The 57,671-nt window shown below is 38.6% G+C and carries 34 protein-coding genes, 7 pseudogenes, 1 CRISPR repeat array and 1 other annotated feature (1 of these 43 running past the window's edge); of the genes and pseudogenes, 23 read left to right on the top strand and 18 right to left on the bottom strand.

The genetic code is table 11. The features are described 5' to 3' along the window. Positions 1-1,016 precede the first annotated feature (1,016 nt). Positions 1,017-1,926 (bottom strand): annotated as a pseudogene (locus BS636_RS15430) (ParB/RepB/Spo0J family partition protein). Positions 1,927-1,940: 14 nt separating this feature from the next. Further along, positions 1,941-2,711, bottom strand: a pseudogene (locus BS636_RS15435) (ParA family protein). A gap of 855 nt (positions 2,712-3,566) precedes the next feature. Between BS636_RS15435 and BS636_RS15440 the strand changes: the two are divergent. The 13 genes and pseudogenes from BS636_RS15440 (at position 3,567) to BS636_RS15495 (ending at position 21,132) form a co-directional block, all read left to right on the top strand. Then, positions 3,567-4,737: pseudogene (locus BS636_RS15440) on the top strand (replication initiation protein). Between the two features lie 568 nt (positions 4,738-5,305). Continuing rightward, positions 5,306-7,015 (top strand): annotated as a pseudogene (locus BS636_RS15445) (electron transfer flavoprotein-ubiquinone oxidoreductase). 378 nt (positions 7,016-7,393) lie between these two features. Further along, positions 7,394-8,182, top strand: a complete 789-nt coding sequence (locus tag BS636_RS15450; protein WP_099339691.1) for a LysR substrate-binding domain-containing protein — start codon at positions 7,394-7,396, stop codon at positions 8,180-8,182. Positions 8,183-8,523: 341 nt separating this feature from the next. Continuing rightward, positions 8,524-9,000 (top strand): MmgE/PrpD family protein, encoded by a 477-nt coding sequence (locus BS636_RS16510; protein WP_228206960.1) that lies wholly within the window; start codon positions 8,524-8,526, stop codon positions 8,998-9,000. Next, on the top strand, positions 8,982-9,596 hold the full coding sequence (locus BS636_RS16515) for an MmgE/PrpD family protein (protein WP_228206956.1): 615 nt from the start codon (positions 8,982-8,984) through the stop codon (positions 9,594-9,596). The genes BS636_RS16510 and BS636_RS16515 overlap by 19 nt, the downstream gene beginning before the upstream one ends. A 252-nt stretch (positions 9,597-9,848) precedes the next feature. Next, the gene (locus BS636_RS15460) at positions 9,849-10,997 is read left to right on the top strand and encodes an acyl-CoA dehydrogenase family protein (protein WP_099339692.1); all 1,149 of its coding nucleotides are present in this window, start codon (positions 9,849-9,851) and stop codon (positions 10,995-10,997) included. 59 nt (positions 10,998-11,056) lie between these two features. After that, positions 11,057-12,373 (top strand): MFS transporter, encoded by a 1,317-nt coding sequence (locus tag BS636_RS15465; protein ID WP_099339693.1) that lies wholly within the window; start codon positions 11,057-11,059, stop codon positions 12,371-12,373. Between the two features lie 150 nt (positions 12,374-12,523). Next, entirely contained in the window at positions 12,524-13,672 is a 1,149-nt protein-coding gene (locus tag BS636_RS15470) for an acyl-CoA dehydrogenase family protein (protein WP_099339694.1), read from the top strand. Positions 13,673-13,694: 22 nt separating this feature from the next. Next, entirely contained in the window at positions 13,695-15,794 is a 2,100-nt protein-coding gene (locus tag BS636_RS15475; protein ID WP_228206953.1) for an acetate--CoA ligase family protein, read from the top strand. 3 nt (positions 15,795-15,797) lie between these two features. Continuing rightward, positions 15,798-17,846: a 3-hydroxyacyl-CoA dehydrogenase NAD-binding domain-containing protein gene (locus BS636_RS15480; protein ID WP_099339695.1), complete on the top strand. Its 2,049-nt coding sequence runs from the start codon at positions 15,798-15,800 to the stop codon at positions 17,844-17,846. A gap of 155 nt (positions 17,847-18,001) precedes the next feature. Next, positions 18,002-18,451, top strand: coding sequence for an acyl-CoA thioesterase (locus tag BS636_RS15485; protein WP_099339696.1), 450 nt, complete (start codon positions 18,002-18,004; stop codon positions 18,449-18,451). A gap of 37 nt (positions 18,452-18,488) precedes the next feature. Beyond that, positions 18,489-19,694 carry a 3-oxoadipyl-CoA thiolase gene (gene pcaF / locus BS636_RS15490; protein WP_099339697.1) on the top strand — a complete coding sequence of 402 codons (1,206 nt, stop codon included), beginning with the start codon at positions 18,489-18,491 and terminating at the stop codon, positions 19,692-19,694. A gap of 166 nt (positions 19,695-19,860) precedes the next feature. Continuing rightward, entirely contained in the window at positions 19,861-21,132 is a 1,272-nt protein-coding gene (locus BS636_RS15495) for a DcaP family trimeric outer membrane transporter (protein ID WP_099339698.1), read from the top strand. Positions 21,133-21,416: 284 nt separating this feature from the next. Here the strand turns inward: BS636_RS15495 and BS636_RS15500 are convergent, their stop codons facing one another. From BS636_RS15500 to BS636_RS15520, 5 genes are all read right to left on the bottom strand, one after another. Further along, positions 21,417-22,247: a MetQ/NlpA family ABC transporter substrate-binding protein gene (locus tag BS636_RS15500; RefSeq protein WP_064096827.1), complete on the bottom strand. Its 831-nt coding sequence runs from the start codon at positions 22,245-22,247 to the stop codon at positions 21,417-21,419. Positions 22,248-22,330: 83 nt separating this feature from the next. After that, on the bottom strand, positions 22,331-23,539 hold the full coding sequence (locus BS636_RS15505; RefSeq protein WP_081406377.1) for an acyl-CoA dehydrogenase family protein: 1,209 nt from the start codon (positions 23,537-23,539) through the stop codon (positions 22,331-22,333). A gap of 21 nt (positions 23,540-23,560) precedes the next feature. Then, entirely contained in the window at positions 23,561-24,388 is an 828-nt protein-coding gene (locus BS636_RS15510; protein ID WP_064096828.1) for a MetQ/NlpA family ABC transporter substrate-binding protein, read from the bottom strand. 15 nt (positions 24,389-24,403) lie between these two features. After that, a complete protein-coding gene (locus BS636_RS15515; protein WP_064096829.1) occupies positions 24,404-25,069 on the bottom strand; it encodes a methionine ABC transporter permease in 666 nt (221 codons plus the stop codon). A 1-nt stretch (position 25,070) separates the two neighbouring features. Next, positions 25,071-25,835, bottom strand: a complete 765-nt coding sequence (locus BS636_RS15520) for a methionine ABC transporter ATP-binding protein (protein ID WP_228206957.1) — start codon at positions 25,833-25,835, stop codon at positions 25,071-25,073. A 701-nt stretch (positions 25,836-26,536) separates the two neighbouring features. Between BS636_RS15520 and BS636_RS15525 the strand changes: the two genes are divergently transcribed. The 6 genes and pseudogenes from BS636_RS15525 (at position 26,537) to BS636_RS15555 (ending at position 33,591) form a co-directional block, all read left to right on the top strand. Beyond that, complete coding sequence (locus BS636_RS15525) at positions 26,537-27,508, top strand: LysR family transcriptional regulator (protein WP_081406378.1); 972 nt, start codon at positions 26,537-26,539, stop codon at positions 27,506-27,508. Between the two features lie 118 nt (positions 27,509-27,626). After that, on the top strand, positions 27,627-28,715 hold the full coding sequence (locus BS636_RS15530; RefSeq protein WP_064096831.1) for an LLM class flavin-dependent oxidoreductase: 1,089 nt from the start codon (positions 27,627-27,629) through the stop codon (positions 28,713-28,715). 35 nt (positions 28,716-28,750) lie between these two features. After that, a complete protein-coding gene (locus BS636_RS15535; protein WP_064096847.1) occupies positions 28,751-29,746 on the top strand; it encodes an ABC transporter substrate-binding protein in 996 nt (331 codons plus the stop codon). 1 nt (position 29,747) lies between these two features. Beyond that, positions 29,748-30,302: a cysteine dioxygenase gene (locus tag BS636_RS15540; RefSeq protein ID WP_064096832.1), complete on the top strand. Its 555-nt coding sequence runs from the start codon at positions 29,748-29,750 to the stop codon at positions 30,300-30,302. 17 nt (positions 30,303-30,319) lie between these two features. Further along, positions 30,320-31,903, top strand: a complete 1,584-nt coding sequence (locus BS636_RS15545; RefSeq protein ID WP_099339700.1) for a rhodanese-like domain-containing protein — start codon at positions 30,320-30,322, stop codon at positions 31,901-31,903. Positions 31,904-32,358: 455 nt separating this feature from the next. Further along, positions 32,359-33,591 (top strand): annotated as a pseudogene (locus BS636_RS15555) (IS3 family transposase). Continuing rightward, positions 32,647-32,763: a sequence feature (AL1L pseudoknot), on the top strand. It overlaps the preceding pseudogene by 117 nt. Positions 33,592-33,692: 101 nt before the next feature. Here BS636_RS15555 and BS636_RS15560 read toward each other — a convergent pair. The 6 genes and pseudogenes from BS636_RS15560 to BS636_RS15585 form a co-directional block, all read right to left on the bottom strand. Then, positions 33,693-35,636 carry an ATP-binding protein gene (locus BS636_RS15560; RefSeq protein ID WP_099339701.1) on the bottom strand — a complete coding sequence of 648 codons (1,944 nt, stop codon included), beginning with the start codon at positions 35,634-35,636 and terminating at the stop codon, positions 33,693-33,695. 699 nt (positions 35,637-36,335) lie between these two features. Next, positions 36,336-38,759 carry a fimbria/pilus outer membrane usher protein gene (locus BS636_RS15565; RefSeq protein ID WP_099339702.1) on the bottom strand — a complete coding sequence of 808 codons (2,424 nt, stop codon included), beginning with the start codon at positions 38,757-38,759 and terminating at the stop codon, positions 36,336-36,338. Further along, a complete protein-coding gene (locus tag BS636_RS15570; RefSeq protein WP_228206958.1) occupies positions 38,759-39,436 on the bottom strand; it encodes a molecular chaperone in 678 nt (225 codons plus the stop codon). The genes BS636_RS15565 and BS636_RS15570 overlap by 1 nt, the downstream gene beginning before the upstream one ends. A 243-nt stretch (positions 39,437-39,679) precedes the next feature. Next, the gene (locus tag BS636_RS15575; RefSeq protein ID WP_099339704.1) at positions 39,680-40,165 is read right to left on the bottom strand and encodes a spore coat protein U domain-containing protein; all 486 of its coding nucleotides are present in this window, start codon (positions 40,163-40,165) and stop codon (positions 39,680-39,682) included. 134 nt (positions 40,166-40,299) lie between these two features. Beyond that, complete coding sequence (locus BS636_RS15580) at positions 40,300-40,770, bottom strand: hypothetical protein (RefSeq protein ID WP_099339705.1); 471 nt, start codon at positions 40,768-40,770, stop codon at positions 40,300-40,302. Between the two features lie 106 nt (positions 40,771-40,876). After that, positions 40,877-41,740 (bottom strand): annotated as a pseudogene (locus tag BS636_RS15585) (IS982 family transposase). 413 nt (positions 41,741-42,153) lie between these two features. Here BS636_RS15585 and BS636_RS15590 point away from each other — a divergent pair. From BS636_RS15590 to BS636_RS15610, 4 genes and pseudogenes are all read left to right on the top strand, one after another. Beyond that, a complete protein-coding gene (locus BS636_RS15590) occupies positions 42,154-42,834 on the top strand; it encodes a response regulator transcription factor (protein WP_099339706.1) in 681 nt (226 codons plus the stop codon). 298 nt (positions 42,835-43,132) lie between these two features. Continuing rightward, positions 43,133-43,318, top strand: a complete 186-nt coding sequence (locus BS636_RS15595) for a helix-turn-helix domain-containing protein (protein WP_228206961.1) — start codon at positions 43,133-43,135, stop codon at positions 43,316-43,318. Positions 43,319-43,480: 162 nt separating this feature from the next. Then, positions 43,481-43,864: pseudogene (locus tag BS636_RS15600) on the top strand (transposase family protein); the annotation flags it as partial. A 427-nt stretch (positions 43,865-44,291) separates the two neighbouring features. Beyond that, positions 44,292-45,617, top strand: coding sequence for an ISNCY family transposase (locus BS636_RS15610; RefSeq protein ID WP_099339757.1), 1,326 nt, complete (start codon positions 44,292-44,294; stop codon positions 45,615-45,617). Between the two features lie 220 nt (positions 45,618-45,837). Then, a CRISPR array of direct repeats spans positions 45,838-50,487; the repeat unit is 28 nt; unit sequence TTTCTAAGCTGCCTACATGGCAGTGAAC. A 131-nt stretch (positions 50,488-50,618) separates the two neighbouring features. On the opposite strand, the gene cas6f is transcribed toward BS636_RS15610, so the two are convergent. From cas6f to cas3f, 5 genes are all read right to left on the bottom strand, one after another. Next, a complete protein-coding gene (gene cas6f, locus BS636_RS15620) occupies positions 50,619-51,233 on the bottom strand; it encodes a type I-F CRISPR-associated endoribonuclease Cas6/Csy4 (protein ID WP_099339708.1) in 615 nt (204 codons plus the stop codon). Beyond that, complete coding sequence (gene csy3, locus BS636_RS15625; protein WP_099339709.1) at positions 51,233-52,273, bottom strand: type I-F CRISPR-associated protein Csy3; 1,041 nt, start codon at positions 52,271-52,273, stop codon at positions 51,233-51,235. Before csy3 ends, cas6f begins: the two co-directional genes overlap by 1 nt. 2 nt (positions 52,274-52,275) lie before the next feature. Continuing rightward, positions 52,276-53,376, bottom strand: a complete 1,101-nt coding sequence (gene csy2 / locus BS636_RS15630; RefSeq protein ID WP_099339710.1) for a type I-F CRISPR-associated protein Csy2 — start codon at positions 53,374-53,376, stop codon at positions 52,276-52,278. After that, positions 53,376-54,710, bottom strand: a complete 1,335-nt coding sequence (gene csy1 / locus BS636_RS15635; protein WP_099339711.1) for a type I-F CRISPR-associated protein Csy1 — start codon at positions 54,708-54,710, stop codon at positions 53,376-53,378. The genes csy2 and csy1 overlap by 1 nt, the downstream gene beginning before the upstream one ends. A gap of 429 nt (positions 54,711-55,139) precedes the next feature. Next, positions 55,140-57,671, bottom strand: partial view of a type I-F CRISPR-associated helicase Cas3f gene (cas3f, locus tag BS636_RS15640; RefSeq protein WP_099339712.1) — the 3' portion only. 954 nt of this gene lie beyond the right edge of the window; the window shows 2,532 of its 3,486 coding nt (coding positions 955-3,486); its start codon lies beyond the right edge, outside the window — the gene reads right to left on this strand; it ends in the stop codon at positions 55,140-55,142.

Raw genomic sequence — 57,671 nt, forward strand, 5'->3', positions numbered from 1 at the left:
AGAACCTAGCCTCGGCTGGGTTCTCTTCATCCTTTTTAATAAGGTAAAGAGGTTTTCTCTGAAACCGACATTCTGCCCTGCTATTGATTAAACAATATTTTTATTAAATTTCAAAATTACACACTAGACTTGCAGTAGTTGAGACAACTTAACTTTTAAAAAACATAGATTCAAAATAAAGAACCTTTCTTACCGGTTATCCATTTTATGAGATAACTTTTTTAAAATCGATTGGCTCATGGAAAGAACTGAAGTATTTATTAAATTAATCTCTGTTGCAGATCGTGAAGGTTTTAAGGCAGATCAACTTATTTTAAGCATCTTAATAAGCCAAAGAATCAAAAAAATACTAATTTCTAATCAATATTAGGCTTTATTGTGGGTTATCAATCCTTACAGATCAGAAATTATCCACAATTTCTGTGGATAAACTTGGGATAATTTTATCCGTCTGTGTACGCATATGCTCACATAAATCTCGGCCTTTGCGGCTAGGCGATCAGACTGTGATTCCCTATCATGGGGAAATAGAGAGCAGGAAGCTACATACAAGAATAACAATAGATAAGCACAAGGATTGTAAGGTACGACAGGAGTTATACCGAGCGAACCAATATGAAAAAAACCTGGCAGGATGAAAAGCACCCTTCAAGTTAGACTCTTAGTCTAACTTGAAGGGTGCTTTCTATGGCTAAATATTCTCAAGAATTTAGACTTGAAGTTGTTCAATTTTACTTAATGAATCTAGGTAGACAACGAGCAACAGCTAATCATTTTAACATAGCAATATACTGATCATAGTAAGGGAATTGGCGTAGATGTTAATTACTTAATTCTATTATGTAACAGTATTGGCAGAAACAGGATTTATAGATAGTTTTTCAGCTAGCCTTCATTTATCAAGATGAATTCTATAGCTACTCAAGTACTCTCATTAAAGATAATGAAATTCCTCATAATAGCTTTCAAAATATAGGTGTTTTTCAAGCTTCTGATAAAAAGGGTGTAGCAAGTTGCTACACCTTTTCATTTTTCTGAACTAGCCCTTTTAAAAAATTTTCTAGCTGCAATAAACTAGCTTCATCAATTTGCGAAATATTCAGCGAAACTTTAAGTTGTTTATCACTGAGTTTTATATTTCCAGCAACTCTACCATTATATTCAATCTTGCGAATTACAGATGTTGTTGTCAGTTTTTCAGAACCTTCACTAAGCAATTTCTCAGCATATATAGCAGCTTTAGTCTGCTCCAGCTTTTTATCTTTAACTTTATCCCAAGCTTTAAGTAATACTGTTTCAGCTTCAGAAAGTTGCTGCAGATGGTCTGACAAAAACTTTTTAAATGCAGTTGCAGCAGTACGTCCAAGTAAGTTTGGATCTACTTCAAGATCATTTAAAATTGTTTTAGGTAGTTTTTCATAAGATAGATATTTATACATATCCTCTCGGTTTAAACCAAGAGATTTAGCTAAGCGCTGTTTATTTTTCTTTAAATTCTCGTCTAAAGCATTCAACCCTACAAAAACTTCATAATCTGTCAGATCCTGACGTTTTAAATTTTCTGCTAAAGTCAGCAATGATGCTTCTTCATCGTTCGCATCAATAATGATTGCTTCGATTACAGTTTTACCAAGCTGTTGATGCGCACGTAAACGGCGTTCGCCTGCGATCAGTTCATATTTTAGATTATCCAGCTTACGAACTGTAATCGGCTGTAAAAAGCCAACTTCTTCAATAGAATTTGCTAGTTCTGTTAGCTCTAGCTCGTCAAATATTTTTCGAGGCTGATTTGGGCTTTTACTGATATCCTCAATTGGGACATTACGCCGAAATTCTTTCAACTCTTTGATGTTGTCTTTTTGAGCTTGTTGATGTTTCTGTGTATTTGTTTCAATTTTGAGCTAAAAGCTCTTTGGTGCTCGCCATAATATTCTCAAATTTTATACTTTAGCCACTATTTCAGCTGCTAGGCTTTCAAATGCCTTACGTACTTTTGAACCTTTTTCTACTTTTAACAGAGACTGTTGTAAAATTGCTGCTTGATTAACTTTGGTACTTTGAGGAATAGTAGTTTTCTAAAATTTTACCAACTTGTTTAAGTGCTTCATCACGAATCAATTTACACACATTCTGACGTTCATCATGCTTGATTAACAAGGCACCTAAAAGTTTGAGATCAGCATTAATACGTTTAATCTTTTCCATATGATTTAAAAGATCCGTTACCCGTAAAGACCATATTGTGAACCTGATTCAATTGGAATAATTACATGTGTAGAAGATGCTAGAGCATTACTAGTCAACAATTTCAGACTTGGTGGACAATCAATCAAGATAAAATCATATAGATCTTTAAGTAATTCTAGTTTAATTGTAAGTTCTTCAGATGGGCGTGGTGCTTCTTCTTTCAGTTGATCTTCAGTTTTTCCTAAATTTAATGATCCATAAATCAATGATACATTTTCAAAATTAGTTTCTTCTTGTAAGGCATCTGCTAATAAAGAAATATCACCTACAAGTAATTCTGCTGTTGTGACAGCAACTTCACTAGGATGTTGAACTCCAATGTGCAAACTTGCATTTGCTTGTGGATCTAAATCAATAACTAGAACTTTATTACCCAGATTTGCAAGTTCTGATGCCAAGTGAACAACTGTTGTTTTACCACATCCGCCTTTGTGATTGGCAACAGCAATAATTTTTGCAGACATACGTGTCAGATGCTTCCGTATTTGATTGTTAGTTAATATAAATAACTTTCACTAAACTTACTATAGTTTTTAAATTTATAAACCCTGTTTGTTCAGATGTAAAACAACTTAAAAAATAAATTTTACCTAAGCTAGCTTAATTAATAATTAGTATAATTAGTTATTTAGCTAATTAATAATTAGAGCCGATTTTTCAATATAAAAAAACAATGCCTTATGGTTTTTAAAGTGGAAGGTTTGTCACTGAAAGGTGGAAGGTTTGTCACTGAAAGGTGGAAGGTTTATCATTGAAAAGTGTAATGATTGTCACTGAAAGGTGGAAGGTTTGTCACTGAAAGTGAAAGGCTTGTCACTATGGTGGAAGGCTTGTCATCAATTATTTGAAATAGTCAAAATAATCAAATTAAATAATTTTAAAACAATAGCTTAACTTGTTGATAAAGATGTTTTAAATAGCTTTAATAGTGGAGTGTCTGTCACGCAGACCTCTTTTATTGTGGATAACTTTATTTTTAAAGATATTTTCTGATGATTATGTATTCAGTTGATTCTTTAATCATATATCAAAGGTGGAAGCCTTGTCATATCTAAGTTTCAATTTCATCCAACTTCATTTAAACCTAAAAAATAATGAGTAAAAATACATCTATCTGGCAATTTTTTCTCATATAAGGTGGAAGGTCTGTCACTTATTGGTGGAATAAAATATAAAAATTCCACTTTTAGATGCTAATCCACGTACAATTGCCCTTTTTTGATGACAAGCTTTCCACTTTTGCACTCTTATGGTGAAATTGTTGAAAATTTTTCCACTTTTGTTTATAAACGAATAGTCGAATTACAAATATTACGGTTATGACAGAAGCTAATCCGCTGCAAGAAGAATCTAATTATGTACCTTACTGTATTGGCAACATTCGCCATAATGGAGTTGTTAGTACCAGCAATCGATTGATTCGTCCAATTGAGTTGTCGGCAAACGAATATAAAGCACTGTTGTATGCTATGGCGGTGGCAAATTATGGGAAAAGAATAGTGCAGATCGTGAGATAACTGAACAAACTTATATTTATTTATATAAGGATGATTTGGCTGATTTGCTTGGGCTTAGTAAACGTAATTCGATTAATGTTGCAATCGATCGTATTTATAAAGAACTTTCATCTCGAGTAGCTCACTTCATTATTGAAGAACCGGCTGATGACAGAAAGAAAAAAACTAAAAAGGTTCACTCTGTTGTTCCTATTATCCGTGAGTTGAGATGGGAAGATGATTCTAAAAATGCAATTCAAATCCGTTTACCAGTGAAGTTTTGCCCTATTTTACTCAGCTTGCGGGTGGAAATTTTACGACCTATCAGCTCAAGCACCTATTTGCATTAGATTCAGTCGCAAGTATGAGTCTGTATACTTATTTTGTTAAAAATGAATTTAAGTATAGTCAACAAAAGAACTATGAAATACCACTTCTGCTTGAAAATCTTAAAGCTTTAATTGATATTAATGAAACCAAATACGATCGTTGGGTAGATTTCAGACGCTACGTGCTGGATAAGATCGTGGCTGAGATTAATGAAAATACAGATCTGCAGTTAGAATATGAAACAATTAAGAAAGGTCGTCCAATTATTGGAGTAAATTTCAAACTGCAACGTCGTATAGCAGAAAAAAGCCATACTGATGCCGCACCGGTTGAGAAAATTTATCTGGATGTACCATTTGAAGATAATGCTCTGGTAAAAGAACTGGGTGCAAAATTTGATACGAATGTACGTTCCTGGTACATTTATAGTGATGATGATAAATACAACCAGTTTAAGAAATGGTTTAAAAAATCAGGTTGTCTGACTGATTCTCAGGCAAATATTGTTATTAATGACACCTTATTCCAGATGGACTTCGCTGAAATCGGAATAAGTCTGAATGATTTCAAACGAAATATGAAACATAAACTAAAGAACAACCCTGAATTTGTTGAAAGCATTCGTGAACGTCTGAATGAGCTTTTTGGTAAAGAAGTGATTTAGGAAAAAGTGTAGCAAGTTGCTACACTTAGGAATATATAGTTATCCCTGCTTTTTGGGATTCATAAGAATGCTTGTAGCACAATAAGCTAAATTATCAATGAATTAATTCTTATGATTAACAGAATTCTGTTTGCTTACCAGCATCAGAGAAGATTAAGAACAGATACCTGTAAAACCATATAAAATCCGAGTGTTTTCATTCCAATAATATTATTGTATAGATGGGTAACGGTGTAGCATAACTAGATGCTGTTACATTTAGAATAATGCCAAAATACATTAGTAAGCAAAACTATTTGCTTTATAACCTCCTATATTCAAATCAAGTAAATTAATCCCTTAGTCATGACCAAAATTCACATAGCAGCCATCCTACTTTTAATTTTTTTAGCCTAAGCATAAGTGAGTATAGTGATTTAGCTTTAATTTTCAGAGTTAATTCTATTGGATAGTAATCATAGTGCCTGATTCCTGTATGTTCTACCTAGATGAGTTTTCTGAAATTTAATTAATAAGATTCTTTATACTTATCAATGTATGTAATTGATTGGTAATAGGTAGAAAAGGGATGTTTCCAGAATCAGAAATTGATAGAGAGTCAATGGAATTTGACGTAGTCATCGTAGGCGCAGGCCCTGCGGGTCTTTCTGCTGCGATCAAAATCCGTCAGCTTGCAATTGAAAACAACCTGAATGATCTGTCCGTTTGTGTCGTGGAAAAAGGTCCGAAGTCGTGCTCATATTCTTTCTGGTGCTGTACTTGAACCGCGTGCAATCAATGAACTGTTCCCGAACTGGAAAGAAGAAGGAGCGCCTTTAAATGTCCCAGTCACTGAAGATAAAACCTTCTTCCTTTTATCTGAGACTACCTCTAAAGAAGCACCGCATTGGATGGTGCCGAAAACCATGCATAACGATGGCAACTACGTGATCTCACTCGGTAACGTGGTACGCTGGTTAGGTCAAAAAGCAGAAGAACTGGAAGTATCCATCTTCCCAGGCTTTGCCGCTGCTGAAATCCTGTACCATGAAGATGGTTCAGTAAAAGGCATCCAAACCGGTGACATGGGCATAGGTAAAGATGGTGAACCAACACATAACTTTACCCCAGGTTACGAGCTTCATGCCAAATACACCATCTTTGCTGAAGGCTGCCGCGGTCACTTAGGTAAACGCCTGATCCAGAAATTCAATCTGGATAAAGATGCTGATCCGCAGCATTACGGTATCGGGATTAAAGAACTGTGGGAAATCGATCCTGCAAGCATAAACCAGGCCTGGTGATGCACGGTGCCGGCTGGCCATTGTCTGAAACCGGTTCTTCAGGTGGCTGGTGGTTATACCACGCGGAAAACAACCAGGTCACTCTGGGCATGATGTGGACCTTTCTTACGAAAATCCGCACATGTATCCATTCATGGAAATGCAGCGCTGGAAAACTCATCCACTGATCAAACAGTATCTGGAAGGTGGTAAGCGTATTTCTTATGGCGCACGTGCTGCGTGAAAGGTGGCTTTAACTCTCTGCCGAAATTCACCCTCCAGGCGGTTGCTTAATTGGTGATGAGGCCGGCTTCCTGAACTTTGCCAAAATTAAAGGTTCACACACAGCCATGAAATCAGGCATGCTGTGTGGTGAAGCGGTGTTTGAAGCGATTGCTGCCGGTGTCGAAAAAGGGGTGACCTTGCGATTGCCCGTGTCACGGAGGTGAAGACCTGTTCGAAAAAGAACTGACAGCTTACACGGACAAGTTCAACAACAGCTGGCTGAAAGAAGAGCTATATAGTGCACGTAACTTTGGCCCGCAATGCACAAGTTCGGTCAATGGATGGGTGGTGCATTTAACTTCATCGACCAGAACGTATTTAAGTTCCATTTACATTACATGATCTGGTGCCAGATTTTAAAACTCTGAAAACTGTTGATGCCGTGAACTTCAAACCTAACTATCCAAAACCGGATGGCAAGCTAACATTTGATCGTTTGTCTTCAGTATTCGTATCGAATACTGTGCATGAAGAAACCAGCCTGCTCACCTGAAGCTGACGGATGCGTCAATTCCAGTGAACGTGAACCTGCCAAAATGGGATGAGCCAGCGCAACGCTACTGCCCGGCGGGTGTATATGAAATTATGGAAAATGATGATGGTTCTAGCGCTTCCAGATCAATGCAGCGAACTGTGTGCACTGCAAGACCTGTGACATCAAAGATCCATCTCAGAACATCACCTGGGTGGTACCGGAAGGTGCTGGTGGTCCGAATTATCCTAACATGTAATGTTAGGATAATTCTTGCGAAGCAGTGCCTCTCATATCCAAATATGTAATTTGGATAGTTCTTGCGAGGTGTTGTCTCTCATACCCACACATGTAGACGGTTAGTAATAACTCTTCATTTGTTTTTTTAGGTAAAGCAGTCTCTTCGGAGGCTGCTTTTTTTATAATCATACTATTATGAGTTTTATGCAATTAACCTTATACAGAAAAAATGTAAGCTGTGGAACACAAGTCGTAGACATGTTTATGAACAGTTCATACGACTTATTGATAAGCCAGTTACTTCGGACGAAGAATATTTATTGAATATACTGTGCTTCTTTTGACAGGAGGTTGATATGCGCGATATTCCACCATTAAATGCCCTACGTACTTTTGAATGTGTAGCCGACATAAAAGTTTTACCAAGGCTGCTGATGAGTTATATGTGAGTCAATCTGCTGTGAGTCGCCAAATCACACTTATAGAAGAATATCTCGGCATTGAATTCTTTAAACGTGAACGTTCTGGAATTAGCCTGACTGAAGCAGGTGAAAATATTTATGCGGAAATTGGCCCTGCATTTAATAAAATTGCTATTGCCACTCGTGGCATGAGTTCGTACCGAAAAAACAATGACATAGCTTTACGCGTATATTCAACATTTGCAGCTAAATGGCTAGTGCGAAGATTGCAAAAACTACATGCTGAAAACCCTAAACTACGCGTCAATATCAAAACCGCTGTTGCTCCTGTAGATTTTGCAACAGAGCATGTTGATGCATCCATTCAGTTTGGTGATGGCAATTGGCCTGATGTTGATAGCTATTTTTTATGTAGTGATGAGCTTAGACCCGTATGTAGCCCATCTCTAATTAGCCATTTAACACGCCCACCAGCTCCACAAGATGTAAATAAATATAAGCTTATACATTCTAACTATAGAAAATTAGATTGGACCGATTGGTTAGCGGCTCAAAATATCGAAAGCTCAGAAACAGATCAATTTATACTCCCAAACTCGCTTTTAGCCTACCAGGCAGCCCTTGATGGAATTGGGATCGCAATGGCACAGACCAAGTTAGTGGAACAGGAAATTGATAATGGCAGTTTGGTCTATTTCTCTGACTATATACTTCAGCGTGATTTGGGCTATTACTTGTCGTACCACAAAATTCACCAAAATTAGAAAAGATTATTGAACTACGTGATTGGTTAATCGAAGAACTTAATTAAAAGGATGTAAAAGATATATGACTACGCTCATTCAAAAATATGCCGAATATGCTGCATTGGAAGCTCAACGAGACTTAATCTTGAAACACTTCATCATGCGAAACGTGTTGTGCTTGATTGGTTTTCTGCTTTATACCCAGGATTCGTATCTGAAGTTGGGAAAAACATAGTTGCAACCTTTGAGGAAGAGTTTGGAAATGGTAAAAGCCGCATACCAAGTCTAAATCAAATGCTTTCTCATCTACAGCAGCATGGGTTTTAGGAACTGCTTCACATGCTGTAGAGTTTGATGATATTTTTCGCGATGCTGTATATCATCCGGGGGTACCAGTCATTAGTGCCGCCTTATCAGTTGCGGATGAATATCAGCGTTCTGGTTTAGAATTTTTAAAAGCAGTTGTAGTAGGGTATGAGGTTTCAACACGTCTAGGGGCGGCTGTACAACCTTCACATTATACTTACTTTCATACGACTGGAACTGTTGGTGCAATTGGTAGTGCCGCTGCTGCAGCCTTCTTAATTGATCCGCATAATAAGGATATTTTTGCACATGCAGTTGCAACAGCAACAACTTTTGCATCAGGTTTACAGCAAGCATTTCGTTCAGATGCAATGACCAAAGCTTTGCATGGTGGGCATGCTGCATCAATCGGTGTTACTGCAGCGAAAGCGGCTGCTAAAGGAGTCACTGGTGCATTAGATATTTTAGAAGGTGAAGTCGGTTTTGGGGCTGCATTATCAAAAGATCCAAAATGGGAAAAGCGACTCTAAATTTAGGCACAGATTATAATGTCTGTAAGATGACCCAAAAAAATCATGGTTGTTGTGGTCATACTTTCGCTGCCATTGATGGTGCTTTAGAAATTCGTACTCAAATTCTTAATCAGAACCTGAAGATTGAGGATGTTGAGAACATTACAGTGCGTACATACCAAACGGCACTTAATGTAACAGGGAATTTTGATCCTGAATCAGCATTCCAATGTCGCTTCAGCTTACCTTATGTAGTCTCACATGGCTTTTTACACGGTAGTGTTCGTTTAAATGCTTTTACAGATGAACAAATGGCATCACCAGAAACACGCGAGTTAATGAAGAAACTTATCTTAGAAAGTGATGATGAATTAACTTCTAAGTTCCCAAATCAACGTGCGGCAAAAGTTAAAATTACGCTAAAAGATGGTCAAACATTTGAACACTTCTCCCCATGTCGAAAAGGTGATCCTGAAGCACCATTAACAGATGAAGATTTAGATCATAAATTCTTTGAATTAGTTGAGGGAGTTATAACAACATCTCAAGCCAAAGTATTAAGAGATCAAATCTGGAATCTTGAAAATATAAGTGTTGCTGACTTAACTTTATAAATCATTATAGTTAAACAATTTAAAGCAGCTAGTTGAATTTACTAGCTGCTTTTTTTATTAATACTTTAGTCTTAATAGTGAAATATAAGTGATTGATAATTATTATATTAAATTTTAAAAAACTTATTTCTATAGTTAAATGCACCAGTTTTAAAAATAAGTCATGCCATGATGATTAATTAGAAAACATGATTTAAATATATCCAATATTCTAACTCCACAGGGTTAATTAATAGACTTAGAGTTAGACATATGGATTTCAATTTAACCGAAGAACAAAATGCATTTGCAGATTCAGTGCGCAAGTTTGCCCAAAAGGAACTGGCAGATGGCGCATTAGAACGCGCTCATTCTCATGATTATCCGTGGGAAATCGCTGCCAAATTGGCAGAAATGGGTCTGATCGGTATCACTGTTAAAGAAGAAGATGGCGGTATTGGCGGGACCTTGATGGATGCCGTGATTGCCATTCAGGAACTTGCGCTGGTTTGCCCAAAAAGTGCTGACGTGGTTCAGGCGGGTAACTTTGGTGCGATCCGTACCTTCGCAGAATATGCATCTCCTTACCTGAAAGAGAAATATCTTCCAGATTTATTGGCAGGTAAAAAACTGCTTGCTTTAGGCATGAGTGAGCCAGGCGCAGGGTCATCAGTGACTGAGCTAAAAACTTCAGCAGTTGAAGATGGTGACCACTACATTATCAATGGTTCTAAAGTCTTCTCTACACATAGTCCACATGCTGATACCTTCCTCATTTATGTCCGCTTTGGTGAAGGGCTTGATGGTATTGGTTCGGTGATGATCGATCGCGGTACACCAGGCTTTGAAGTGGGCCAGCCTTCATCATTTATGAGCGGTGAAGAGTGGTGCCAGCTTTATTTTGATAATTGCCGTATCCCAAAAGAAAACGTATTGCTTGGCCCTGGTGGCTTTAAAAAGCAGATATCAGGTTTCAACGTTGAACGTATTGGTAATGCATCACGCGCATTAGCACTCGGCCGTCATGCTTTTAACGTAGCGCGTCAGCACTGTTTGGACCGTGAACAGTTCGGCAAGCCTTTATGTGAGTTCCAAGGTCTGCAATGGAAATTTTCTGAGATGGCTCTGAAGCTGGAAGGTTCACAACTGCTTCTTTACCGTGCGGCAATCAATGCCGATGGTGGTCTGCCATCTGCTTATGAAACCAGTATTGCGAAACTATCATGCAACCTGACGGGCTGGGAAGTATCTAACGAAGCGCTGCAGGCGATGGGTGGCTACGGTTATTCAACAGAATCATTGGTTGAGTACTGTGTGAAGCGTACCCGTGGCTGGATGATTGCAGGTGGTTCAATCGAAGTTCTGAAGAACCGTATTGCAGAAGATGTATTTGGTCGTCGTTTCAATCAGCGTGCGAAGTAGATTCACGGGAAAAGTGGATGTTTTAAATATAAGATGTATGTATTGCAAAGGAAATCATTATGCATGTAGATACTGTTGCCAATAACGGAAGTGGCAGTAAAAAATGGAAACTTGCTTTTATATTCGCATTTTTAACACTCATCGTTGATGGTGCGGATGTAATGTTTCTGGCGTTTAGCTTAGCCAGTATTAAAGCTGATTTTGGTTTATCTGCTGTTGAAGCAGGTATGTTGGGTAGTGTCACACTGGTAGGTATGGCACTTGGTGGTGTAACAGGTGGATGGTCTAGCGACCGTTTTGGACGCGTAAAGACCATTACATTCTGTGTATTTGTGTTCTCAATTCTGACTTCATTTATCGGTTTTGCAGAAAACGTTACACAATTTGCAATCTTAAGATTTATCTCAGCATTATTCTTAGGTTCTGTTTATATGGTGTGTAGTACATTACTTGCGGAATCAGTACCTACCCATAAGAGAACAACAATTGTTGCTTCTTTGCAGACTGGTATTACTGTTGGCTATATTGTTGCAAGTATCTTAGCTGGTGTGATCATTCCAGATTTTGGTTGGCGTCCAATGTTTATGCTTGCGAGTGTGGGCGTGATTTTAGCCATCGCAATGTACATTATGGTTCCAGAATCTGATGCCTGGTTAGCTGCTAAAGACAATATTCGTAAGCAAATTGCCACCAAATCAAAAGCACCAAAGGGAGCTTTTACTACATTATTTAAAGATCCGTCAGTACGTAAAATTTTAATTCTATGGGTCCTTGCTAGTGGCTTCATGCATTTTGGTTATTATGGTGTAAATAACTGGATGCCGTTATATCTTGAACAAGAATTAGGAATGCAGATTAAAAAGCTAACTACTTTCATGGTAGGTAGTTATACCGCAATGATTCTTGGTAAAGTGATTGCGGGTATTCTAGGCGATAAGATTGGTCGTCGTGCAACATTCGCGTTAGGTACTGTGAGTACGGCATTGTTCTTGATCGTAATTGTGATGTTTAATTCTCCGAATAACATCTTATGGTTATTGATCGGCTTCGGTTTCTTATATGGTCTACCATTTGGTGTATATGGCACATATATGGCGGAAAGTTTCCCGACTCGTATCCGTGGTACATCTTTGGGTGTAGCACATAACATGGGACGTATTGGTTCTTCTATTGGTCCAATTGCAATTGGTTTCGTCGCGACAAATGCCTCTGTAGGTTATGGTTTCTTAATGATGGGTGCTGCTTATTTAGTTTGTGTATTACCTGTATTCTTTATTAGGGAACATCTGTATGATCCACAAGGAAATGCAGAAGTTGCTTCAGATGGTAGTAACTCTGAAGAAAAACCTATAAAAACAGTCAATCAAACTGTATAAGTCAGCTAAAAAAACGCCCTAAATAGGGCGTTTTTTTATTGTTTTACATTTTCTCAAATAAGTCATAGCGTGATGATTTATATGAAAACATAAAATAAATAAAACACCTATTCTAGAACTATAAGATATATTGGATAGAGAGTTAAACATATGGATTTCAATTTAACCGAAGAACAAAATGCATTTGCAGATTCAGTGCGCAAGTTTGCCCAAAAGGAATTAGCAGACGGTGCATTAGAACGCGCTCATTCTCATGATTATCCGTGGGATATCGCTGCCAAATTGGCAGAAATGGGTCTGATCGGGATCACGGTCAAAGAAGAAGATGGCGGTATTGGCGGGACCTTGATGGATGCCGTGATTGCCATTCAGGAACTTGCTTTAGTTTGTCCAAAAAGTGCCGATGTTGTTCAAGCCGGGAACTTTGGCGCAATCCGCACCTTCGCAGAATACGCATCTCCATACCTGAAAGAAAAATACCTTCCGGATTTGTTGGCAGGCAAAAAACTGCTTGCCCTAGGCATGAGTGAGCCAGGTGCAGGTTCATCAGTAACTGAACTGAAAACTGCAGCCGTTGAAGATGGTGACCACTACATTATCAATGGTTCTAAAGTCTTCTCTACACATAGTCCACATGCTGATACCTTCCTCATTTATGTCCGCTTTGGTGAAGGGCTTGATGGTATTGGTTCAGTCATGATCGATCGTGGTACTCCGGGCTTTGAAATAGGTCAGCCTTCAGCATTCATGAGCGGTGAAGAATGGTGTCAGCTGTACTTTGATAACTGCCGTATCCCGAAAGAAAACGTATTGCTTGGTCCTGGTGGCTTTAAAAAACAAATCTCAGGTTTCAACGTTGAGCGTATTGGTAATGCATCACGTGCATTAGCTTTAGGTCGTCACGCTTTCAATGTGGCACGTCAGCACTGTCTGGACCGTGAACAGTTCGGTAAGCCTTTATGTGAATTCCAAGGTCTGCAATGGAAATTTGCTGAAATGGCACTGAAGCTGGAAGGTTCACAACTGCTACTTTACCGTGCCGCAATCAATGCCGATGGTGGCCTGCCATCAGCCTATGAAACAAGCATTGCAAAATTGTCATGCAACCTGACGGGTTGGGAAGTATCTAACGAAGCGCTGCAGGCGATGGGTGGCTACGGTTATTCAACAGAATCATTGGTTGAGTACTGTGTGAAGCGTACCCGTGGCTGGATGATTGCAGGTGGTTCAATCGAAGTTCTGAAGAACCGTATTGCAGAAGATGTATTTGGTCGTCGTTTCAATCAGCGTGCGAAGTAAAATTTAAAAAGGATTTAGAGAAATGAATTCCATGGTTAATGAAAATAAAACCCTTTCTAATGCTTTACTGAAGCCTAAGACAGTCGCGTTGGTTGGTATTTCAGATGACATCAGCAAAACAGCTGGTCGTCCTTTACACTTTTTAAGAAATGCCGGTTATAAAGGCACAATTTATTGTATTAACCCACGTCGTGAAACCGTGCAGGGTGAAAAAGCATATACCTCTCTTTCATCACTGCCTGAAGTCCCAGAGCATGTGTACGTATTAACAGCAGCAGACTTGGCATTAGAAGCTGTTGAAGAATGCGGCAAACTGGGTGTGCCCGTTGTGACTCTGATTGCGAGTGGCTTTAGTGAAGCTGGCCCTGAAGGAATCGAACGCGAAAACAAGCTTCGTGAACTTAAAGCAAAATATCAAACACGTATTTTAGGTCCATCAAGTTTAGGCCTAGTAAACCTGTATGAAGATCTGTTCTTAACTGCAAATGCAGCTTTTGCTGAGCCAGGGCTGCCAAAAGGCAATATTTTCTGTGCTTCACACAGTGGTAGTATGATTGGCTCTTTAACTTCACGTGGTCGTAACCACCATACAGGCTTTTATGGCTTGGTATCAGTTGGTGGTGAAGTAGATCTGAGTGTAGGTGAAATCTGTTTAGCTACTTTGGACAATCCTGATATCCATGGTTACATGCTATTCCTGGAATCAATGCGCCATGCAGATAAACTACGTGAATTTGCGTTTAAAGCAGCGGAATTGAATCGTCCAGTGGTGGTATTCAAGCTTGGCCGTTCACAAGTTGCAGCAGATCTCGCAGTTTCTCACACTGGTTCTATGGCAGGTGAGGATGCAGTTGCAGAAGCATTCTTTAAAGATTGTGGTATTGCACGTGTAGAAACTTTAGATGGCTTCCTGAATGCAATTCCACTTCTAAGCAAAGTTCCACCACAAGCAGCCAATAAAAAACAGATTAATGTTGGTGTTTTGACGACTACCGGTGGTGGTGCTGCAATGGTGGTTGATCAGCTTGGCATTCGTAATGTTTCAGTTGTGTCACCCTCAGAAGAGACGATTGCTAAACTCAATGCACGCGGTGTAGATGTACATGCGGGTGGTATTATCGATTTAACGCTAGCTGGCACTAAGTATGAAGTCATGAAAGCTGCGCTAGAAGTACTTGAAGAAGCACCTGAATTTGACCTGGTACTAGTAGCTTCAGGTTCTTCAGCTCGTTATCACCCCGATCTTGCGGTTAAACCAATTGTTGACAGTATTGCGACTTACAAAAAGCCATTGGTGAGTTTCCTGGTTCCTGATGCACCAGAAGCGTTAAAGCAATTAAAACAGGCTGGTGTACCTGCATTCCAATCGCCAGAAGCTTGTGCTGATGTAATCAATGCCGCATTTTCTCGTCGTCAGCCGATGCCAATTCCAGTGCAAGTCACTCAGCCGGCCGTATCCACTACAGTAACTTTAGATGAAGATTCTGCTTATAAATTACTGAGTCCATTAGGCATTCAAAATGCACCATACCAAGTGTTGGATGTTGCTCAACCACAAGCATTGAAAATTGCATATCCAGTGGTAGTGAAAGTCTTACATGATCAAATCAGTCACAAAACTGAAGTTGGCGGCGTGATTCTCCATGTACACAATGAGACAGAGCTTCAAGCAGCAATCAAGCAAATCAAAACCAATGTTGAGAAAAACTGCCCAGATCTAACTGTTGAAAAAGTATTAGTTCAATCCATGGTGAAAGGTCTAGGTGAAGTACTTGTCGGGTTTAAACGTGACAAGGATGTAGGCCCAATTGTGATGCTGGCTGCTGGCGGCGTATTAACTGAACTATATAAAGACAGCTCGATGCGTTTAGCACCTGTGACGATTGATTCAGCTTATGAAATGATTGCTGAAGTAAAGGGCTTAAAAGCTCTGGATGGTTTCCGTGGTAAGCAGAAAGGTGATTTAAAAGCGATTGCCGAAACTGTAGTGGCTTTCTCTCAGCTAGCAGTATCTAAGGAATACTACATTGAAGAAGCTGAAATGAATCCACTCATCGTAAATCCACAAGGACAAGGTGTTACCGCAGTGGATGCACTTGTTCATATCGCTAAGGAAGGTTAAGCCATGACAGAGACTATTCATTTTGAAACTGAGGGATCAATTGCTGTTATTGTAATTGATAACCCTCCTGTAAACACAGGTTCATGGTCTGTGCGTAAGGGGCTGCTCGATGCAGTTGAAAAATTTGCACAGGATGAGACCCTCACAGCAGCAGTGATCATTGGTAAAGACAAAAACTTTATTTCAGGTTCCGATCTTAAGGAGTTTGGAAAGCCAATTACACCGCCTGAATTGCCTCAAGTGATTAAGGCAATTGAAGAATGTCCAAAACCTGTGATTGCAGCAATTAGTGGTGCAACTTTAGGTGGTGGTTATGAGCTGGCACTTGGTTGTGATGCACGTTTAGCCGCAGCGAATACCTTGGTAGGTTTACCTGAGGTGACTTTAGGTATGCTTCCTGGTGCTGGTGGCACACAACGTTTACCACGCCTGATCGGTCTGGGTCCTAGTATTGAAGTGATTTGTAGCGGCAAACGTCTTAAAGCTGCTGAAGCATTCAAACTAGGTATGGTCGAAGCTATTGCTGAGGGCGACTTACGTCCGTTTGCAATTGAATATGCAAAAACAGCGGTAAAAAATCCGTTATCGAAGAAAATGGTAGCAGCTGAACTTGCTGAAGAACTTGATGGCATTATCAAAAAAGCCTTGAAGGCGGGTAAAAACCGTCCTCAAGTCAAGGAAGCGATCCGTCTGATTCAAGCAACAGCGACAGTTGATTTCGAAACTGCTTTAGCCGAAGAACGTGAAGTATTCCAAAAACTTCGTGTAGGTGAAGAGGCATTTGCATTAAGACATTTGTTCTTCGCAGAAACCAGCGCCAAAAAGGCCATCAATCTGAAAGAGACGCCAGTTAAAGCCATTAATAATGTGGTGATTGTGGGTGCGGGTACGATGGGAACTGGTATTGCTGTTGCGGCACTAAGAGCTGGTTTTAAAGTTGCAGTTTATGACCAGTCAAAATCAGTACTGGTACAGTGCAAGTCTAAAATTGATGACATCTATGAAAAGGATGTTGCAGCGGGTCGAATCAAGCCCTCTGACCAGCTTATTCAGCTGGAACAGCTTGAACTTTCAGATCATGATTCTGTTTTTGAAAACGCTGATCTGATTATTGAAGCTATTTTTGAAAATCTAACCGTCAAACAGAATCTGATTAAACAGATTGAAAGCGTCGCTTCACCAAATACGCTCATTGCCAGCAATACATCCTATATTGATTTAGATGAGATTGCCGAGGTAAGCATTCGACCAGAAAATATTGTAGGTATTCATTTCTTTAATCCTGCAAATATTATGCGGTTGGTAGAAGTGATTCACGGTAATAATACCTCTCAGGAAGTCATTGCTTCTGCATTTGCATTTGTCCAAAAGTTAGGCAAGTTACCTATTTTATGTAAAAACTCTTTTGGCTTTATTGGTAACCGGATCTATGCAGCTTACCGTTATCAATGTGAATTAATGCTGGAAGAGGGTGCCTTGCCTCATGAAATTGATCAGGCAATTGAAGGCTTTGGCTTTAACATGGGGCCATTTGCTGTGGGTGATTTATCCGGGCTGGATATTGCTTGGAATATGCGTAAGGCCAATGCCTCAAAACGTGATCCAAAGGCACGTTATGTCGATATTCCAGACCAGCTCTGCGAAGCACAGCGTTTTGGTCGAAAAACAGGTGCTGGCTACTATAGCTATGCAAATGGAAAACCTGAAATTGACCCGATCGTTACTGACATTATTCTTAAAGCTTCTGCAACTAAAGGTATTGAACGTAAAAACTTTACACCTGAACAGATTGTGGAACGCGTATTACTCACTATGGCCAATGAAGCTGCCTTGCTGTTGGCTGAAGGGGTGACCTTACGTATGAATGATATTGATCTGGTGATGATCAATGGCTTTGGATTCCCTAAATGGGAAGGCGGACCTGCATATTGGGCATCTAAACAAGACTTAAACTATCTGTATAAGCAACAAGAAATCCTGGAACACAATACAGGTATTGGATTTAACAAAGGAGATTTATCCATTTTTCATAAACTAGCTAAAACAGCGTAATCATCGTTTTAGTATTGAGGTGTGTGCCTATTTGCCTGACTTCGGTCGGGCTTTTTTTACTTGAAAGAAAGATATGAGGTCGTGATTTTTCGGAAATTCTTACTGATTTCTGCTCAATATAATCAAATTAACCAATATTGAATTACACATGAAAAATGAGTGATCGAAGCAGTTTAACAATGAGTGTATTGATGACACCGGATATGGCTAATTTTTCTGGCAATGTTCATGGGGGAACAATACTAAAGTTACTAGATCAGGTTGCTTATGCATGTGCCAGTCGTTATTCGGGAACCTACGTCGTTACATTATCTGTAGATCAAGTCTTGTTTAAAGAACCTATAAAAGTGGGAGAAATGGTTTCATTTCTGGCAAATATCAATTATGTCGGACGGAGCTCAATGGAAATTGGTATTCGCGTTGAAGCGCAAAATATTCAAACCCGTCAGAACCGGCATACCAACAGTTGTTACTTCACCATGGTAGCAGTAGATAGCAATGGTAAACCTACTACCATATCTCCTTTAAATCTTGATTCGCAACTGAAGCAATGCCGGTTTGAGGCTGCTTTAAGACGTAAAAAACTGCGACTACAGACCAGTTAAATTTTCCTAATGAAGCATATCTAAAAAAGGATTTGTGATGAAAAATGCATATATCATCGATGCTATCCGTACACCATTTGGCCGCTATGCTGGTGGCTTAGCACCAGTCCGTGCAGATGATCTGGGTGCTCTACCAATTAAAGCTTTGATGGAACGTAATCCAGGCATCGACTGGGAAAACGTAGATGATGTAATTTACGGTTGTGCTAACCAAGCCGGTGAAGACAACCGTAATGTCGGCCGTATGTCCGCCTTGCTTGCTGGCGTGCCATACCAAGTGCCAGCAACTACAATTAACCGTTTATGTGGTTCATCACTTGATGCAGTAGCTATTGCGGCACGTGCAATTAAGGCAGGTGAGGCCAATCTGATCGTGGCTGGCGGTGTGGAATCCATGTCTCGTGCGCCATTTGTCATGGGTAAATCTGATACAGCTTATGGCCGTAATCAAAAGATTGAAGACACCACTATGGGTTGGCGCTTCATCAATCCGAAGTTGAAAGAACTGTATGGCGTAGAAACCATGCCACAGACTGCGGAAAACGTAGCAGAGCAGTTCAATATTAACCGTGAAGATCAGGACAAGTTTGCTTTAGCCAGCCAGCAGCGTACAGCAGCAGCTCAGGCACGTGGCTTCTTTGACAAGGAAATTATCCCAGTTGTAATCCCACAGCGTAAGGGGGATCCGATCATAGTTGACAAAGATGAGCATCCTCGTGCTTCAACCACACTTGAAGGGTTAACAAAGTTAAAGCCTGTGGTAAAAGCAGACGGTATTGTGACCGCAGGCAATGCATCAGGTATCAATGACGGTGCAGCTGCACTTCTGATTGCATCAGGTGAAGCAGTGGAAAAATATGGCTTAAAACCTCGTGCCAAAATTATTGCTTCAACTGTTGTAGGTGTAGAACCACGCATCATGGGCTTTGGTCCAGCTCCAGCAATCAAAAAACTGCTTGAACAGACTGGCTTGACTCTGGATCAGATGGATGTAATCGAACTGAATGAAGCCTTTGCCGCGCAAGCCTTAGCCGTAACGCGTGATCTAGGTCTACCTGACGATGCGGCTCATGTGAACCCGAATGGTGGTGCAATTGCAATTGGTCATCCACTAGGTGCTTCAGGTGCACGCCTGGTAGCGACAGCACTAAACCAGCTTGAAGCTATAGATGGAAATTATGCACTTTGCTCAATGTGTATTGGTGTGGGGCAGGGAATTGCCTTGATCATCAGCAGAAAGTAAACAACGCTTTTGGAAGATTTTTAGAGTTTCTAGAGATCTTCTCTTTTATTATTATTTTCAATTTAAATCATAACTAAGTGATTGATATTTTTTAAAAAAATCAATCAACTTTTTGAAATACTTCAAAAAGTCACGGATGAACTTTATACAAATATTGGAGATTTTTATGCGCTTGGTTGTAAATACCCTTGCATTCACGGTAGTAACTTGTCTGTACAGCCATGCTTATGCTGGTACAACTGAACAGCAACAGATACAAGAACTCAGGGCTGAACTAGAAGTACTAAAAACAGCGATTCAAAAGCAGAACAATACTGAAGTACACACAACAACCACACCCCAGACTCAAGCCAGTTTTCCAGTAGTAGCAAACGTTCCGAAGAAATCTGAAGATTCAGCATTAAAATGGAAATCAAAGAACGGCGCAGAAGTCAATATTTATGGTTTTGTTCGTGCTGATGCTGCCTATCAAATTGAAGGTGCAAAAGGCATGTTTAATAGCATCAATAGTGTGGCGCTAACAGGGGAGGCTAACAAGAAATCTACTGAAGATCGATTGGATTCGACATTAACAACTACCCGTATAGGCCTGGATTTCAAGGCTCCAGTTCAGGATGCTGATATCGGCGGTAAAGTTGAAATTGATTTTCGTGGTGGCTCTGATAAGGATACAGTACGACTACGTCATGTATATATGACTTATAACAACTGGTTAATGGGTCAAACGACCTCTAATTTCCTGTCTACTGAAACCTCCCCCGAAATGCTCGATTTTAATACTCCACTTGGAGGAGGCACAACGCGTACTCCAATGGTGCGGTACACGGAGAAAGTAAATCCTAATACCCAGTATTTTGTCGCATTAGAAAAAGGTAATGATGAAAACAGATTACCTGCTGCCACAGCGAAATTGAGTCATAAATTTGCTGAGGGTACTGGCCTAGTCACTGCACGAGGCCTCTTACAAGAAGTACGATTACGTGATTTGGGCGATGAGACAGAGTTAGGTTGGGGAATTGGCTTAGGGGTAAACTATAAGCCTCTTAATCAGCTGATTCTGAATGCCAATTACTCGCATGTCTCTGGCGATAATAAATTTTTGTTAGCTACTGCAGATAATGATCGATTTATCAGAACAAAAGAAAGCCTTGAACTGATTGATTTTGATGCTTTCACTTTAGGTGTAACTTATAAATTTACTCCTCAAATTAGAAGTACATTAGGTTATGGTTCTATTATCTATGATGAAAACAATGTAAAGAATAAGAAAGGAGAGCCAAGCAACGATCATCTGCAGCAAGGTTGGTTAAATGTTATGTATAACCCAATAAAACCAATTACGTTTGGTATGGAATATATCTATGGTGAACGTGAGACTGTAGATAATAGATCAGGTAAGGATAATCGTATAGAAATTATGGCGAAGTATGATTTCTAAGGTAAATCAGCTTAAGGAATAGAGAAATTTCTCTATTCCTTTTTCAGCAATAAAATAGTTATATAATATTTAACTTATGTTCACCTAAAGTCTAGTTCATAATAAAAAAATAGTTAATGATTAATAAAAACATGTATTTATAAACATTATTTTTATATCTTATTTTTTATGGTTCAGGAACTTGGTGAATTCTAGGTCGTTTTTAGAGTAAAAGATGGAAATTGCTAGACCTCTACCATGTCAACGTAGAGGTCTCAGTAAAAATAAAAATTTATGAAGTAGTTTTATCGTTTTGGCCAGGTAACCGTATCGGCATAATTTTTTAAAACAAATTCACGCGTATCTTCTGCGATAAAGGCCTCTTTAACGAGTTCTACTTCAGGTCTCTGAGCAGCTTTGCTATTGGATACAAGCACACTGTCATATTCCTGGTTATCTTGTTCAAGATAAATTGAATCACGTTTGGGTATCAGGTCAGCGTGAATAGTATATGCGCCTGCCATAATTGCTAAGTCTGAATCATTAAAGCTAACGGGCACTAATGCATGTTCAACTTCTAAGAATCTTAGTTTTTTGGGATTAGCAGTAATATCTTTTAAGCTGGTTTTCGCACCTGTATTAGACTTTAATTCAATCAATTTAGCTCGTGCTAATAAATTTAGTGCACGTCCTCCATTTGATGGATCTGATGGAATTATGACTTTAGCTTTATCTGGTAGCTCATTAATATTTTTATATTTAGGTGAATATGCCCCAAACATCCCATTAAAAGTAGAGGCTATCGCTACTAAATCCCAATTATTTAACTCTTTTGCTGACTGCATATAATACTTATGCTGGAAATAGTTCAAATCAGCCTCATCATCTGCCACTGATTTGTTCGGAATCAGACCATCATTGGCATATTTAATTTTCAATTCAATATTTTGTTCTTTAACTTTATTCTTTACATATTCAGCAACTTGTGGATATGGAGGATTATCTCGTGTAAGTAAAGTAACTACTTTAATTTCACTGTTCGCAGTAGTAGCTGTTTTATCTTGTTTAGCACAGCCTGACAACCCAAAACCAATTGATGCTGCAAGAGCAGCAGTCAATACATTTTTAAATTTCATAGATATTCCATTATATGCGCTGTTTGCGCAGTTGTATTAAATAGCGCCTTAAATTTTTAGGACGCTTAACGTACAGTGCTAGGTTAGAAATAGCCGATATTTGGTACAGTTTTTTTATTGACTAAAATGTCACCTAATACTTTAGCTTTCAGGCTGACTGAGTTATGCGTTGATAGCGTACGAATATTGCGCCAGTGACGATCATTTAATGTATCTCGTCCCATTGCGGAAGCACCGATAACTTCGAACATCAGATTGGCAGCTTTTAGGGCTAGCGGATCAATTGCGACTTTTACTTTTGCTGCATCTGCCGCTGCTAGCTGCAGTACAGAATCATAGCTAGGAAGGTCTAAATGCTGGATCACACGATCTAATGAACGTGCTGCCCGTAAAACGGCATTTTCAACAATAAAAGAAATAGAAGAAATTTCACCCGCTTTTTCCAGAAAAAGCGGTTCATCATGCGCTTGTTCAGCATTGCCATAGCTGAACGTGCGACCACGAGTGGCCAGGAGCACAGCAGTACGATCTTCTACAGCTTTGGTTTGGCCTGCAATAATGGCTTGAATGTACAGCTGTGCAAATGGCTTATTCACTAAACCATTTCGTTTAGGCCAACGGATTTCATCTTCGGAGATGGCAACCCTTTTAAATAACGTAGTACCACTGGCAGTGTTACGCTGGCCGATGCCAATCCAGTCATCAAGAATTTCTACTCCTTCACGATTTGTCGGCACAACTACATGGCATAAAGAATCTAGGTGACTTTGTGCCCATACCAATACGTAGTCAGCATGCAAGGTACCAGTAGTGAAGTATTTTTTTCCGTTTAAAAATAGTTTGTTATTTTCATTTAGGATATGGGTTATCAGCTTGCCGTTGCCAACATTATGTGAAGATGGTTCAGCCAGGGCATTACTAATAATTTTTCCACTAGCAATACGCTCAAACCATTTTTCACGGTATGAAGGATCGGGATGTCTCAACACATCTTCAGTAAACTGAAAATGTGAGTGGAAAATATGTGCTACATCAGAATCTGCGCGTCCTAGCTCTATAATCACAGCAAACAGTTCTTCAATGCTGAGTGCTTGACCACCATATTGTTTCGGCAGACGGAGTGCACCCAATTTTTGTGATTTCAGATATTGAACAATCTGAACTGGTGGCAGTTCACCATTAGCATCACGTACTTCTAAATCAGCTTTAACTGCATCAATCAATGCAAGAAATTCTGGACGCTCGTGGTAGGGAAGTGATGCATTTGAGACCTCCTTAACTTTAATATTCATAAAACTAGACTTCCTATATACTTATTGTTTTTCCCAAGTGACTGTTCCTGAATAGTTTTTCAGTACGTAATCACGAGTATCATCGGCCGTAAATGCATCTTTAATTATTTGCACTTCAGCTTTTTGCTGTGACTTGGAATTCGCTACTAAAACCGCATCGTAATTGTGATTATTTTCTTCCAAATATAGGGCATCTCGCTTTGGCACAAGGTTGGCATGGACTGTATAGGCACCGTCCATAATTGCTAAATCTGAATCTTTGTAACTCACTGGCACTAATGCATGCTCTACTTCAATAATCTGTAATTTTTTTGGATTAGCTGTAATATCTTTAACACTACTTTTTGCACCGGTATTTGGCTTCAGCTCAATTAAATCAACTGAAGCCAAAAGATTTAATGCTCGACCACCATTGGATGGATCTAAAGGAATAACAACTTTAGCTCCCTCCGGCAAATCCTTTAGACTTTTATATATCGGTGAATAAGCGCCAAAAATACTGTTAAATGTGGTACCTATAGCATTTAGATCCCAGTTATTTATTTCTTTTGCAGACTGCATATAAGTTATGTGTTGGAAATAATTTAGATCAGTTTCATTTTCAGATACTGATTTATTAGGAATCAAACCGTCAGTGGCATACTTAATTCTTAATTCAATATTCTGTTTTTTAACTTTATCTCTTACAAATTCAGCAATTTGTGGCAAGGGTGGATTGTCACGTGTGAGTAAAGTTACTACTTTGATAGCGTCAGCATCTGCTTTTGTATCTTCCTGTTTTACACAGCCTGCCAAGCCTAGACCAACAGATGCACTCAACATTGCATTCAATGCATATTTAAATTTCATATATAAATTAATCCCTTAAAAACGTTTATCTAAACGCTTCACAAAATAGTTGCCAGTAAATTGAATGATCTGAACAATAAAAATAATGATAAGCACAGTGAAAATCAGAATATCTGTTTCAAAACGATGGAAACCATATCTAATAGCAAAGTCGCCAATACCACCGCCTCCTACAATTCCAACAATCGTGGAATAGGAAAAATAACTTACTGTCACGATAGTGATTGAGTTAACAATTGCTGCACGTGCTTCTGAAAACAGCACTTTATGTACAATTTGAAATTTAGTTGCGCCCATTGCTTCCGCTGCTTCAATTACCCCACGGTTGACTTCTAGCAAAGCTGCCTCAACAAAACGGGCAAAATATGGAATACAACTAATTGTCATAGGAACAATGGCGGCTGTTGTACCAATTGAAGTTCCCACAATTAAGCGTGTTAAAGGCACAATAGAAATAGCGAGAATTAAGAAAGGGAAAGAACGGATGAAGTTCACCACCGCATTTAAAATCCCATTTACTAAATTATTGCTAGAAATTGAACCCTCACGAGTTAAATACAGCGCAGTGCCGACTATTCCACCAAAAATAATGCCAAGAAAAATCGTCACAGACAGCATATAAAAGGTTTCGCCCAGTGCTGTTTGAATTTCAGGCCAAATACCAATTACTTTTTCGTACATATTAAGAAGCCTCTTTTAAGCTGGTACTGACATCATTGAGCAATAGTTTTGAAATAATAGATTTGACCGGTTGCTGGATTGGCTGATTGAGGTCAAACTCTTCAATTACTTGGCCTTGTTCCATTACCGCAACACGGTTGCAGATTTTGTGTACTAGTTGCATTTCATGAGTCACGATCACTATCGTAATACCAAACTGTTTATTGATCTTTGACAGGTAATGCAGAATCGATTCTTTAGTTTGTGGATCGACAGCAGAAGTTGGCTCATCGCAGAGCAGAATTTTGGGCTGGGTCACAATGGCGCGGGCAATTGCAATACGCTGTTTCTGTCCACCGCTAAGTTGACTTGGATAAGCATCTTTTTTATCTAATAAATCAACAATTTCTAGGCACTCTAAAGCACGTTTATGACGTTCTGCTTTTGGCACACCTGAAAATTCTAACGGCAACTCAATATTTTCTAGAGCAGTGCGGTTGGTCAGCAAGTTAAAATGCTGAAAAATCATACCAATGGATTTACGCTGTTCGAGTAATTGCTTTTTTGATAATCGTAAAAGGGAAATACCTTCTATTTTAATATCACCAGTATTGGGGCGTTCTAGCAGATTAATCATGCGCAATAATGTTGATTTTCCTGCACCACTAAAACCGATAATGCCAAATACATCGCCTTGATGAATATTTAGACTAACATCGGAAACAGCCGTGAATTGACCATCCTTTTGTATAAATGTTTTCTTAAGATCCTGTAGTTGTATCATCATTTATTCTCTATGTTTAGCTCAGCATCACTGATGCAGTAGTCCTATGCAGCTCAACATAAATGAGAATTTAATATGTTTAAAATAAATATTTTTAATAAAATTATATAAAAATAATGAATACTAAATTTAAGATTGATCTATTATCCACCCTTTACAGAAGATTTATATCAATAATTCTAATAAAATTATAATGAAAAATTATGATTTTGTATGAAATTTATCAATTATATCAGTGTGTTAGTAATATTTATTAAAAAAAATTCTGTAATTTATTGATTGAGATAATAACGTTACTTTTATTCTTTTATAAACAAAACATAGCTTATTCTGAATTTTATCTTTTCATATGAATTATATTCACTTCGCTTTAAATTAGAGAGAATCTAGAATCCGCGAAAAATTAATATAGATCAATTTATAGCTAAGAATTTGTTTTTTAATATCTTTTTTTGTAATTTAATCTAAATATTCAAAGTTAATTTATAAGATAGTCACTTGCAACATCTACTTTAGATACTCAATTTAGGTGAATAGGGGTTTTGATTCGTTCTGTTAAAAACTAGAAACCCTTAATTCAGTATTTTTGTTAGAAAATTTCTTTTGTATGAATGAAGAGAATACTGATCTTCCTAAATAATGCATATTAAATTCACATAGAATAAGCTCCTGAATTTTTAAATAAATTTGATAGCCAGTATGATATGAGCTATTCAAATATCAAATTAGATTTCAAGCAGACAGCTGTGCAGCGCGATTATGCCGAGGTTAAATTTTTAATGAAGATTGAAGACATCCATGCTTTTATTGCTTTTGTTAAATTGCAATCCACGAGTCTTACTGCTCAACAATTAGGTATCACACAACCTGCAGTTACACGTCGTATCCAGAGTCTAGAACAAGCCTGTTCAGTGCAACTTTTTGACCGAAATACTCGCCCTTTAAAGTTAACCGCAAAAGGACGAGAAATATATGAACAGTGCTGTATTATCGAGCAAGAGTTCAATAGATTGAAGCAGATTATTGCTTTGCAAAGTGCAGATTCAACACATCTTAGGATAGGAATTCCAAATAGCCTGTCAGAGTCTGGTATTTTTGGAATGATACAAGACCTCCAAAAAGATTTTCCCTCTGCAAAAATTGAAATTAGTACAGGGTGGGGTAAGGAATTATTATCTAAATTAGCTCACGATGAACTTGATGGCGTGATTTCTACTGCAAAAGAACATAATGCTTTTCCAAAAGATTATTCTCTGAAAATTATGGGTACCTTACATATTAGGCCTGTAGTATCAAAATCTTTAAGCAGATCAGGTGTTTCAACATGGGAAGACTTGCAGGATCTAGGTTGGATTTTAAATAATAAAGGATGTGGATTCAGAGAATTTTTAACTGAACAATTAGAAAAACAGCATAAACAGCTAAATTTAAAAATTGAAGTTACTGGAACTAGAATCCAGTTGGATTTAATACAACAGGGAGTTGGTGCTGGTTTCTTGGCACAGGAATTAATCTTTCAAACTCCTCATTTTCACCAATTATCAATTATAGATACTGAAGAACTAAATCTAGATGTCATTGTTTACAATGCACGTCGAGAAAACTTGAGCCATGCACAAACTGAATTATTTGATGTAATTATGGAACGTTTTAACCAAAAATTGCATTTAGCGTAATCTAAAAACCATTCTTATGCGTGAAATTAATATTAGTTTATGATAAATATTTATTTAACGCATACTAATTTTTAAATTACAGTTGTTTCAAGTTCAAAAAAATATTTTGGAAATTGAAATGACAATTCAAATTTTAGGCATGATTGGCCATCGTCTTGCTTCGGAAACGATCCCAGCAGAAGGCCCAGTATTTAATCCAGATTATGTTGCAAATTTTGCTAAAGCCCATGAGGATGCTGGATTTGATCGGGTATTGATTGGTCAATGGTCAGATCAGCCCGATGGCTTTATTGTAACGGCTCATGCAGGTGCAAATACTTCGAAATTAAAGTTTTTATTAGCACATCGTCCAGGTTTTATAGCGCCAACTTTAGCTGCACGTAAGTATGCAACTCTAGATCATTTACTTAAAGGTCGTTTAGCAATTCATGTTATTACCGGGGGAAGTGATCCAGAACAACAGCGTGATGGTGATTTCTTAACTAAAGCCGAACGATATGCCCGTACAAAAGAATTTTTAGACATCGCTAAGCTTTCCTGGTACAGCGATAACCCCTTCCAGTACAGTGGTAAATACTATCAAGTCAAAGATGGTTTCTCAGAAATCAAACCTTATCAATCTCATTTGCCAGTATATTTCGGAGGTTCTTCTCAAGAAGCATTAAATGTAGCTGCTAAACATGCAGATGTATTTGCACTTTGGGGTGAGCCTTTAGCTGGTGCTGAAGAGCTTATAAAAAATATTCGAGCAAATGAAGTAAATTTTGAGCGTAAAAATCCACTGGATTTTAATATCTCTTTCCGTCCAATTATTGCAGATACCGAAACACAGGCTTGGGAAAAGGCACAGGATATTTACAGTCTGACTCGAGAGCAAATTGAAAACCGCGGTCTGCGCAAAGATAAACAAAGTGCTCAAAGTGTAGGAGCCCAGCGTTTAGTGGAGTTGGCATCACAAGAAGTGCATGACACTAATTTATGGACTGGCATTTCTACCTTAGTACATGGCAACCATAACTCTACAGCTTTAGTAGGTACACCCGAGCAAGTAGCAGAATCTATTGCAGAATATTATAAGCTAGGTATTAACAGCGTATTGATTCGTGGTTTTGACCCATTAAATGATGTCATTGAATACGGCAAAGAACTACTACCGAGCATCCGTTATAAAACAGCCGAACTGGATAAATTAAACAAGATTGCCTAGGCCTTGCTGACAAAATATTAAAAAGTGTGATTGAAATGAAAAAAATATTAGTTGGCATTATTAGTGCTGTTTCAATAAGTTTAGCTGCTTGTAATAAACAGGTTAATCAAGCTGAAAATACAAAAGAAGTGACTAAACTTAAAAATTCAGCACAAATTGAACTCAAAATTGGTGATCAAAAAGGAAATATGCGTGCCCAGCTAGAGGCTTCAAAACTTCTAGATGGTATCGATTATAAAATTTCATGGTATGAATTCCCGGCAGCAGCTCCAGTTGCCGAAGCATTAAACGCTACCGCGATTGATATTGGTTATCTTGGAGATGCACCATTCATCTTTGCAAATGCAAATGGTGGTCATGCACGCGCAATTGCGGTTAACCGATATGATCCCTATGCAGTAGCTTTACTCGTACCTAAAGATAGTCCGATTAAATCCATTCAGGATATCAAAGGAAAAACTATTACAGCGAATAAGGGCTCGATTGGTCAGCTGGTTACATTACGTGCTGTAGAACGTGCTGGCTTGAAAGCTTCTGATGTAAATTTTAAATTTTTGCCACCAGCAGATGGCAAACTTGCTGTTGCAAATGGCAATGTTGATGTATGGGCAGTTTGGGATCCATACACTGCCTATGCTGAAGTCATTGATGGTTTTCGAATCATTGAAAATGGACGTGGATTATATTCAGGTTTTACATTCCTTGCCGGTACAGAGCAAGCTTTAAATGATCAGCAGAAGCGTGCAGCTATTCAGGACTTTATCTACCGGCTTGAAGAATCTCAGGAATGGGTAAATAAAAACTATCAGTCATTTGGTAAAGAACTTGCAAAAATCACCGGAATTCCAGAAGAACCAGCCACATTAGCATTCAAACGAAAAAATGCCACATGGACTAGTATTACTGATGATGTAATTGCCACTTCGCAAGACACAGCAGATTTCTATCATAAACACCAATTATTAAATCAGAAAATTGATGTAAGCGGTCTGTTTGATCGTGAGTTTAATACAAAGCAGGCAGGAAATTAATATGGCTAAATATCTGAATGTTTTAGCACCTGTAATTAATGCTATTGAGCAAGGATTGATAGAACAACTGGATGAGCAAAACTTAATTCAGCGCTTTACACCTGAGTTTAAAAAGCTCCTCCAGGATTCAACCTGGCTTGAACCAGAGTTTAAAAAACCGCATCCAGAATATTATCAACAATATCTATTGTATCTAGATCCTGAAGAGCGTTTTTCCATTGTCAGCTTTGTTTGGGGACCAGGTCAAAAAACACCAATTCATAACCACGAAGTATGGGGTGCAATTGGTGTGCTTGAAGGTGCAGAAGTCTCTACACCTTATACCTGTGATGAGGCAGGTTTACATCCAGTTGCTCAAGGCGATTATCTCGAAGTGGGAGATATCGACTGGTTTACACCAACTACGGGAGATATTCATGCTGTTAACAATGCCTTTGAGGATCAAGTCTCAATCAGTATCCATATTTATGGTGCAAATATAGGCAAAGTTGAGCGTTTTACCTATCAACTAGACGGTACAGCTAAACCATTTATTTCTGGTTATTCAAATTTTTAAAGAGTGATGTTAAAAGAATGAAAACTATCGTTTATCAAGAAATCCGTGAAAAATTACTGGCTGGCGAGGAAGTTGCTATTGTAGATTTAAGGGAAGAGCATATCTTCGCCCAAAATCACCCCTTATTTGCGACAAATATATCTTTATCACGTCTCGAAATTGAAATTTATAACCGTATTCCTCGTCTAAATACACTCACGGTTATTTATGATGATGGTGATGGTCGTATTGAGCGCGCCTATAAAAAACTTAGCGAGTATGGTTATAGTAACATTGCAGTTTTAGAAGGTGGCGTAGAAGCATGGCAACGTGATGGTGGTGAATTATTCATTGATGTTAACTCTGCCAGTAAAGCATTTGGTGAGTTTGTAGAGCATCATAAGGGCACACCATCTCTTAGTGCCGAGGAACTAAAAGCAAAAATTGATGCTCAAGAAAATATCGTCATTTTAGATGCTCGACGTTTTGATGAATATCAGACTATGAGTATCCCAACTGGGATGAGTGTTCCAGGCGCAGAATTGGTTCTGCGTGCACCTTCATTGGTTAAAGATGAAAACACCCAGATTATCGTAAATTGTGCTGGTCGTACTCGCAGTATTATTGGTACTCAATCACTAATTAATGCTAAGTTGCCTCATGAAATTTTTGCATTACGAAATGGAACGATTGGCTGGACACTAGCTGGACAACAACTAGAGCATGGTCAGCAACGTTCATTTGTAGCTCTTGATACCCAGATCGATGCGCAAGCAAAACAAAATGCTGCAGAATTGGCAAAGCAAGCAGGTGTAAAGCAAATCAGTTTAATTGACTTACAGGATCTACAGGCACAGGAAGATAAAACCACTTATATTTTTGATGTACGTACTGAACAGGAATATGCAGCAGGGCATTTACCTGGTAGTCGTTGGGTAGCAGGTGGTCAGTTGGTACAGGAAACTGACCATTATGCTGCAGTGCGTGGTGCTCGTATTGTTTTAGTTGACGATCAACTTATTCGGGCATACATGACCGGTTCTTGGTTAGCACAAATGAACTGGGATGTTTATGTGCTAGAAGATGATTTTACGAAACTTTTGGCTGAAACTGGAGTATGGAAACCTGCTACACCACAGATAGATGTTGACTTATTTATTTCTCCAGAAGAGCTGCAACAACTTTCAGCAACACAAAATATTGCTATTTGGGATTTCACTACTGCAGCCAATTACAAAAAAGGGCATATCCCAAATGCACAATGGGTTTTGAAAGCAGATGTACCTAAACTGATCCAGCAGTCAGAATTTACAAACAAAGATGCCATTGTTGTGACTTGTGGTTCTAGCTTGCTTGCTCAATATGCAGTTCCAGAAATTAAAGCTCAAATCAAATCAACTCAAAAAGTGTATATCTTAAAAGGTGGTAATGCTGCCTGGGGGCAGGCAGGTCTGCCATTATCACAAGAATTAGATTTACTTTCAGAAGAGATTGATCGTTATAAACGACCTTATGAAGGTACCGATAATTCAAGAGAAGCAATGCAAGCTTATCTTGATTGGGAGTTCGGTTTAGTCGATCAGCTTAAGAATGATGGCACACATGGGTTCTTTGTAATATAAGATATTAAGTTTATTCAAAATAATAACCATTCTAGGCCAAGAAATATATTTTCATATTTCTTGGCTTAATTAATATCCGGTTCATGTAATTCATAACTAAATATTAAAAAATTTGACGTTATCACTAGTAATCTTTAATCTATATCAATATTAATGAACTTATTATCAGTTGTTATCTATTTAACTTATGTTCACCTGAAGGCTAGTTCATAATTTAATTTCTATTAATCTAATAATAAATTTAATTACTTAAGCCAATATAAAGTATAGATTAGAAAAATTTCGGTTCATGAACCTAGTAAAAATTGCGACTTCATAGCTTGAAAAGATAGACCCTATGGGCTTTGTTAATCATAGCTATTTTGAGCGCTTCTTTTTTAGTAAAAGAATCTCGAAATGAAGAACTGAACCGTACCGGATTTGTCGGAGACCAACTTTCTTGAGAGAATGTCCCAATGACAAAATTAAAATATACCCCTGAAATTAGAGAAAGAGCGGTTCAATTATTGATTGAATCTAAAAAAGATTATCCTTCTACTTGGGCTGCAATCACAGCAATTGCACCTGAGCAGCATGCTGCGCAAGGGCTGTAATCCTGAAACACTGCGTTCCTGGCATCAGAAGTATTTGAATCAACAGAATCCAATCAAAGTGCAGCAGCTTTCAGACCAGGAACGCATTAAACAACTTGAGCGCGAAAATAAAGAACTGCAACGAGCCAATGAAATTCTACGCAAAGCAGCCGCTTTTTTCGCCCAGGCGGAGCTCGACCGCCCACACAAATAATGGTGGATTTTATCCATAATAATAAAGAGCTGTACGGAGTCGAGGCGATTTGTAGAATTTTACCTATCGCACCTTCAACCTATTACCGAACTTTAGATCTCGCAGACAATCCAGAACATCGAGCGAAACGAGATTTACATGACTTGCATCATGCTGAACAAATTAAACGAATTTGGAAAGAGAGTTCGGGTCGATATGGTGTGCGTAAAGTTTGGCAAAAACTGAAACGTGAAGGTTATATTATTGCACGCTGTACAGTTGCTCGATTGATGCAGAAGCTAGGTCTACAAGGTGTTTGGCGTGGTAAGAATAAACAAACCACACGTAGTAGAGATGATCAAAAACGAGCGGATGACTTGGTGAGACGTAATTTTAAAGCTGATTATCCGAATCATTTGTGGGTTGCTGACTTCACTTATATTCAAACTAATTCCGGCTGGGTCTATCCCGCCTTTATTATTGATGTGTTCTCACGAGCAATTGTTGGGTGGAAAGTGTCAACTCGTATGAATACAGATATGGTGCTGGATGCATTGGAGCAAGCGTTGCATGACCGAGGTATGCCAAAGAATGTGATTCATCATTCCGATAGAGGTGTTCAATATCTTTCTATTCGCTATACCAATCGTTTAGAAGCAGTAAATTTACGAGCATCCGTTGGTACGACTGGTGATTCATACGATAATGCTTTAGCTGAAACGGTGAATGGCTTGTATAAAACAGAGGTGATTGAATATTTAAAAGCAGACTGGCAAGGTTTAGCGGATGTACAACTTGCAACATTGAATTGGGTAGATTGGTTCAATAAAAAGCGTGTACACAGTGCTCTGGGTTATGTATCGCCTTTTGATTTTGAAGCAATCTACTATAATAAGATTAACCCGTTAGGTCAGGTGGCCTAACTTAAATAAAAAGTCTCCGACAAACCCGGTACGGTTCAAACCTTGCTGCTAAAATCTATTTGAAAACCAGCTTCTTCTCATATCAGCAAGCATTAATCAATTCAGAAAACATCTCTATTTATTTTATTAATGGTCAAAGGTAAAAGTACTTGAATTGAGGTTTTACCGGGCTGTGAATCAATTTTAAACTCGCCACCCAAACGATGAATGCGCGCCTGCATGCTTTGCAGTCCAACATGCAGTCCAGCTTCTACTGTTTTGGGATTAAAGCCAATACCATTGTCTAAAATACACATCATCAGTTCATTATTCTCTGTCTCCGTCAAAGATATGTTAACTTCTGATGCTTGGCTGTGTTTGACAATATTGGTGAGAGCCTCTTCTAGAACTCTTGTTAATGTAAGGCATTGCAGAGGTACAGGGATATTTTTCCATGTTTGTTCAAAGTTCCAGTGTGAACGGATATCTATTTCCTCGAAGAGTTGGATAAATCTATAGCGAATAGGCGCTCCCCATTCCATAGGATTAGAAGGGACTTTGCAGGAGAAGCTGGAACCTGAGTCAACAATTTGTCGTAAATCACTGCGCAGCATTTTTAATATAGATAGCACTTGTGGTTTAGTGATTTTATCATTTTGTTCCATTGTGATGATTGAGCGTACAATAGAACCACCTAATCCATCATGCAAATCATGGGATAAATGAATGCGTTCTTGCAGCCTAGCATTTTCGATCGAAAGCTTATGCTGCTGTCCTAATGATGCTGTCAACTCCTGCTTGGCTTGAGTCACATTTTCTGCAAGTGTTTTATTAAAACGTTCAATTTTCCGTGCATTTCGGGCTAGACGCATAGCTAAAATAGCACCAACTGCCATGGTGGTAAATGGTCCAGTATAAGGAGAAAGCGGGCGCCCTTCCATAGTGAGCATAAACTGCGCATCATTAAAAGCTATGGGTAAGTAGATTAAATACAATACTGCTAGTAAATAAGTTTCTGGAGAATTTGATTTATAAGCAATAAAAGGATAGGTAATACATTTTAATAAAAAGATGACAACAGCAACTGAAAAGAAAAATTGTATTACTGTACTGACTTGATTGGTTGGTGCCAAAGTAATACAAACAATAGCCACAGCTAAGAAGATAAAGAGTAATTTTTGGATACGTGGAAATGACTTATTTGCAAAGTACCAAGCACCTAAACAGCCCGTGACTGTATAAATACAGAAGATAATATTCTGTAAACGGTCAATGTTGATAAAGGAAAGAAAATAAATCGGGTCGGTATATAAAAAGCAAAAACTGTAAATAACCCATCCTAAGCCGGTCACTGCAAACCATAAGAATGCTTTTTCTTTGCGGTTGGCCAGCCATGCCAAAAGATAAAACACTCCCACTACAATGTTGACCATCGTATTGAATTCAGGAAGTGTTCTTTTTTCTAAAAGCCATTTGTTGTACAGACTGTATGTGCTTGGATAATTGCCTAAAGCAACATGGCCTAAACCGGATTTTTGCGTAATACTTCCATATACTTGTATCCATAAGGTATTTTGACCTTGCTTTAAGCTAGATGTGGGCAAATTCCATATACGGGGCATATACTGGCTGCGGGATGCTGGCTCTTTTAGGTATAAGTCTTGCCATAGCAAATCGTCATTTAAAAATATTTTCCCGCTTTGTGTGATTCCCTCTATAGCAAAACTAAGCGGTGGATTGGACATAATAGTGTCACAGGTGTAGCTAAAGTGAATCTTATACCAAGCTATACCATGAAACTCAGGCCAACGTTTTTCCCAGCGATCCGGTAATTTTTCAAGGTTAACCCAGCCTTGAACAGGGCGCTGCATTTCCTGATTTACGTTGCCCTGAGCTGCCATTATGCTCTGTATTATGGTTTGACATACATCTTTGGGATGTTGAATAGTTGAAGCAGCAAATGCCGTATTGAACAATCCTATACATAAAATGAAACAAGTGAAGACTGCCATGATAAAAGCGTCATGATTTAGCTTAAATGAAGTTTGAGCAAATCCCAGAGCCATTACACTTGCTTCCCCATTCATTTATTTTAAAAGTTGGATAAATTTGATATTTAGTCAGAATGAATAAAATATAAAAATCAAAGACTAATTTTGTAAAGTATATTTTTTTTGAACAAAAATATATAGATAAATTTCATGATATTTCAAAGAAAATATTGGATACTCACTGGAGCGGTTTTGATGAGGCATGCCAACTTTGAATAATAACTTCTTATTCAAAAAATTTGATACACAGTCTATTGATGATTAATTTGGGCATGGTATTCAAGAATATTCATGCTAAAGTGGGTAAGATGCGTAGTATTTCGAAAGGCATTAAAGCGCATATTTTCAGAACTGAGTCCGCTTGGCGTGGCGCACAATACGTAAATCACTTACTTTGCCTGTACATCTAATCACAGCAGATCAAAGCCATTTTATAAGCGAGGCTTACCTGATGTAGCAAACAGGTTAAGCTTGATTTTAAATGAAATAATTTTACAAATGGGAGGATTATTTTAAGTCGGAGAACGGGAATCCAAATATACCTATGAATCCCTATGCCTCTATTATGCAAATTATAGAACCTAGTATGATTGTATCTGCGTATGAATGACGCGTTACAGCAGGATTAAACAATAGATCTTGGATTGTTGAATAATCCCAATCATTTTATAAGTCAGTAAAAAGGAGCTGATTGACAGCTCCTTTTTTTGTACTTTATTGGCAAGTTAAAACGACTATTTCATCCTTAGCTATATCAGGCTCTAAGGTAAACTGACTTGAGCAAGTCTGATTAGACGTTTGTACTTTAATAGAATAGCTTTGTGGGTTTAGACCGTAAACAGTCACTAAGTTTTGACTGTTAATTGGATATTTACCCTGTGCAATTCCTTCAATGTTTACCATGCTTCCGCTTTCAAGCGGCTGCTGATTTTGATCAATAAATTTAAAGGTAATGTTGTGGTTCGCAGTATTGCTCATTGGGAAATCAATAATATATCCACGTTGATTGATTGGCATAATGGAGCGAGAAGAGTGGGCAAAACTATCTTCAATACTGATTTGGCTGTCGTCAAAGATCACACTATTCTCACTATAACCATATAAGTTATAGCTGAAAATTTCACCATTCTTGTTGGTTTTGCCTATATATGAACCATTGCTGTAAATATCAACATTTGGCGTACCATCAACGCGAACGAGTGCAAAGCTATTCGAAATATACTTACTTAGATCAAAACGGTTGCCTAACCAAACCAGAGATCCCATATAGCTTGCGCTGTAATATTTTTGATCATCTGTTTGCAGGTATTGTAAATTCAAGTCACCTGCATTGGTTTTAAAGCGTGTAGATAAATTGCCTGAATACTCATCGTGGCTGCGACTAGCGCCAATGCTATAGTCAAAACCAGTATTGCCTTCACTGTATTGATTAAACTGCAGATTAGTTTCGTCATCATCATGCTGATTCAGATTCAAGGATTGTTTATTGTTATCAAAATTGTAACTTAGCCTGAGGTCAACACTTGCACGGTCATTGCTCTCAGCATCATAGGAGATACCAAAACTACCAAATAGATTGTTAGATAAAGAGCGACTGGTGCTTAAATTGAATAGCTTTTGATCTTCTGAATTCGATTCTTCCCTGAATTTACGTTCAATATAGCTGAGAGAAAGATTATTCAGATAAGGGATCTGATTTTTAGATACATAGATTTGGTTTTCCCGCGCTGGCAAATAGCTATGACTACTGTAGTCATCCAGACCTAGCATGCGAAAGTCTGCGCTATAATATTGTGAACGTAGGCCGACACTATAATTTTGTGTATTGCGCTTAAACTCAGTATTGACCGTATAGCCCTCTAAACCTGCTTCATCTGCATGGCTGTAGGCAGAGTTGACTTCCAGTAATCCCAACTTGTACAGATATTGGCTCCACATGAGTCCAGCACTTTCTAGTTTCTTACTATATTCTGCTGTTATGCCTAAAGTTGTCGATGCTGTGATACCTCTACGAAGATAACCGCTTCCAAACCAGTCACGATAATCATTATCTTCATAAGCATAGTTATAGCGTAATTTACCAGCGGAAAAATTATAATCTGTCAGTCCTGGACGCAGCAGCCGTTGATCGACAAAAACCGAGATATTTTGTACTGTAGTATTGCCTAAAATATCTTTGACAATAATTTGTGCATCACCTAAACCTGAAAAGCCAATATTGCTGTCAATGTTATATTGGCCAGGGTTTACTTTGGCGTTATAGGCTTGTGAACCGTTAATCATTAAATCGACAGTCGATTGTGTCAAAGCACTGCCTTGAACGGATGGGGTATTCCAATAGGTGAAATTGGGGCGTCTGCTGAAATTGGTGCCAAAGCTTAGACCACCAAAATAGAAAGATTGATTCAGCCCAGTATAGTTACTGACATTATCACCCAATTTTAAAGTCGTCATTTGTTCTGGGAATTCAAAACTTAAGGACGTATTTAAACGGTTGCTGCTCTGAGACTTGTTGTGATGATCATCATTGTTTTTACGAAACAAATGACTGCTGTTAAACAGCATGTTTTTCCAAAAAAGATTGAGGTCTGTCGAAGCATTGATTTGCTTGTTGTAATCACCATTTTGATAATACACATTATAGTTAATAAATCCGCCTAAATTAGGCATGTCAGGTATAAAACGCTGCTTTGCAGCGAGTTCCTGCTTGAGCATATATTGCGCGGGAATGTTCAGTTTGAACAATTGACGCTGTGCATCAATTTCACTACTAAAACTCGGATTGTCAATTAAACAATATTGAATATTATCTTGATTTAATGCACTTAATTGAGAAATATCAACAAATCCTTGTTGAAGAATACTGCACTCTATATAGCGCTGCTGATTAATGTTAAGAATAAAGGCTTCTTGTTGCAGATCTACACCGTTGACCCAAAGCCCTAAAATAGCATTATCTTGTTTAGGTGCATTGATTACTGAATGCTCGGTCCTTAATTCGGGCGCGGTTTTAGCCACAAGGTTTTTTTCAGCAACACTTTGCGCTAAGCCGTGTTGGGAATAAAGCGTACAGCAGATTAAAACGAGGGTAGATGGGGATGTGACAATATTGCGTACTTTTTTAATTCCTTTTTTCATTATTCCTGCTCCGCAATATCAAATTTCAACGGCTTATCGTTTGCGGTTTGCACAATGAGTTGAAGCCCTTTTTGCGGTTTAATGGCAGGAATGCTTAATTGCACTTGTTGCTGCGCAAGAATATATTTCATTTCATTTGATGTGAAAATGCTATTTCCTTTGCCATCTTGCAGAGTAAAACCAGTGATTTGGAAATGCCCTGTACCTAAATTTTTGGCATGAATAGCAGGCTGGTTATTCAAATCTTTTGCGAATTGAAATGACAAATCTGCTTTAAAGTTTTTGCCTGCAAACAGCGGTACATTAAAACCATACGCATATTTAATGCCGTTGGATTTCTCTGTATCAGGCAATGGTGAAATTTTAATGCGCCAAGCTTCTTCTTTTTGTAAGTTCATTGCTGAAATGGGCTGTTTAAAACCCATACGGATGACCTGCTTGCTGTTCGGCTCAAGCACAAATGAAGCAGGACTAATCACCAGTTGATTATCAGGGGTCAGAATGTCATTACCATTACTGTCTTGAGTCCATTTATATACATAAACTTCATAATTTTTGGGAGTTTCATCAGCAGAGGAGTGTAGGTTGATGGTTGTTGTACGCTGACGATTGTCCCCATTGATTTGCATTTTGACTGGATAAATTGCGACATTGGCATAAGCTGTTGCCGACATCATGCCAGCAATGCTGGCTAAAAAGCAAAGGCGGATCAATGATAGGTGAGACATATGTTTTCCCCAAAACTATGTGGTATTTAAATTGCAAATAGACTGCAGTAAAGCTAATTTTAAAAGAGGGTGAATTGTGATGCCTAGGAACGGAGGAAAGCCAAAGTTCTATGCTTCAAATAGGAAGTTTTGCAGAATGACTCTGCGGCATGTATGTGGATCAATGGTCTATACATACATGCCTATGAGAAATCAGTAGCTAATTTCTACAGTAACAGTATCGGTATAGTCACCTGCAATGTACTCTTCAATGGCAATTGCTGATTCGGTTTTGGCAGTGAGGGTATATGTGTCCGTTTTTGTAGTCGCTGCTGGAGCGACTTTTCCTGAAGCTGCTCCATTTACAATCACAGAAGTCGGTCCGCCTGTCAGAGTGATATCGTAAGGAATATTAAGCGTTGATTGGGGGTTAACCAGCTGAGATTTGTTAGGACCTAAATTATTTACAGATGATGCTTTAACGGTGTAGTTGACATTGCATTTCACATCAATGTTTTGAGTTGCTGGAGTGGTATCATGTTTTAAAGGTAGGCTGATAGCTTTAACTTTGTTTGAAATCGCACATGCGGTTGGGACAGTAAGGATGTATTTTACAGTGATACTGTCAGTACCAGCATGTGCAGCAAATGCCCCTGTACTTAATAATAAAATGCTGGTGAGTTTTATGAATGAATTCATAGGATCAATTTCCTTTTATTGATTGTAACTTTTCATTTCAAAAATTAATGTTAGAAAATATAGTCTGAAAAATAATTAAAATTAATTATTTAAGTTCTAAAAGTGGATTATTAAATAAAACATTTTTAATGCAATTAATAATTTACGGAAAGTTTGACAGAGGTGGCATAATCGCCAGGTCGATAGTTTGCAAGTGAGGATAGCAGGTGTTTGCCCATCATGATCGTATAATCGACATTCCTTACATCCGAGGTATTTTCATAGTTAATGCGAGCCTCTAATATACTTGGAGTGTTCCAAACTTGTTGTGAGCTTCCCCAGCCCCTCATGATTGTGAAATTTTGATTCGTATGCCATACCGGAATAGGGTCCTGCGGGTAGGTAGAAGACTTGAAAATAATATGTCCATCTTTTGTGTCTAGCCATTTATATTCTGAAGATTTAATTCTTTTGTTACAGTTCTCAAAATTATAGAATACGATACCCGGTGCTTTATCTAGGTATACTGTTCGATCCGAATTATTAAGAATACATTCTGCAGCAAGTGCAGTGCTGCATAGCCCGATTAAACTGAAAAAGCCAAAAATATTTTGAAGTTTAAACATGTAATACCGCCCCCAAATTCTTTGTTTTTAATATAGTGATTGTGTTTTTTTGTTAAATACCTAAATTTAGGTATTATTTAATTAACCTGAGTTCGACGAAATTCGCTTAGCCTTTTAGCATATTTTGGAAAGTTGGCTTATTGGGATTCAAGCAATAAGCCACTACAGCAGCCATAATATTCACCATAAAATTATTGACCGAACGATGACGTAAATGTTCAAGTTGCTGCAAATTTTTTAACTGATCATTCACTGTTTCGATCAATCCTCTTTTGCAAAGCAATTGTCTTTCTTCTTCGGTGTGGATGGATTTATTTTTCATATTCCTGCGTGATGGGGTCAATATTTTTAGTCCTCTGGCTGCTAAAGCTTCAGCTTTCGCTTTGCTCAAATATCCTTTATCCCCCAGTAAAACTCCTTTTAGTTCTTTAGTTAAAGATTCAAGTACAGCAACATCATGAACATTTCCCGATGTGAGTTTGAGATTAATAATTTCACCTAAATTATTGATAATCAGATGTAATTTAAACCCATAAAACCAACCCGTACTACTTTTCCCGCGATCAGCCAGGCCTTTGAATATACGATGCCTTTTAATTCGAAGATTATGGCAAACAACCAACTTGGTTGAATCAATAATACTGATCCCTGTATCTTTTCCTTTAACTTGATGGAAGAAACTACTCAAAGCTTGTAGACAACGGGGCATGATTTCAATAAACCGGTTGTAGCTAAGAAGTTGAGGAAAAGCAGATTTTCAGAATGGAACGATCATTTGGCAATAAAAATATTTGAAGAATCTAAAGCCAGATTGATGAAATAAAATCACAATGGTCATTGCTTCAGATAAGCTTAAAGCTGACTTTTTTAACCTGGATTTTTGATCAGAAATTAAAGCTTTTTCTAAAGATTCATTAAATTTTTTGCAGAAATCATCCACAATACAAAATAATTCGGTAATATGATCCATTGAAAATCCTTGTTTTATAGAATTTTGTCTTGAGAACCAATATGTTACAAATACAGGGCTTTTTTTCTACTCTTTTTTATATCGAACTCAGGTTAATTAAAATAACGGTCATGACTTGTTTTAGAAACCATAAAAAACGCCAAGAATTTTAAAATGATGGTCAGCCTGTTACAGCCTTAGAGCTACAGCCGCTCTATTTGCAGGGATTTATCACAAAGAATTTTCCTTTTTATTTTTACTTAATGCTGCAATGCAATCAGAAGTGATTGTGGTTTTGGTTTATGATAGATATCACGTTATTGAGCAATTAGGGTGAGCCATTAAATTATTGAAATTTAAAATCCCAAATTTTAGGGATAGCAATTCTAAAGCTAAATGAAAAGAATCTATGTAAATAAAATGGATGGTAAAAAATGTTTGATTTCAGCACGCCATTGCTTAAGCCAATGCTGGTTTTAGAAGATGATCCGGCTCAGCAGTGGAGAATTTCTAAAGTCTTACAGGCCTTTGGTTATGAAGAAAAAGATATCTTCTATTCTCAAACCATAGAATTTGCTGTAGATATTTGCAGTAAAAATTCCATACAATTTATGCTAGTAGATTTAAATTTACCCGATGGCAGCGGCATCGATTTTATTATGAACATTCGTGCAATAAGTGCAAAGACTGCACCTATTATGGTTCTTTCCGCATGGAATACTTTAGATGTTATTTATAAAGCTTTAAATGTAGGTGCAACAGGTTATGTCTTAAAAGAAACAGATGATTTTGAACTTATGTTTGCCATAAGAACAATGCTAAAAGGCGGTGCTATTATCGATCCACATATCGCCAAAAAAATTCTAAGAAAATTTAAAAAATCATTGATTGATTTGCCGGTGAGTCATGAGCAAGTTCATACCAATTTATCACAAAGAGAAATAGAAATATTGACTTGCGTCTCTAATGGATCGAGTAGCTATGAAATTGGCTTGGAGCTTAATATTTCAAAACACACTGTAGATACGCATATTAAAAAAATTTATCAAAAGCTGGAAGTGAATTCCCGTACTAAGGCAATTTATGCAGCTAAGCAAATAGGTTTAATTAGTTAAATGCAAAAGTGGTCAGCAAATTTAGATTCATCAAAGAATTTTTACTTCATCCAAATAGGCTGAAATTAAAGCCCTGGTTGTAGTAAACAAGATCGCCATCTATTGTTATAAATTTAAATTGACCGTTTAATAGATCTCTTTCATAAATCAAAAAATGATCTTCTTTTTGGTTAATATTTGCACTCCAGATTTCTTGGCATTCGTGCATAATCTGCGGATGAAATACATCGATTCAAACAAGCTTTCTGATCTTCAGTTCAAGCGATACACGGGCATCTCATGGCCAACTTTCTATTTGATGGTTGAGCAATTGAAGAAACATGTCCCTGCCAAAGGCAGACCACCCAAGTTAAGCCTGGAAGACCAGGTTCTGCTCTGTCTAAGCTATTGGCGGGAATACCGAACTTTATTTCACGTTGCGAAGAGTTACAGGGTTTCAGAGCCCACAGCCTCAAGAATTTACACCATGTTGAAGACTGCCTGATTCACTCCAATCTGTTTAATTTACCGAAGAGTTTACCCGAAGGTGAAGGCATCGACTGGAATGTTGTGATCGTAGATGCCATAGAAATTCCAATCCAAAGGCCTAAAAAAACAGAAGAAAAGCTATAGTGGCAAGAAAAAGACCCATACCTTTAAAGTACAGGCCATGATTCACTACAAGACTCAGCAAATTCTGAGTTTATGTAGCAGTCGCGGTGCAGTGCATGATTTCGAGTTGTTCAAACGCAATTTAAACCAGATTCCTTCAGGAGCCGTTGTTCTTGCGGATAAAGGTTATCAAGGGATTTATACTTTGTATCCCAATAGCCTGTTGCCCTTAAAAGCCAAAAGACGCTGTAAATTGGATCCTGAACTCAAAATCTATAATCAGGAAATCAATAAAAGAAGAATAGGCGTTGAGCATGTATTTGGCAGCCTGAAAACCTTCAAAATCCTTGCTGAGCGTTATCGAAATAGAGGCAAAAGACTCGGTTTGAGATTCAATTTAATTGCTGGAATCTATAACTTGGAGCTGAGTAAAAAATGATTTATGAAGGAGGTCTATTAGTGTAAGGCAAGAAATTGCTTAAGTTCTTGAACGAATTATTAATGAAAATTAGAGATGTAAAATAAAACTGAGATTAATTAGAAGTGGGTTATATAAAAACTCACTTCAAGAATCGACAAATAGATGATTGACAGCTGTTGAAGGTAAAATTTATGAAGTATTCTTAAGGTGAACATATCATATTTTATAAGTGAAATAGAAATCACTTAAGTTATTGAATTGTGGTTTAAGTAAGAGGTCTATGAATTTAAAGTATCATGTACTCAATTTAACATAATCTATATTATACGAAATAAGTTTGTAAGCCCAAAATAGAAATGTCCGGTTTCTCCAAAGTAAAAATGTCCGCTTTTAGAATATGCACTTTTGCAATTTCCTTAGCGGACGGTTTGATATGTTGGTGTCTATGTCGGATAAAGAACTTAAAAGATTGTCGGTCTTGCAAGAAATCTGTGATCAACGCATAACTCAGTCCCAAGCTGCTCAGCTACTTCATATTTCAGAACGTCAGATCAGACGTTTATTGCAAAAATATAAAACTCAAGGTGCAACTGCATTAGCACATGCTGCACGTGGCCAAATCAGCAATTCCAGGCTTCCTGAAGAGCTCAGACTCAAGTGCCTCAATCTGGTCGCTGAGCAATTCCATGGTTTTGGACCCACTCTAGCGCATGAAAAGCTGACGACCATTCATGGATTCAATATTTCAGTGGAAACACTGCGTTCCTGGATGATTGCAGCCGATTTATGGATTCCTCGCGCTAAGCGCCTGAAACGGCCGTATCAGCCTCGTTATAACCGGGACTGTTATGGTGAACTGATCCAGATTGATGGCTCACATCATGACTGGTTTGAAGGACGAGCCCCTAAATGCTGTCTGCTAGTATTTATCGACGATGCTACAGGAAAATTGCAGCATTTACGCTTCTGTGAGTCAGAATCAGCCTTTGACTATATGATTTCAACACGTTTATATATCGAACAGCACGGTAAGCCTTTAGCATTTTATAGCGACAAACATTCAGTCTTTAGGGTAAATCAAAGTAGTAAGAAAGACTCCAAGATCACGCAATTCGGACGCGTGCTCAGCACTCTGAATATCGATATCATCTTCGCCAATTCACCACAGGCCAAAGGCCGTGTAGAACGAGTCAATAGAACTCTTCAGGATCGTCTGATTAAAGAAATGCGTCTGGCAGGCATCGGTTCGATTGAGGAAGCGAATGGATGGTTACCCTGCTTTATTGAGCAATTTAATCGTAAATTTGCCAAGATGGCCTTTAATCCCAAGGATCTACACCGGACTGTCAGCGAAACTGCTGAGCAGTTAGATGATATTTTTACCTGGCGTGAACCCCGCAGAGTCACGAATAGTCTGACGATTACTTATGATAAATGCGTATATCTTCTGGAAAATACGGAAGAAAATCAAAGGCTGATCGGCAAGTATCTTGAGTTTCTAGAATACCCGGATGGTACAGTTGCAATTGAATATGAAGGTCGAAAAATCAATTACAGCATCTTCGATAAGTTAAGCCCACTCAATCAGCGAGAGATTGTTGAAAATAAACGTTTAGGTGCTGTTCTGAACCATATTCAACAACAGCATGAAGAATTAGAACAACGAAACAAACGTAATCGTTCTCAAAAGATGCCCCGTAGACGAGCACAGAAAACAGCAGTTCAACAACGATATCTGAATCCTGTGCTTGACTTGGAAATGTCTGTATAGGACATTTCTATTTGGTTTTTAGGTAGGACATTTCTACTTGGGAATAACACTCGGCCCCCGTTTCATTGGTAAACCGATAGAAGAATGGGATGACGTTTCAGATATCTTAAAATATTATCAGGCAGATTCGGTTGTTGAGCATATTCTTGCCTTACAGAATCAGGTAGAAGACTTAAAACAGGCTCTACCTAACAATAACTATTTACCGGTGAATGTAATTTTTCTAAGCTGCCTACATGGCAGTGAACTAATGACTTTAGGTTCAGCCATGCCAAGCTCACTTCTAAGCTGCCTACATGGCAGTGAACACTATCAAGACCTTGAGCAAGGTAACATGGATCTTCTAAGCTGCCTACATGGCAGTGAACCTCAAGGTCTTGGAAGTACTGAGCCAGTAATGTTTCTAAGCTGCCTACATGGCAGTGAACCTGCTGGAATAACAATAGATACACTTTTATCATTTCTAAGCTGCCTACATGGCAGTGAACCAACTAGAACCGCATTTTGACGCGGTGTTCAATTTCTAAGCTGCCTACATGGCAGTGAACGGCTTGGCTGGCAAAGTCCATGCCCTTGAATTTTTCTAAGCTGCCTACATGGCAGTGAACGGTGACAGTTTGCATGATGCTTATCAGTCATGTTTCTAAGCTGCCTACATGGCAGTGAACTCTAGGGATTTACGACAACACTAACGCTAAATTTTCTAAGCTGCCTACATGGCAGTGAACCGGACTCAGGGCCTCTCTCACTGATCAATGAATTTCTAAGCTGCCTACATGGCAGTGAACAGGCTTTGGCCAAGGTAGAACCGGATGCTTGCTTTCTAAGCTGCCTACATGGCAGTGAACACAATGTAATTTCAAATGTATCTTCACAAGAATTTCTAAGCTGCCTACATGGCAGTGAACCCAGACATTACCAATGCTCAGATAGCGACCCTTTTCTAAGCTGCCTACATGGCAGTGAACAGGATCTGTCTGACTCACTCAAGACTTTGGTTTTTCTAAGCTGCCTACATGGCAGTGAACCAACTGGAACGGTTCGACTGGCGACTGATTTATTTCTAAGCTGCCTACATGGCAGTGAACTTAGCAGTGCCCGTCTCTAAATCTGAAATTACTTTCTAAGCTGCCTACATGGCAGTGAACGCATTGCATCGTAATATCGCACCTTAGCGTCATTTCTAAGCTGCCTACATGGCAGTGAACTCTGCATTTTTGAAGTGACTCTTTCTTCAATTTTTCTAAGCTGCCTACATGGCAGTGAACGCCTGAAAATAGGCCGTACAGCAATAATGGATTTTCTAAGCTGCCTACATGGCAGTGAACAGGAGCACACCATGAGCATTTTAAAATTAGGTTTTCTAAGCTGCCTACATGGCAGTGAACAAGGATTTTAAAAATGATTCAGATGCTCGTTTTTTCTAAGCTGCCTACATGGCAGTGAACCATCGCTATGCGTTCGGCTGTTATTTGCATACTTTCTAAGCTGCCTACATGGCAGTGAACGATCAGTACTTATCCGCCAAGCGGATCTACTATTTCTAAGCTGCCTACATGGCAGTGAACATCTTGGCCATGAATGGGCAGTTCCTCTCTGATTTCTAAGCTGCCTACATGGCAGTGAACCCAGTGGATATTGATTCTTGGCTTGTGGTGAATTTCTAAGCTGCCTACATGGCAGTGAACCTGGCAGGCAGACGGACAGAAGGGCCATTGGGTTTCTAAGCTGCCTACATGGCAGTGAACCTTTGTTTACTGGTCCTCTGAACCAGATTGAATTTCTAAGCTGCCTACATGGCAGTGAACACCTGTCAGCTAACACAATGAACCTATTGGCATTTCTAAGCTGCCTACATGGCAGTGAACCTTGTACCCATCAATCTGAGATTGCATCAGCTTTTCTAAGCTGCCTACATGGCAGTGAACTATGGGCCTGATCCGAGACGTGCAAATCAATGTTTCTAAGCTGCCTACATGGCAGTGAACAGTTTTCAGGATTTCACCAAGATACTATTAAATTTCTAAGCTGCCTACATGGCAGTGAACATGAAAACACAAAACAAACCTTTGAATTTTTATTTCTAAGCTGCCTACATGGCAGTGAACTGCGTAGCTTTGATAATCACCATCAATTTAATTTTCTAAGCTGCCTACATGGCAGTGAACTGGCTACCGTGTTGCACCTACTCATATCGCAATTTTCTAAGCTGCCTACATGGCAGTGAACCATGCGCGACATGTAACGCACACTCTTAATGATTTCTAAGCTGCCTACATGGCAGTGAACTACATAGCTATCTGCAAAAGCCCAAGCAGCAATTTCTAAGCTGCCTACATGGCAGTGAACGCTTCTTGTGCTAACTGCTGAGCTTCCTCTTTTTTCTAAGCTGCCTACATGGCAGTGAACAATGAAGTAGCTTGCGTACTCATCACCTATATATTTCTAAGCTGCCTACATGGCAGTGAACAAGAATTAGGTTTTATTTCCGAAAAGAAACAATTTCTAAGCTGCCTACATGGCAGTGAACGTGAAATTATTATGAATACAAAAGTTAATGAATTTCTAAGCTGCCTACATGGCAGTGAACTGTACTGGGTCGGCATAGCAAAAGCCGTAAATTTTCTAAGCTGCCTACATGGCAGTGAACTTTGGAAATAATTTGGTTATTCAAATAGACATTTTCTAAGCTGCCTACATGGCAGTGAACTTGCATCTGAGACATAAGCCTTGATTGACTTATTTCTAAGCTGCCTACATGGCAGTGAACATACTGACTTAGTGCAGTTTAAAACAAGTGATTTTCTAAGCTGCCTACATGGCAGTGAACGCCAAAATGCTTAAACTCAACGGTCTTATTGTTTTCTAAGCTGCCTACATGGCAGTGAACCAATAGTTAAAAGAAAAACCCTTGCAGAATAATTTCTAAGCTGCCTACATGGCAGTGAACCTAAATGCCGTAATTCGCGTTTTAGAGTTTGGTTTCTAAGCTGCCTACATGGCAGTGAACACGTGGTTTTAGTTTGGCATGGTCAATATCTATTTCTAAGCTGCCTACATGGCAGTGAACTTAACTTTTCTGAAAAGTTTAAAGTAGGTGATTTTCTAAGCTGCCTACATGGCAGTGAACCATTGGTTGGTATTCCTGCTATCACTGCGTATTTTCTAAGCTGCCTACATGGCAGTGAACAAATCTTAAATCCTGAATATCGCACTTATCCCTTTCTAAGCTGCCTACATGGCAGTGAACGTGTTTGATGCCGACTCTCTAGTAAACCATACTTTCTAAGCTGCCTACATGGCAGTGAACTATACAGCGATCTCTTGTGACCCAAGGTCATTTTTCTAAGCTGCCTACATGGCAGTGAACGAACAAAAGTTGTCAATCACACTTGCCGATATTTTCTAAGCTGCCTACATGGCAGTGAACGGCTTTTCACGCCTGGCTTATACGACGGAACATTTCTAAGCTGCCTACATGGCAGTGAACAAACTTGCTGCCATTCCCTCTTATTACTCCACTTTCTAAGCTGCCTACATGGCAGTGAACATTTGGCTCAATTAATATTGCTTTATCCCAATTTTCTAAGCTGCCTACATGGCAGTGAACATGAATATGGGTTGGCTCTGGTGATTCGATCTTTTCTAAGCTGCCTACATGGCAGTGAACGTTGGTGGAAATCATGGGACAAGTGGCGGTGATTTCTAAGCTGCCTACATGGCAGTGAACATGATGTCGGTTCACGGCATAGAAATTATGGATTTCTAAGCTGCCTACATGGCAGTGAACATAGCGATATTCATCACCATCACGTGCAAACATTTCTAAGCTGCCTACATGGCAGTGAACCATCTGAGTGATCAGAGCTAATAAGTCCTTGATTTCTAAGCTGCCTACATGGCAGTGAACGAGAATCAAGGATTTTGACACCCTGAAAGTTTTTTCTAAGCTGCCTACATGGCAGTGAACCACTGCTGGACTTGTTTATTATTTTTTGATTATTTCTAAGCTGCCTACATGGCAGTGAACCAGAATAGAATAGAATCTATTGACATAGGACTTTTCTAAGCTGCCTACATGGCAGTGAACAACCTGACAATTCCTGTTGGTGGTGGCTATGATTTCTAAGCTGCCTACATGGCAGTGAAGGTTTTCTTAGCTGCATCGCCAAGCTTGGTTTTTTTCTAAGCTGCCTACATGGCAGTGAACTGTTCGGGCAATCAGCAGCGGGCTTTGCGTCATTTCTAAGCTGCCTACATGGCAGTGAACTTTGCAGCAGCGATTATTTATGTAGGGATGTTTTTCTAAGCTGCCTACATGGCAGTGAACGATGCAGCTAAGAAAACCTTGAAAGACGTTGATTTCTAAGCTGCCTACATGGCAGTGAACTTCAACAAGGTTGCCGAAGTCGAAACGGTCAATTTCTAAGCTGCCTACATGGCAGTGAACACAAATTCAGGCTGCTGGTTGCTGCGCTTGTCTTTCTAAGCTGCCTACATGGCAGTGAACGTTGGGTTTCATGGCAAAAACTCCCTGGTGATTTTCTAAGCTGCCTACATGGCAGTGAACGCTTTCGCGCTCGGCAGCTTTGTTGAACTCTCTTTCTAAGCTGCCTACATGGCAGTGAACCAGTTGCAGTAGACGGTCAAAGTTTCGCGCGTTTTCTAAGCTGCCTACATGGCAGTGAACTTAATCTATTTGTGGCAATGATGATGCTAGACTTTCTAAGCTGCCTACATGGCAGTGAACAAGCCAATCGCATGCAGCTTGTTCATTAATGCTTTCTAAGCTGCCTACATGGCAGTGAACTCATCGTACTCAACCACACGACCATCTTTAAATTTCTAAGCTGCCTACATGGCAGTGAACAGTGATTTTAACGCAAAAAATAAAGCTATAACAGTGATTTAACCCTTAAATCCCGTAAAAGACCCAAGTTTCAAATCACTGTCATAACCTATTGATTTTATTAAGCTGTTAAAGATTAAAAAAATATTGGGTTAAAATTCAGGTACAGATGACTCTGAACTTAATCCATAAGTGCTAAAAACCTGAGTTTCAGATTTTTCAGCAGATTGTTTTTCAATGAAGATTTTAAAAGCGTGCTTTTGACTTAACTCTAAATTTTCAGAAGAACTATCACTCAGCATATTGATATAGGGCAAATCAGTTGTTTTTACAAACTTACCGTAATGTGCCAAGGCATTTTCATAACTAAAACGCCCTTTTCGCTCATCATGTCGCGCTAAGCGTGCAGCACTGCTTTTGACTTGCTTACGCTTATACAGTGCATAACCCGTAACTTTTTTTGAAGACACTGGTTTTACAGAACTAATATGTACATAGTCCAAATAACGACTGAGCCATTTGGGCACATCCAATTGAATTAATTCCTGTTCACTTAAGCCAAAGATACGTAACTTTTCGCCAATAAATCCCTTCCCTTTTTGAGGATCAAAACGATAATCAGGAAATGAAAAGCCAATTTTCACCTTACTGCTTTCGTCTTTTAAACCAGCCAATGCAAGATGTAGCTGTTTATAAATTTTAGACCATAAAAAGTTAATCGAGATTTCATCATCTGGCAGAAATTTTAATTCCAGATAATACTTCATTATTTATCACTCTCGCCAAATACACCACCACGAACCAAAACTGCCATCACATAATGCTGCTGTTCAAGTTCAGGTACTTTATTGTCGTTGACCCAAGCATCAAACAAGCTATAAAAATCTTGTTTTTCTTTTGGTTGGCGATATGCCTTACCTTCCGAGGTTACTGAACCGTATGGCTCAACTGCAATCGGTTTATCTGCATTTGGATACCATGTATCAATCGTACGTAGTGCATTACCAATTTTTTGTGAATGAATGCCTGCTTCTTGATTGCCAAAAGAGTATAGAGTTTTACTCTTAGCACCTTTGGAATTGCTCGTATCTAGAATCAGTTCTTGTGATGGATATACTTCTTGCCCTTCACCTAAACGAGAAAAACCTGTCACTTTAAGTAATACATGTTCCTGACCATTTAAACCTGCTTCAATCCAAGCGGAAAGCTTTTGAATTTCATTTTTTTGGTCTTGATGTATTGTTGCTTCATTTAAACGATTTTGTAAAGCATCAAAACTTAATTTTTCTACGCTCTTACCATCAATTAAACGTTCAACTGTAACCGTGACATTTTCAGCACCAATACGGTTACGCCACAAGAATCGACCATTCGCTAAATTCACAGCATAACGATTTGCAAGTTCACTAAATTTATTCGCAGCTTCATAACCTGATACCACTGCTTCAAGGCGTTCCGCAAATGCTGCATCATTACATGCAGATGGACGACCTACATTCGGCAAGACACGTAAGCTAAACGTCACAGCAACGGTATCTTTGCCTTGTGGTAAAGCAGCAACATCTACCGTTTGCAAATTGGCTTTATTCACGGCTGCATTGATGGCTGCTTCATCCGTTTCTTTACTATTTTTAGGACGATTAGAAATCGTACCACGTACCGATTTTTCTTGAATTAAGATCGGTGTGTTTCCTGCACCTTGTGCAATATCCGCCCAATTTACGGCAAACATACGACCATCTGATGCATCTAAATGACGGTTAAATGAAAGTACTGATGCTGTTTTTAATTTGTCATTCTTAGCCATGATTAAATTTCCTCTTCTTCTATTTCAAAGTCAAATGATTGATGTAGTTCTTCGTCTGTTAATGACGCGTAAATTTCTGATTTAGGTGAAAATGGTTGAACGAGCTCATACAGCCCATTTTTGGGTTCAGTGTTGTAGTTCCACAAAATGTCCATGATATTTTCAATACGATGTGGACTTTGCCATTCACCTAAACTGATTAAGGTTTCAACAAAGGTGGCAGGATAGTCATCATGACGTAATCCTTTAATGCTGCCTTCAGGCTGTAAAGCCGTTAAAGCTGCATAACCAATGGGTATCGGCACAAGCCAACCTTTTAAATGTTCAGGGCGTGGTCGTAACGTCCAAACACCCTCTACTGATTCTTGATCAACTGGTGCTTCTTGCGCAGTACTGACAAAATTGAAGCGTTGAATATCCAATAACGTATCGAGCAAATCAGGACTATTTTTCTGAGTCGCTAAATATGTTGGATTTTGCACTAACCAATTTTGATGTGCCATCAACAGCTCATGACGATGCTGTAAAGCAAAACCTGGTAATACACTCCGACGTAGTGTTTTGGTTTTCTCTACTGCATCGTGTTCTGACCAATTGATCAATTTAGGTTTGACACGTTTGTGTGGAAATACCGAACCGCCTGCCAAACGCATGTTGTAGACCAACTGATTTAATCGAGCTAACAAGCTTTGCGTCTGAGTCGATAAATCTTCGTCATTGGCAGATAGATGTTCGTCTAGCCCATCTCCTGCTAAACCAATCAGTAAACTGACTTCAAAGTGTCCTTTGCCCTCTTCAATCATCGCAGGTGTAGAACCATCTGCTTTTAAAGGGTGACGAGCTAAATTCAGTTGATACGGTGAATAACGGAAATTATTGGTTTTGGTAATTTGTGGATTAAATTGATGCGATATAATCCCAATACCACAACATTCAACAGTTGCATATTCAGTAATTTGATTCAGCTGACGCTGTAAATGATGCATAAATCCAGTAAATGCACTTGGTGCTGGGAAGCCCCACGTTAAATGACTACTGATAATCGATGCATTTTCAACATTTAGACGTACAACATACAATGCTTTAGGATAAGTTAAATGCATTAAGCAAACTCCTCTTTCAGCAATTTTAATTTTTCACGTAAAATCAAAGACCAAGCACGGGCTTCATGATCGTCTAAATCCACAATCTTGCCTTTTTTTGTGAGGATCTCATTCAGCCATGTGCCAAAGTTATAACCCACTTCAGTATGCCAATCTCGTTCACGATAAGCCTGTAACCACTCAGCTTCTTCTTCCATCAATTCTTCGGCATCCTCTTTATTAAAGAGTTCTTCCCGATAGCCATAATCGAGCCAATAACTTTCTGCACGACTAAAACTAGACTTCTGTGTCCAACCCGATGGTGCACTTTGTTGTAGCTCAAAACTTATATCAATAATGCAATCCGCCAATTTAGATACCAAGTCATCCCGTTGTGCACGAAATTCCTCGTTATTGCGACGATCTTCTTTACGATACAAAGTCACGATTTTATGCAACAAAGACTTAATGTCTTTACGGTTGCTTAAATAGCCTGTAAAAACCGAACCACGTTTTGGTAATTCAATCTGCTGACCTTTCCAAGTCGGTGGAATGGATGGTAATAGCCACATGGAGCCACGTCGGTCACTATTAAGCTGTGAAATATTTTGCGGTTTAGAACCACCAAAATTTTGTACCAAGAGATTCGGATACTCACGGCTTTCATGGGCATGGTGTATTTTTTTAAACCGTGCTTCACGTAGTGCTTTACTCTCATCACTAAAACGATCATGAGAAAGCTGTTGATACGCTCGGTGAATCAACGAACTCGGATATAAAATCACTAAAGTATGATATTCATCATCTTGCACAGGAAACAGCACTTGTTTAGAGAAGCGTCCTGCATTGAGTTCTGTTGGCAACTGACTGAACGCTAAAAAGCGTTCATAACGTAACTGTGCAATTTCAGATTTCACAGATAATGCTGAGATTAATTCCTGATCTGCATTTAACAACCGATCAAGCAACGATGTACCTTGAAAAGATAAACGTAGCATCTTAAATACATCTAATACGGCAGCATTACCAATCACATCAGCATCTAGTTTTATACCTTGGGAACCCACATAATGATGCGTTTTGTCCGTATTGCTATAAAACATAGCAGATGCTTTTGAATCAGGATGGTGTTGTTTCGGTGTATGCGTCGCCAAACGTAATTGGCTAATGCGTAGACTCGCATCTTCCAACCACGTTTCAAACTCATATTTTTCCAATAGCTTGTCACGCTCTGCCATATCATCCGCTTTGAGTTTTTCCAGCTTTTCATTCAAACGTCCTTGAATATATTGCTCTATTAACTCACGAATGCTAGCAGGCTCGGAGTTTTGAACTCCCTCTACTTCATCATTCATTTTTTGTACTCATTACAAAATAAATTATGTTTTAAATCATTTTTTGTTATCATCTTGATAGATTAACTATCAATAATGATGTGTGATGCCAATTGGCTAGACCCTTCTAACTAAATGTGTGCTAAACATCGTTACCCCCCTTACCCTATCGGGTGATGTGTGATCCTGCCAGATCGATAGTTAGTCTTTTTAATTTTTAAACCTAGTTAGTACAATTAAACTATATTTTAAAACCACTAAATCTAAGATAAATTATTTTTTCAGATATCACAAGTACAAAATTTAACAACTTGTAAGTTGAGAGCATCAACAATTACACTATGCGTATTCACTGCTAAACAAGCAGCTTAGAAATAGTTCGTACATTCAAACTAGTTTGTATTTTATTCACTGCCATATAGGCAGCTTAGAAAGCTAGGTTTATCAGGGTTATTCCCTGATAAATCCTAGCCAATTATGGTATTTCCACTTTTGTAGGTCTTTTAACTCGGGTAAATTCAAACTTAAATAACGACCACAGTTTTCACTCCAAATCCTGTCATTTGGATTGACCTCTAAATATTTCTGCAATGCTTGCTGAGGGTTCTGATTTGGCCAACAATGAATCTGCGGATTGTCAGCTAGATCAACTCGTCGAATTAAACTTTCTTCATACAGCCAATTTCCCGTTTTATCGTTATAGGCATAAAGACCTAACGCTTCCTCATCTTCCTCCGCTCTAAATGCCATGAACTTTTCTGCTTGTGATTGTCTAAACTGGCTTAAGCGTTGCAAAATCCCCGTATAATGAATCGGTGTATTCCAAAAAGCATAGGTTGGAAATTTAATCGGCACACTTCTACTCACTCGCATATCAGGGCTAATGCCTTGCCCCAATAAAATTGAGTGCATGCGATCATGCTCTAAATCAACCAAATTTGGATAACCAAATTTTTCATAATATTTCTTTAAGTAGTTTGCTCCCGGTTGCTGCAAACGTGGTATAGCATCTAATTGGTCTAGATGAGCTTTTCGAATTAATCCATCATCAATATCTTTAGTAACACCATTTAAAAAATGTCTAGTCGTCTTAAACTCAAAACCCGTCGCCTCAAAGCCTGGGCGTGAAAAACAACTTCGATCAGGATGTTTAAAATGTCGAATATTGGTTTCCATTAAAAAGACATTTGGCTTGTCATTAGCTTCTATGCGATGACGTCGTACCCGTCCAGAAGCCTGAATAATCGAACGCATAGACGATGGTTCTAGAATCATCCAATCATAATCATGATCACGCCCCACCTCACAAACAGGGGAAGCTAAGACCAAAATAATATGCTGTTGTTCTGGATATCGATTTAGCCACCCCTGCACCATTGGATGATCATGTGGCTGTTTAGATTGATTTCGATCTAAAATTTCATCTAAATATTTTTCAATATTTGCACGCATCAACAATGGAAAGCGCGAATGATAGACACAAATATGAATGCGGACATTTGGATCAATCTGCTGTTTTAATAACTGCTGAGCAATTTCAGCTAATGGATCAATATTGGCAAAGCGTACTAAACCCACACTGTATTGTTTGCCTGTATTAGGATCTGTAATTGAATTTTCACCATGTGCAAGCATTGTCGTTTGCAGAATTTTTTCTGTAAAAACTTTTTCCCACTTCTCCTGCGCTGATATTCTTCGCGGTAAACCCACCCATTCAACTGTACGTCGTTTGGTTTGCTGTGCTTGCTGATTTAAGAACTCAACACGTTGTTTAGTAAATTTGAGATGGGCTTTTTTAAAAATGTCATTCGCTTGACTATCATTGATATTTTGATCGCACGGAATAACCTCATGACAAATACTGTTAGGGTTTTCATCAAACCATGCAGCAATAATCGGTTGGTCTACCTGTGTACGATTTTTATTATAAAATTTACGCCCAGAACTATACGCCAAATACAAACCATTAATTTCGGCAGGTGTGAGCGTTGCCGATGACAATAATACCCGACTACCCAACAAACCTGCCCAATGCACCAAACGTGTCAGCGCATAATAATCTTCAGGGGAAAAATCATCAGGTTCATCCAATACCAAATCTGATGACATTAAACGTAACATCGGTGCAATTTGTTTTCCGCCACGAGTACTTTCAGTGGCTGGAATTAAATGATCTATCGTGCAACATAAAATTGGACTCATCAGCATTTTTCTTACTTGATGATTTCCCTTTAACCATTTGGCAAACATATGCTGCTGATCAAGAATACCTTCAAAATCTAGTTCATGATCATCATAATCAACATAGCTTTCTTCATCTGTCAGCCCATTTAAGGATTCTGAACCGATATTTTCTGCAATATACTGATTTTGTTTCGGATCAAGATTTTCTATATTTTCTTCTAAAATTTCTTTTGAATCTTTCTGGCTATAATGCTCAAAGATTTCTTTAACTGCTCCACCACCGACCATAATGGCTAAATCAGTTTCGTCTAAATCCAGTTTCTGACGTAAAGCTTTACCTGTTTGCAAAGTTAATGTTCTAAGACCTAGAGCAATATTAAAACGTGCACCTTTTTCAGGATCAGCAAGACCGTACATAATTCGGGTATTACCCAAGGTTTTGCCTCGCCCAGTCGAAGCCAAATTCACACCAAAAAAACCATGATTTGGATAATCTTTTTGTATTTTACACGCTAACTGATAAGACTTATCTTGCCATTGATAATATGAGTTATTGGTTTTACCTTCTAAACCTTTTTGTTGAGGTAGACGATCAAACAATGCATCTAATCGAGTCAGTGCACCCATCAGTTGCCTCGCCGATTGGCTTACCCCCACCAAATGATCGTCTAAGCTTTGCTTTAATGCACCAAATTTATCCGTATTGGCATATCGATCATACTTTGGATCATGCCATTTAGGATTGGCATCACAACTTGAATAATAATGGTCTGACAACATTAAGGTCAGCCGTGAAAT

Source organism: Acinetobacter sp. LoGeW2-3, assembly GCF_002688565.1.
In the GTDB taxonomy this organism is placed as follows: domain Bacteria; phylum Pseudomonadota; class Gammaproteobacteria; order Pseudomonadales; family Moraxellaceae; genus Acinetobacter.

Bases quoted from the DNA above. Each gene is read 5' to 3' on its own strand.
- BS636_RS15450 (WP_099339691.1), top strand. From the start codon at position 7,394: ATGTGTAGCCGACATAAAAGTTTTACCAAGGCTGCTGATGAGTTATAT.
- BS636_RS16515 (WP_228206956.1), top strand. From the start codon at position 8,982: ATGGGAAAAGCGACTCTAAATTTAGGCACAGATTATAATGTCTGTAAG.
- BS636_RS15460 (WP_099339692.1), top strand. From the start codon at position 9,849: ATGGATTTCAATTTAACCGAAGAACAAAATGCATTTGCAGATTCAGTG.
- BS636_RS15465 (WP_099339693.1), top strand. From the start codon at position 11,057: ATGCATGTAGATACTGTTGCCAATAACGGAAGTGGCAGTAAAAAATGG.
- BS636_RS15470 (WP_099339694.1), top strand. From the start codon at position 12,524: ATGGATTTCAATTTAACCGAAGAACAAAATGCATTTGCAGATTCAGTG.
- BS636_RS15475 (WP_228206953.1), top strand. From the start codon at position 13,695: ATGAATTCCATGGTTAATGAAAATAAAACCCTTTCTAATGCTTTACTG.
- BS636_RS15480 (WP_099339695.1), top strand. From the start codon at position 15,798: ATGACAGAGACTATTCATTTTGAAACTGAGGGATCAATTGCTGTTATT.
- BS636_RS15485 (WP_099339696.1), top strand. From the start codon at position 18,002: ATGAGTGATCGAAGCAGTTTAACAATGAGTGTATTGATGACACCGGAT.
- pcaF (WP_099339697.1), top strand. From the start codon at position 18,489: ATGAAAAATGCATATATCATCGATGCTATCCGTACACCATTTGGCCGC.
- BS636_RS15495 (WP_099339698.1), top strand. From the start codon at position 19,861: ATGCGCTTGGTTGTAAATACCCTTGCATTCACGGTAGTAACTTGTCTG.
- BS636_RS15500 (WP_064096827.1), bottom strand. From the start codon at position 22,247: ATGAAATTTAAAAATGTATTGACTGCTGCTCTTGCAGCATCAATTGGT.
- BS636_RS15505 (WP_081406377.1), bottom strand. From the start codon at position 23,539: ATGAATATTAAAGTTAAGGAGGTCTCAAATGCATCACTTCCCTACCAC.
- BS636_RS15510 (WP_064096828.1), bottom strand. From the start codon at position 24,388: ATGAAATTTAAATATGCATTGAATGCAATGTTGAGTGCATCTGTTGGT.
- BS636_RS15515 (WP_064096829.1), bottom strand. From the start codon at position 25,069: ATGTACGAAAAAGTAATTGGTATTTGGCCTGAAATTCAAACAGCACTG.
- BS636_RS15520 (WP_228206957.1), bottom strand. From the start codon at position 25,835: ATGATGATACAACTACAGGATCTTAAGAAAACATTTATACAAAAGGAT.
- BS636_RS15525 (WP_081406378.1), top strand. From the start codon at position 26,537: ATGAGCTATTCAAATATCAAATTAGATTTCAAGCAGACAGCTGTGCAG.
- BS636_RS15530 (WP_064096831.1), top strand. From the start codon at position 27,627: ATGACAATTCAAATTTTAGGCATGATTGGCCATCGTCTTGCTTCGGAA.
- BS636_RS15535 (WP_064096847.1), top strand. From the start codon at position 28,751: ATGAAAAAAATATTAGTTGGCATTATTAGTGCTGTTTCAATAAGTTTA.
- BS636_RS15540 (WP_064096832.1), top strand. From the start codon at position 29,748: ATGGCTAAATATCTGAATGTTTTAGCACCTGTAATTAATGCTATTGAG.
- BS636_RS15545 (WP_099339700.1), top strand. From the start codon at position 30,320: ATGAAAACTATCGTTTATCAAGAAATCCGTGAAAAATTACTGGCTGGC.
- BS636_RS15560 (WP_099339701.1), bottom strand. From the start codon at position 35,636: ATGGCTCTGGGATTTGCTCAAACTTCATTTAAGCTAAATCATGACGCT.
- BS636_RS15565 (WP_099339702.1), bottom strand. From the start codon at position 38,759: ATGAAAAAAGGAATTAAAAAAGTACGCAATATTGTCACATCCCCATCT.
- BS636_RS15570 (WP_228206958.1), bottom strand. From the start codon at position 39,436: ATGATGTCGGCAACAGCTTATGCCAATGTCGCAATTTATCCAGTCAAA.
- BS636_RS15575 (WP_099339704.1), bottom strand. From the start codon at position 40,165: ATGAATTCATTCATAAAACTCACCAGCATTTTATTATTAAGTACAGGG.
- BS636_RS15580 (WP_099339705.1), bottom strand. From the start codon at position 40,770: ATGTTTAAACTTCAAAATATTTTTGGCTTTTTCAGTTTAATCGGGCTA.
- BS636_RS15590 (WP_099339706.1), top strand. From the start codon at position 42,154: ATGTTTGATTTCAGCACGCCATTGCTTAAGCCAATGCTGGTTTTAGAA.
- BS636_RS15595 (WP_228206961.1), top strand. From the start codon at position 43,133: ATGGTTGAGCAATTGAAGAAACATGTCCCTGCCAAAGGCAGACCACCC.
- BS636_RS15610 (WP_099339757.1), top strand. From the start codon at position 44,292: ATGTCGGATAAAGAACTTAAAAGATTGTCGGTCTTGCAAGAAATCTGT.
- cas6f (WP_099339708.1), bottom strand. From the start codon at position 51,233: ATGAAGTATTATCTGGAATTAAAATTTCTGCCAGATGATGAAATCTCG.
- csy3 (WP_099339709.1), bottom strand. From the start codon at position 52,273: ATGGCTAAGAATGACAAATTAAAAACAGCATCAGTACTTTCATTTAAC.
- csy2 (WP_099339710.1), bottom strand. From the start codon at position 53,376: ATGCATTTAACTTATCCTAAAGCATTGTATGTTGTACGTCTAAATGTT.
- csy1 (WP_099339711.1), bottom strand. From the start codon at position 54,710: ATGAATGATGAAGTAGAGGGAGTTCAAAACTCCGAGCCTGCTAGCATT.